Below are 57,671 nucleotides of genomic sequence, written 5' to 3' on the forward strand. Positions count from 1 at the left end.
GGTGCCCGTGCCTGTTCAAACAGCGCTTCGCCGCGGTTCTGCCGCCAGTAGAAATACCCGCAGGCGCGGATATGTTCGACCAGCGAGCGGCGTTCACTCGCCGGCGCCGGGACCAGCGGGCCAAAGCGGCGGCTGCGGTTGGCAATCCACGCGGCGATGGCCAGCAGCCCGGCGACAAAGAACTCCAGCGCGAAGCGCTTGATCAGCGTGCCCAGGCTGTCGAATCGCGGCCGGGTGATCATCACCAGGTCGCGCTCGCCCACAAGATGCGCGAGAAAGTAGGCGTGGTCGAATTCGCCGATACGGCGGTTGTGCCACATGTCGCCGTCGGTCAGCAGGGTGAGGCGGCCGCGGCCGCGCTCGTAAAACACCAGTGGCGACTGGGTGGGTATGTTCTGGAACGGCACCCAGTGCAGCGGGCTGCCGTCCACATCGATATCCGTGCCCTGTCCCATCATCTCGTGGGTAAACACCCTGCGCGGGTTGAAATACAGTTCGTAACTGGTGCCGCTGTCACTGGTGCGGTTGATCAGTCGGTCGGGGTCGATATCGGGATTGCGCGGCGCTGCGGGTTCCTCCACTTCGGGGGTGTCGGCGCGCTGCTCGCTGTCATCCTCGCTGTCGGATTTGGGGTCCGCCAGTTTGCGGTTGTGTTCGCGCATCAGCTCGCTGGCGGTTTTGTTGCGCAGCTTGCCGGCGTCCTCACCGAATACTTCGCGCACCTGCTGATTGAAATACAGGTCCGTGTCGCCATGGGTGAGTTGGAGCCCGAGCTTTTGCAGCAGCAGGTCGCGCTCGTTGTCGCCACCGCTGCTGTGGGCGACGACGATGGCGTGGCCGCCACCTTCGACCCAGTCCAGCAGTTCCCACAGTCGCTCACTGTTGTAGATCTGGCTGGAGCTGGCGAGGAACAGCGCATCGTCCTCCCCGAGTGTGGACAGGGCGGCAATGTTGTCCGCGCGGCGGTGGGAAATGTCGATGCGTTCGAGGAACTGTTCTGCGGCCAGGAACGGATTGTGCTGGGCCTCGGTGCCGAAGCCGAGGTCCACCTCTTCGCTGTAGCGCTCGAACAGCAACAGAAACAGTGCGCCTCCGCCAGCGAGCAGCAGCAGAAGTGAAATTATCGCGATGCGGCTCAACTTCACGGGCGCACCTCCCCGCTCTCGTTGCGAAACACCTGCTGCCACTGCGTGCACAGGGTTTCCAGTTGCGCGGTTGCCGGCGCCTTGTGGGCGTAAGCCAGGCGTTGCCACGAAGCGGTGAGCAGGCCGAAAAACTGCACCAGCTCAGGGGGGAGACGCCGGTCCTGTTGCGACTCCTCGCGCACCAGCTGCGCGCACTCCGCTTCCGTGTGATGGTCCTGGAACGGGCAGTCGTAGTGGGAAATCAGGTCCGACAGGCTGGCGCGATACAGCAGCCCGAGAGCTTCGCGCTCCGCGCCCGCGCGCCACAGCCGCAGCACTTCCGCGGTGATGTCGTCCGGCAGGCTCTCCCGGCGCAGGTCCAGGCCAAACAGGGTCGCGGGGCGCTGGATTTCCACCACTTTCCGGCGCGGGCGGTAGCCCAGCAGACCGCGCAGGTGGTGGCGGTAATGCCATAGCAGCCACAGGGTGATGGCGATAGCCGCAACCCACAGCAGCAGTTCGATGATGCCGGCCAGCAGCGCCCAGAGCTCGCTGCTGGTCGACTCTTCGTCGGCGGGTTCGTCGTCGTCGCTGCCCAGGTTTTCCAGCCACTCGATAAAGGCTATGAACCACTCCGGGTAGCGGAACTCGCTCGTTTCGTGCTTGCGCATCCGCCAGCCGCCCTGATCCTCCCGCAGGTGGAAGTCGTCACCGGCCAGGGTTTCGTCGATGAGATCCTGGGCCTGGCTGGGGGTGACCGGGTCCGCAACTGCCGGCTGCGGCGAGGCGAGGAATGTCCACAGGGCGAGAGTCGTCGCGCACAGCAGCGCCGAGGTAACGCCGCTGCGAGGAATTGGTGTTGCACGGGATTTTGCCGGCGAGCGCAGGGCGGCTTCTTTGCGTGCGCACAGCTTGCGGAAATGAATTTCAATATCCCAGGCTTCCAGCTCCACCCTGCGACCGATGTACAGCATGAAGCCGGCGCATACGTAAAAGGGCGCAACACTGGCCATGATCAGCAGGGACAGGCCGTTGCCGAGCCACTGGATAACATTTGCGTCTGCACTGAGCAGCGACCACCAGTTGATGTCGAGTTGCTCCGGCAGCATCAGCAGTGCCAGCGCCACCACACCAAGGCCGAGAATCATTTCCACATGCACAGCGACGATATGCAGCCAGCTTGCGGTACCGGCGGTATTGCGGTGCAGCAGCGCAAGGCGCGTGTTGCGCACCCTGCCGGTGGCGTTTTCCAGTACCGTAACCGGCAGATCAAAGGCGCGGGTAAAACTGAGGCGGCGCCAGCTGAGCCAGGCAAACCAGTCGCGCCTGTTGGCGCGAGCAAACATCGCAAACGCCTCGCGCAGGGTGAGCTGCTCGCCGAACAGTTGCCGGCTGACCACCAATAGGGGCAGGCGTTCAAGCAGCGGCTTCAGCCACCACACCACAAAGATCGCCATATTGGGGCTGTGGGGAAACAGCGCGGCCAGCAGCGCAAAAAGCAGTGCCGCGGGAATGAGCCACAGCAGGGTCATCTGCAGCCAGTGTCGGCGCGCGAGCAATATGCCCAGATCGACGGATTCCCAATTGGAGCGCAGGCGTGCGTGCACCGCCAGTTTATCGAGATTCACGTTCTGCTCTCCCCGTGCGCGGTACGGCGCCCGGCAAGGCAGCAGTAAGTGATGACCAGCAGCCAGAAAAAGCCGCCCACCAGCAGCTTTATCGCAATGCTCACGTCGGTACTGGAGGACCAGAATGCCTCCAGAAACGCGGCAATCACCAGCATCAGAAAAGTGCCGTACATGATTTTCATGGCGTCGTGCCCGGCCTCGCGCAGGGACTGGCGGCGACTGAGATTTCCGGGATTTACCAGGGCGTGCCCCAGGCGCAGTCCGGCCGCGCCGGCAAATACGATGGCGGTGAGTTCAAAGGCGCCGTGGCCGATCACAAACGGATAGAACGTGGTGACAAAACCGACCCGGGTGATGTGCCCGAAAATGGCCCCGAGAAATACGCCGTTGAACAACAGGAAAAAAATCGATCCCAGGCCGAACAGCATGCCGGTGGCAAAAGTCCGAAAGGCGATGCCGATATTGTTCTTGATATAGAAGCCGAACATCATCAGGTCGGAATCCGAACCCCGTTCGCGACCCAGTACGCGGTTCCCTGGGTCGTACATGGCTTCAACCTCCATGACCTGTTCCGGCGACATCACCGCGTAAATGAGTGCGTCGTTCCAATAGCAGCCAAAACCCATCACCAGTGCCGGCGCCAGAAACAGTGCGCAGGCGAGCCACACAAAGCGCGACTGCGCGCGCAGGGCAGCGGGAAAACCCTCGAATAGATAGTCCAGCCAGCGGCTTCTGGATACGGACTTCTGCTGATAGATACGCTGGTGGCAGGCCAGAACCAGCTGGTTGAGGCGCGCTACCAGGTTGCCGGTGTAATGGCGTTCCTTGGCGACGGCCAGGTGCTGGCAGAGGCGTCGATAGGCCGCGGGTATGTCCTCGATCTGCGGCGGGCTATTGTCCGCGCTCGCCTGGATAACCACGTTTTTCTGGTAACCCGCGAGCCAGTTTTCCAGTTGCTGCCACAGCAGTTGGTGGCGCTGTTCAAAATCCCGCTGTTTCATTCTGTGCGCGCCTCTGTCCCGACCTGTCCCGTCTGCCTGTTGCCACCTTGCTTGTCGGCGTCGCGATTATCGCGGGACTGGCGCGCCCCCAACAGCCAGTGGCCGATGGCGTACAGTTGCCGCAATCCGGCCTCGCCATTTTTGCCGGTAATCGGCTGCAGCAGGTCCGCCAGTTCCTGTTGGCGCGCCTGACTAAGCACACCTGCGCGCTCCGTGAGGCTGACTATGGCCTGCTGGTCTTCCAGGGTAAGGCCTCGTGGCGGGGGCGCGGGTGCGACATCTGGCAGTGCGGTGGATTTGGCACTCTGTGCGCGATAGATGACGATGGTGCCCGCCGCGTAGTCTCCCAAGCGCTGGAAGTGGCGACTCAAGGTCATGCTCAAAATGCCGGCACAGTAGCCAAACGGCAGGAAATCCGCGAAACGCAGCAGGTTGCGCATGATGGAGGCACCCCAGCCGACCGGGGTGAGGTTGTCATTGACCACCGTGAGGCCAAAGGCGCGTTTGCCCGGTGTCTGGCCGCCGCGAAAAACTTCAAAAATAACCGGGTAAAACCACTCCAGCAGAAACGACCCGAGCAGCCAGATGCCAATCCCGGTGTTGCCGGCAAATGCCAGTGCGATACCGAGGGCGATCAGGATCAGGGTGCGATAAAACAGATCTACCGAATAGGCCAGTATCCGTGGTACCGGACCCGCAACCTGTGCGGTCAGGTCGATTCCCTCCGGGGTTTCGATGGCATACAGGGTATCCAGGCCCGCGGGTTCGAGATCCGCCGAGGACGGGGGGGCGGAGGGCGACTGAGTGGTGGAGGCGTTCTTCATCGGGAACTGCTATTGCTGAAGCGACGAAAGGTGTCGGCGGAGAGACCTCGCGATGAAGCCGTCTCCGCCGCTGCGGAAATCAGATTTCCGGATTGGTTTCATGACCGCCAAACATATTGCGGTACAGGATGCCGTAGGCAATGCTCAGGGTCGGAATGGCCCAGATCAGGCCGATGACCAGTGCCAGGAAGCCGGCGAAATACAGCAGGCCCAGCACGATCATGAAACCGAAGACCGGGAACCAGTGCTTGGTAACCGCTTTGCGGGAAATCTCGAGTGCCTGCCAGGGGCCCAGGTTTTTGTCCACGATCAGTGGCAGGATCATCATGTAAGCAATTACCAGATAGACGCCGGGGATGATCAGCAGAACAAAGCCCAGGGCAACCAGGATGTACATCAGCACCATGGCCACGGCCAGCGGCAGAATTTTGTCGAAATAGGCAAATACCTCGGTGCCGGATACCTGCTCGTCGCGGGCGATCTTGACGCCGATCATCATCATGCCCGCACCCAGCGGCGCGCTGGCGGCGGCAATAATGATGTTGGACAGGACTGCGCCAACCCCCTGGTTGGCGTCGGGATCGGTAAAGGACTGTCCGGTAATCAATGCGGCCACCACGGAAATGCCGATGTAGGCCACGAAATACAGCAGAACACCCAGCCATACGGTGCCCTTGTTACCTTTGGTGCGGGACCATGCCTCATTCAGGGTATCGCCGATGGCAACCTGATAGTCCCCCGCCAGGGCCTTGGGGATGGAACCCATATTCCCGTTGCTGTTGTCATCGCCCGCCAGTTCGGCCTGGGGCGCGCTGTAGATATCACTCATGGTCGAAATTCCTTGATCGATCTTTCTTGTCATTATTGTGCCGGCAGTACTCCGCCAACCGGTGTTCCCTTGAGAGCCCGGTTCCGGCAACAGGGCCTGCAACCATATCACAGGTCTGGCGTGGTATTCCCGCTGTTGTAAGTGCCTGTAATCCGCTCTGTGGCGGGGGTACTATTAGCCGCATTTGCAACTGTGTGGTTAGGGTGAATTATGGGCAAGTGGACGCTGCGCGCGGTGTTATTGGTGGTGCTGCTGGGGCTGGTGTACGCCGCACTGCCCTGGTATTCCGCCCACAAACTGATCGAGGCGGCGCAGGGCCAGGATCTGGATACCATGGAGCGCTACGTGGATTTCCCGCAGCTGCGCGCTAATATCCGCGGGCGCCTGCTGGATGACGTGCGGACATCGATGGGCCAGGATCTGTCGCCGGAGTTGGGCAGCATATTTTCCGCCGGCGCCGAACTTTTCCTCGGCCCCCTGATCGACAGCCTGATAAGCCCCCGCGGAATTTCCGAGTTGATCCAGGGGCAAAAAGACTGGAAAGAATTTGAGCGCGAACTCGAAGGTGCGTTCGGCAGCGGCCGCCGCTCTCCGCCTCCCCCTACACCGGCCCCGCAGCCGTCACCAGAGGATGAAGACGGGCATCGCTGGCAGCTGCAGCACTGGCGATTCAGCGGATTGAACACCGTCGAAGTGCTGTGTGGAAATCGCGGGGAAAGATCCAGCGTGCAGCTGCTTCTGCAGCGCAACGGGTTGCGCTGGCAACTGGTGGATATGCGCCTGATCGAAGAACAGGAAGAATGAGTATGGCAATCACTATGGAAATGCACGAATCAAAAAATGTGTTCGGTGACCCACTGATTCCCTGTAGCAGCGACCCGCTGACCGGGTTCTTCCGCGATGGTTGCTGCAATACCAATGACCAGGATCTCGGTTCCCACACCGTGTGTGTGCAGGTGAGCGAGGAATTTCTGAATTTTTCCCGCGAGCGCGGCAACGATCTCAGCACCCCGGTGGAGGAATTCGGCTTTCCCGGGCTGAATCCCGGTGATCGCTGGTGTCTGTGTGCGGCGCGCTGGCTGGAGGCGCAGCAAGCGGAGATGGCTCCGCGGGTTTACCTGCAGCGCACCCATCAGCGCGCGCTGGAGATTGTCCCGCTGGCACTGTTGCGCCGGTATGCGGCGGATCTGAACTGAGTGCCTGTGCACGGCAAAAAGGAAGGCAAAAAAATGCTCTGCGGCAAGCCATCCCGGCCTACCCAGAGCCAGCCTTGCGGCTGTAACCAACTCACAGGATGAGAATTTGTTGGTGAGCGAGGTTTCCATTCCCACCGGCGTGCCCTGACGGGAAACCGGTGTGCTCAGGAGTTAGCTTGCGCTTACTCTGTTTCGCGGACAATAGCTCTTTGGGGCCAAAACCCGCAAATATTTGCGACTAAAATTCAAATTGCGTCCAAAAAAATGCGCTATTTAAATGACAGCGCTGGCTGCTGCAGTGAGTAATGCGCGCGGCGGTGCGGAAGTCGCACAGAGTCACACCAGACCTTCCACCAGTACTTTTGATACCAGTTGCCCGGTGGTTTTGCAGTCCGCCTTTTTCAGGATGTTCTTGCGGTGATTTTTTACCGTGTGCTGTGAAATCCTGAGTATCCCGGCGATTTCCACACTGGTTTTTCCATCTGCCAGCAGCCGCACTATCTGCATCTCCCGCTCGGTAAACAGGGACGGTGCGCCGATCAGCTGCATTTTTTCATCGAATACGTCGATATTGAGATAGCTCTGGCCACCGAACAGGTGCAACAGCGACAGTTTGTAATTGTTGCGGGTGGTGATGTGGGAAATGTCCGTGTGGATGCTCAGCACCTTGGAAACCCGGTTGGCATCGTCCGTGGCCAGGATCAGTGCCTGGTGGTTGAACATGCGATAGCTGCCGTCGCGGGTACGCAGCCGTCCGCAGTAGGAAATTTTGTAGTTCTTCACCTGATCCCGACCAATCTGGCTGTTAAGGATCCTGAGTGCGGATTCCTCGGCAGCGGAGGCGAAAGACAGGTCTTCGGGATGTCCGCGCTCGATGATGGACTGAATGGTAGTGGTCGATGGGTCGAGCCCCAGAATCTGTTCAACAGATCTGCTGACCAGCATCGGCTTATGGATATTGAAAAAATCCAGCACGTAATAATAGGCAGCACCGGTACTGAATGTGGTGGCGATGAACTCGTCAATTTCTTTGCGTTGCAGCGAGATGTCTTGCTTGGCAAAGAAATCCGGCACATTGCGCCAGGCGCGATGAATCAGGTTTTGTTCCGGCTGCAGATCCCCAGGTTCCATCCGTATGGTCCTTATATTTTTGGCATTTTCTCGTCGTTAATTCCGCATTTCACGCAGTCCGTGTGAAATCGCCGGCAGCCATATCGAACGCCTGTTGCAAAACAGGGTTGTCCGTTGGTTTAAATCAGTCCTTCGACCATACAGCTTCCAAACAGCTGCCCCATGTTCTGGCATCCCGCCTTTTTTAAAATTCGCTTGCGATGGTTCTTAACCGTGAATTCCGACAGCGCCAGCTCGCTGCCAATTTCCGCGCTGGTGAGACCGCGCGAAATCAGCCGAATCACGGAAACTTCCCGCGGGCTGAATAGGGGCGGGCTCGGCTGTGGGGTATCGGCCTGATCATCCACCTCGATATTGAGATAGGAAGGCTCACCATCCATACCAATCAGCGACAGTCGGTAGTTATTTTCAGTAGTGAGGTGGGAAATATCCGTATGCACGTTCAGGGACTTGCCAATCCTGCCCTCGTCATCCGTGGTCAGGATAATGGCCTGATGGTTAAACAGACGGTAACTGCCATCGCGTGCCCTGAAGCGGAAGCAGTAGGACATTTTATAGCGGGTAATTTTTTTCAGACCGATCCGCTCCCTCACCAGACGGAGGGCGGTGGCTTCTGCGCTGGCGACAAACGCCATATCGTCCGGGTGGATCTGGTCCAGGATGTCCTGGAAGGTAATGTTTTCCAGGCTGAGATCGTGGTGTTGCTCCACCTGCGGACTGATATACAGAAAGCTCAGGTCGAACGGGTCGAACACATAGTGGTAACAGGGCCCATTGCTGAAAATATGCCCCATAAGTTCATCGATCTGGAACCCGGATAGCTCGGTCCTGCCCTGTGCCAGCATTTCCGCGCGGCTTGCCCAGACGCCTTTGAGTAGCTCGGTTCTGGGCTTGCGGGCTTGTGTCTCGTCCACCACAGGTTTGTCCTGGAAGATTGTTGTTATCACTTCCGGAGCCAAACCTGCTGCTTCAGAAGAGGATGAAAAACTATTTCCTAAATGCGACCTTCGTCACAACTATTGTGGGACTTTTGTACCAGAAGCGTCACCGGAATTGCAATTGCCGCCCGCGGTATTTGCACGATTAATTGCGGGGTTGCGCCGGAATTCGTGGCAGTTGGGGAGATAAGACAGGAAAGTCTGGGTGGGTGGTGCTTGGTGCTTGGCAGGGAGTGAGAAAGGGCGCAACCGGAAAACATCCGGTTGCGCGGGTTCTGCCAGTAATCAGGACGGCAGGAAATCGATGGAGTAGTTGAGGGTCGACTTCTCCACGTTGGCGGCACCGAAGTTGATCAGGCCGATGCGCGCCAGCAGTTTGCGCTCCAGGTCCTCGTCACCCAGTTCACTGCTTACCAGGCTCACTGCGGAAACCGTGCCGTTGGCCTCGATCACCAGTTTCACCGTCACCTTGCCCGCGAGTGTCGGGTTCTGGCGCAGTGCGCGGTTGTAGATGGCGAAGATGGCGCCCTTGTTGGCTTCCATGATCTGGCGGATGGACTCCTCGCCGCGGGTGCCACGCTCGCGGCGGGCTTCCTTGGCACTGGACTTCGCCGCCACGGTGGCTTCGGCCACTTCCACCTGGGTGGTCTCGCGCCCGGAGAGCGCGGAACCGCCGGTATTGCGGCTCAGCTGCCCGGTGTTGATACCGCCGCTGGATGCCTTGGACTTGTCGGAAATCAGTGAGCGGTCAATCTTCTGCGCATTGGCGGCGCCACTGGCGAGGCTGTTGGCGTTGGCCACCTGGGATACGTCGAGGCTGTCGCGCATATCCATCAGGTCGTCCTGCAGCTGCATCAGTCCGCTGTTTGCCGCCTTTTCCCTGGCCTTGGCCACTTCTGCCGCCGGCGCCTTTTCCGTGAGCGGCTTCGGTTTTACCGTCTTGACCGGTTCGGGCTTGGGCTTTTCAACCGGCTTGGGTTTTTCCTGTTTGACTTCCTTGGGCTTTGGCTTCTTTTCCACCGGTTTCGGCTTGGGCTTTTCAACCGGCTTCGGCAGTTCCTTTTTTTCCAGAATCACCCGCGCCAGCTGCGGCGGTAGCTTTTCTTTCTGCTCGCGGGTCAGCTCCGGGGCAGGAATAAAGGTAAACAGTGCACCCACAATCACGAAGGCGACGATGCCGGCCTTGAGGAATTTTACAAAGCGCTGGTCCTCTTCTTCCGTGGAAGCCCAGGGCAGCAGCGAGTTGTAGTAGTGCCACGGCATCAGAGCCGGGGTAGCGGTAGTCGACATGGCTATGCTCCCCTTACTGACCAGCGGCGGGCGCCGCCGGGTCCTGTGCTGATGTTTGGGTGACCGCGAGATCAATATCGCGATAGTCCGCCGCGGCGCAGGTATTCATGATCTGCTTGAGCAGCGCGTAGGGCACTTCCTCATCACCCAGGATGGTGATCGGGCGTCCTGCCGCCTGCTTGTCTTCCGGCAGTGGCTCCGCGCGGCTGGCGAGATACTTGAGCTCGTCCAGCAGCGGCTTGATCTGCTCGTCCTGTGCGGAAATATCCGCGACCTTCGCCACCATGCGGTTGCCCACCAGTAACTGGTCGCCATTCACACGCACAACGGTGGTGGTCTCCGGCTTCTCGGCGGAGGTGGAGTCGGGGAGTTTGATGGTCTTGTCTGCCTGCAGCACTTCCACATCGGAAGAGTTCACCAGCAGGAAGAAAACCAGAATGGTAAAAATATCCATCAGGGAGACCAGGTTCAGCTTGGTCTCCTTATGCCGGCGCTGCTTGCGCCCTTTCAGCTTGCCGCCGATCGTCGCTTTCATAGTCCGTTGCCTGCCAGCTGGTCATCTTGCGCTTGCCCTTCTTCGAGGGGTGCATCGCCGAGGGAAATCTGTGGAAACAGCTCCGCGTCCACCACCGACGCCGCCACCACCGCGCGGAACGAGCGCGCGGTATCCATGGCGGTTACCAGGGTGCGGTAAGGCGTACCGGGTTCGGAGAGGATGACCAGATCTTTCTTGTCGATATCCTTCTCACGCAGACTGCGCTTCACTTCCTGCAATACATCGGACACCAGCTTGAAATCCGGCTCGCCGTCCCGGTTGGAAATACGCTTTACGCGAATTCCCGCCGGATAGTTGATGTCGATGTAATCGGCGCGCAGCACCAATTCCAGCTGCTGGTTTTCCTTCTGTTCCTGGGTAGTGCTCGGGTCACTCAGACCGGGCAGGTTCAGGTTCAGCACGGAGATATGGGAAAACACCATATTCAGCAGCAATACGGGGACCAGAACAGTCATCAGACTCATGAACGAGGTGATGTCCAGTTCCGGATCGGTTTCCAGCCTGCGTCGGATAGCCATGGCTCTCTCTTGTTATCTGATTACGCGTTTACGTTTCTCGTGCCACTCAAGCGATGGCTTCGGCCTTGGCTGTCGGGCGCGCCGCTACAGGAGCGTCTGCCTTCTGGCTGCGGGTAAGGGTAATCAGATTGAGGAATTTCACTCCGGCCATTTCCAGGCTGTCGATGATCTCATTGGTCTTGTTCTGCAGCATGGAGTAGGCCAGCAGCAGCGGGATGGCGGCGATCAGACCGAAAGCGGTGGTGTTCATCGCCACGGAGATACTGGAGGACAGCATGGCCGCCTTCTCGGAGGGCTCTGCGTTGGCCACCGCGGTGAATGCGGCGATCAGACCGATAATGGTGCCGAGCAGGCCGAGCAGGGTGGAAATGTTGGCCAGGGTCGCCAGGTAGTTGGTGCGTTTTTCCAGACGCGGCACGGCTTCGAGGATGCTCTCTTCGATTGCCATTGCGATGTTTTCATCCTTGCGCGCGTGCTGGGCAGTGGCGATACCGGCGGCAACGAGCTGGCCCATGGGGGCTTTTTCGTTTTGCGCGAACTTGAGTGCGGCGGTGAAGTTGCGCTGCTGCATCATCGGCAGGATCTGGCCGTAAGCGCGACGGTTGGCGAGCTTGGCGCGGGACAGGAATACCCAGCGCTCGACGACGAGTACCAGTCCGATCACCAGTACCAGCGCGATGGGATACATGAATGCGCCGCCGTTCTGGAAAAAGCGCAGCAGTGTGTTGAAAAACTCCATGGTCAAATCTCCGGGACGAAAAGATTTCTTGTGAATAAAAAATATTGAACTTTTAAGTGAAGGGGATGCTACCGGGTATTGGTTCGCAAGACCTTCCGCGAGAGGGACCTCGCGGAAGAGCCCCCAGGGATGGGTTTACGGCGTGTCTTGCGAACCAATACCCGGTGGCAGCACCGCCACCGGGTTTTCTTACAGGGCTTTCTTGGTAGATTCTGGGAGTGAACCGACTTAGCTGGTCCTGTGGCGGCCAAGCACCGGGGATTAGTTTTTGAAACCGCTGTGAATACGTCCCTGTACGCTGCGTCGCAAACATCCCTGTTTGCGACGCTTTCAAAAACTAATCCCCGGCACTCGGCCTTCTATTCGTATTTCTGTACTTCGTTAGTATTTTGTTACTTCGTAGATACTTGGTGTTTTTACTTGTTTCTATTGTTTAGTTGTCGCTTTGGTTTTGCTGCACCAGTTTTATTTCCCGCTTCAGTTCAGAATATTCCTGATGCTGGAAACTGTGGTCGATGGCGCTGTGGATGGTGCTTTCGATTTTTTCCAGGCTGGTGGCCTGCTTCCACGGGATGATGTACAGCACCTTGGGCTGTTCCTGGCTGCCCACAATGGTGGATTCCAGCGTGATCACCTCACCGCCCTCGTCCTGCGCAAAAGCGGAAAACGAAACGGACAGCAGCAATAGTGCAAAAAATTGAATCAGTTTCTGCATGACTTACATTCTCCGTTCCAGATCCACAATCCAGCCCGCCAGCACCTTGTCTTCCGCCTGCTCAATCGCGCGCGCTTCGCGGTAGTGATGCAAGGCCTGTTCCGGTTTGTGCAGGTAGAGATCAAACAGAATGCCCAGGTTGCGGTGCGCCATGGCGAAATCCGGCCAGTGTGCCAGCGCACTTTCATACGCCACACGGGCATCTTCAAACTTGCCCTGGTCACGCAGTAAAACCCCGAGAGAGTTCCACGCGTACACATTCTTTTCATTCGCGGCTACCGCCTGGCGCAGGCTTGCTTCCGCCTGTTCCACTTGCTCAAGCTTCAACTGCACCTTCGACAGGTTCAGCCAGGCACCGGAAAGATGCGGCCACTGGGCCACCACCTGCTGCAGCTCTGTCTCCGCTGCCTGGTACTGTTGCTGACCAAAAAAATCCCGCGCACGCGCGATGGCCTGCTGCGCCTCCGCCGGCACATTGGCGGGTTCCGCGAGATAGGGGTTCGGGCTGACCACGCGCTGGTCATTTTCATCCAGCGCTGGCTCGGCGCCATCGGCGATATCCGGTTGTGTCGGACTACTGCCGCAGGCAGACAGCAGTGCGGCAAGCGTCGCGACAACAGCGAAGCGATATACGTTTTTCATATCAGTAGGCCTCATCACTCCACTCCTCGGTCGACTCCGGCTTGCGGTAGCGCGCTGGCAGCAGGTTTTCCAGGGAGGAGAAGCTGCTCTTCACCCACTTGTCGTACACGCCATCGGCGGTGCGCTGGATATTTGCCTCGTGCAATTCAATCGCCTTCTCCTCAAACGGGAAGGCCTGCTCTTCCAGTAGGATTTCATACTGTTCCAGCTCCAGCGGATTCAGTCCGTTGGGGCGCTGGGAATCCATCAGGTCGCGGCTCAACTGGCGGTAGACTTCCGCCAGGCGGAAGTTGGCGGCAGTGGTGAATTCGGCAATGCCGAAATCCAGCACTTTCTTGTAGTCCGCCACCGTGGATTCCATCGCCTGCTTCTTGTTTTTCAGGCTCTGTTTCAATGGCAGCGTCAGTGTCAGGCGCTCAAAGTGCGCGTAGCTCTGTTCCGCCAGTTCACTCTGGGCGAAGGCGGCGAGATAGCGCCCGCGAGGTTCGGAGACCTTGTTGCCGGACAGGCTCTTGAGCCACAGATTGCGCTCGTTGTGGTTGCCGGCTTTTGCATACAGGGAAACCAGTTGGTACTGGGCTTCCAGATTCTGCAGCGCCGGCTCGCGCCACTGGCGGGTGTACTGGCGATAGGCATCGACCGCTTTTGCGGTATTGCCAGCCTGTTCGTACTGCTCGGCAGCGAGGTAAAGCGAGCTGCGGCGTACCTCCGGGTCGGAATCGTGGTTGGCCAGCGCCATCAGCTCGTCGGCGGCGGCTTCGGGCATATCCATGCCCTGGTAAATGGCCACCGCTTTGGCGGCGAGCGTCGGGGTCAGTTTGTGATCCGGATAATACTGGCGGAAATCTGCCAGTTCGGCTTGTGCCTCGGGCCAGTGCTGCAGTCGCACCAATTGGGTGATGGCGTCGTACTGGGCGGTGGCGGCGATGGCAGAGCGGCCGCTCTGGCGCACCCGCAGCAACAGCGCGATCGCTTCTTCGGTGGGTGCGGCAAATGCCAGGCTGTCGCTGGTGAGCTCGACCTCCTTGAGGATCAGCTCTGCCTGCTTGTAGATGGACGACTGCAAGCGGTCGCGGGTGTTCAGATATTCCGGGTCCGTGGAGGCCATACCGGACAGCAGCTGGGTGTAGGCGTTTTCCGCCGCGGGAAAATCGTCGACTTCAAAATAGCTGTGGCCGAGCAGCAGCAGAATGCTGCGACGCTGTGCCGCATTCGGTGCTGGCTGCCACGCCGCGGCCTTTTCCGCCGCGGCAATGGTTTCCTGGTGGCGGTACTGTTCGAACAGGTTGTGTGCCGCATCCAGCTGCACCGCCAGCGCGCGGTTGTCCTGGGGCCAGGTATCGGCGAAGCGCAGGCCGGTCTCGATTTTGCGATCCAGCCACAGGCTGGCCTGTTCCGGATTCTTCTCCCGCTTGTGGACCTGGTCTGCGATAAGGATGGCGGCGTAGCCGGCTTCGGTAGCCTGTGGCGGAACCGTGCCGGTTTCCTCGGCAAACTCCCAGGCGACCCTGTGGTAGGCCTTGAACGCCAGCACATACTGGCCCGCCTCGCTCAGACTTTCCGCCAACAGGAAAGTAAGTTCGGGGGCTTTCTCATCCTGTGGAAAAGTCTCGATAAATTCGCCATAGAGACTGGCCGCGGCGAGGAACGCCTCGCCGGATTCCCGCAGTGCCTTGTCGGCAACGCGGGGCTGTTTCGCAGCACTGGCCGCTTCCTTGGCCAGCGCCTGGGCGCGGGCGTGATCGAAACGGGCCAGCTCTTCCAGCCAGGGTTTCAGATGGGTTTTCAGCTGTCCGCGTTGCGCATCGTCTGCGGCTTGCCAGTACTGGCTGCGGATTCCGTAGCGGGTGATGAACTCGCGCTTGGCGGGCAACACCTCGCTGGGGAAATTGCCCTGCTGCAGGATGTCCACCGCGCGCACGTGCATCTCCGGTGCCTCGCGGCTCTGCGGGTAGCGCTCCACAAAGGTGAGAAATGTCTGCGCACCATCCCGGTAGCGCTCACTCTCCGCGTACCAGTCGCCGAGGCCCTGATACAGCAGGTGATGGTAGGAGCGGGGACCAGTCTCGGGTTTGAACGTCGCGATCACCTCGGCACCGCCCAGGTAATTAAACCCGAGCGCCAGTACGCGCAGGGTGTCATTGGCGAGGCGGCGCTCGCCCTGCTGCAGTTGTTCCAGTGGACGTTTTTGCGGCTGGGTTTCACCCAGCAAATCGTCCATCAGGGTCAGGAATGTTTCACTGGCGTCCTGGTAGCGCGCGTCCTTGAACTGGCTCCAGCCCAGCATATAGCGGGCATTGCGCGCAAAGGGTGTGTCGCCCTCGGCCAGTACCGCGGCAAAATCCTGTTCCGCCGCGCGGTATTGTTTGCGACCGAAGGCCGCCTCGCCACGGCGGAACAGGGCCTCGGCGATAAACGGGGATTCCGGTGCAGTTTCGACGATGGTTTCCAGCGCTTGCAACGAGCCGCCGGTATTGCCGTCCAGCGCGCGAGCGCGGGCAAGACGGTAGGACAGGTAATCGTCATCGGCGGAGGTCTGCAGCAGTTCTTCGTAGTGGCGCACGGCATTGCCGTAGGCCACCGCCATGGCGGGGTTGTCTGCCTGCAGCTGCTCCAGACGCTCCATTTCCAGATCCGCTAGGCGTAGCTGAATCTGGCGGCGGGTTTTTGGATCGCTGTTGGCCGCCAGCGCTTTTTCGTAGCTGTCGATCAATGCCGGCAGTTCTACCTGCGGCAATTCGATGCTCGGCTCCTCGGGCAATTTACTGACCGGCAAGCGCGCGAGCGTGGTGCCTGGATCGAACTGGCTGGCGCAACCGGCCAGGGTGGCAAGGGAGGCGGCAGTGCAGACCGCCAGGGCTAGCTGTTTGTAGCGATGGCGAGGGCGTACGGATTTCAAGATTGCACCTCGGTCACGGCATCGTCACCGGGCTCGTCAGTATTTTTTTTAAGGGCCTCGACCGGGGCGGGTTGCTCATACTTGCCCTGCATGGCGGCGTCCTGGATGCGCGCGATGGCGAGGCGGGTATGGGCCATGTACTGCTCGACACGGGTTTTGGCACTACTCAGCGCGAGCTGCATATCCTGCCGGATCTGGGCTTCAATAGCGCCGCCGGCGCGCTCGATGGCGCTGTGCTGTTGTGCGAGACGCAGGCCGGCGTCATCCACACTGCCCGCGAGCAGGTTCAGCTGCGGTGCCTCGGCGGCAATGCGCGCAACCTTGCGCTGGCGGCGCCCGGCTTGCTGTAGTTGTTCTTCGAGAGCGGCGATGGCCTTGCGTTTCTGCCACAGGTTGTCGTGATACTGCTCGGAGGCTTGCCACTGCAGAATGCCGCGGGCGCGGGCGAGTGTCTGTTGCTGGTACTTGCCAGATTTTCCGGCGGCGCTCAGGCGTGCGTAGCGTGCCTCGGCATCCCGTAACATCTGCAGATATTCGGCGTCTTCTCCGCCTTCAGTGGCGAGCATCGCGAGCCCGTCCTGCTCGGCTTCGATGCGCGCGAGGGAGGCTTGCAGTTGCGCAAGCTCCTGTTGTGCGAACTGCACCTGCTGGTCGTACTGGGCGCTGTCGTGCTCGCGCACGATATTGACGCGGCGCTGTTCGCGCTCGTCGATCAGGGTGTGGAATTCCGGCAGCCGCTGCTGCCATTGTTCCAGCACCCGCTTCAGCTGGCGCAGGTCGCGCAATTCCGAGAGCTGCAGTTGCAGGCGGTCACTCTGCATCATCTGCAGCAGGTACGGCTGATTCATGCGGATAAGTGCGGGGGTGGCGGCATCTTCCAGCCAGCCGTAGCGACGCAGGTCGATATCCCCATCCACGTCGAGTTCCGCGAACTGCAATTGCGCGGCGGCTCCATGCAGGTTGGTTAGATCGTCCAGCGCCTGCTGGTATTTTTGCTCCGCTTCGCGGTAGGCCTGCAGTGCCAGCTTGGGGCGGTGCATCATTTCGTAGCTGTAAGGCAGCGCCAGCATGGCTTCCTGCACCTGGGGTGACAGCGGGTTGTCGCGGAACAGATAGGCGAGTGCGTCCACCGCCTTCTGGTAATCGCTGCTGTTGACCGACGCCCAACCGAGGCCAAGCAATGCATCCGCAGACCAGGGGGTGTCGAGGCGTACCGCACTGAACTCCTGTGCCGCCTCCGGGAAGCTGCCGTTGATCGCCAGTGCAAAGCCGGCACCGATGCGCGCCTTGTCCCGCAGAATGCGCAGCTCTTCCTCGGTCTGTGCATCGACCTTGGGCTCTGTCAGCTCGTCTTCCACCAGCTCGACGGCGCGGCGGTACTCTGCCGCAGCTTCCGGCAGTTGTTGCTGCCGGGCAAATGCCGCGGCAAGGTTGCTGTGTCCCAGTACTTTTTCCGCGAGCGGCAGATCCGCCATGGCGAGGAGTTGCCGCGCCTGCGGCAGATCACCGCCGCGAATCGCGAGATTGAGCGTGAGGGTGGTCTGGTGCATCGCGCCGGACTTTTCCAGCTGCAGCGCGGCGGTATCCCAGTTCTGGTGACGGTAACTGAGTTCCGCCAGTTTCAGCCAGGCGATTTCCCGGTAGCGGGTGAGGCGTGACTGGTCGCCCTGGGTATCCGCTTTCTGCAGTTGCTGCTCGAACAGCGCCGCAGCCTGTTTCTCCAGGCCGAACGCGAGACTGATACCACCGCGGATCAGTTGGGCGTTGTCGGCGTGATAGCGGATGCCGCCGCGCAGGTCCGAAACCATCAGGGTGCTCAGCGCGTCGAAACTGTCGCCCTGGAAATAGTGGTACAGCGCCGTGCCATAGCGCATATCCTGCGCCTGCTGGAACTTGTGCGCGGGTGCTTTTGTTTCCTGATATTTGCCCTGAACTGCGGGCCGCGACTCGGCATTTTGCTCGACATCACTGTCGGCAAAAACCGGTGCCGTCGCGATCAGTGCGCCGACAATGGCCAGCGCCAGCGCCAGCGCCAGCGCCAGCGCCAACGGCGATCGGGACAGGAATGTTCTGGTGGAGTTGGGAAGCGGCATGGCAATGTCCGGCTCAGGGCGCCGGCCATTCGATCACTTCGAACTCCGGCTGCTGCTTGCCGCCGGAATCGGAAATGCGCAGCTCGATCACCGCGGGCTCGTCGGACTTTTTCAATTCGAGGGTGGCAGCGCGCTTGAACTCCCGCTGTTCAGGGCCGATACCGGTGAAATAGGCGGTGATGGTGTGCTCACCGGATTTCAGATTACCTTTGAACAGCGGCTGGATACCGCCGCGGATCAGGGCCTGCTTCTGGTGATCGGTGTAGAGATGGGTTTCCACCAGTTTGTTGTCGATATGCAACTTGACCGAATCCAGGTCGAAAAAATGACCGACGTCCATGGAAACGTAAACCGCTACCTGGCTCTGCGCCGGGAATAGCAGGTCTTCTTCCAGTACCAGCAAGTCCCTGTTTAGTCTTAATGCTTCTTGCTTCAGGTTTTCCAGGCTATCTGAGGAAAAGTCGGCGTTCTGTGCGGATACGCAGGCTGCGCAGGTCAGGGTCAGGGAGGCGATTAGAGTGCTGAAACGGCGCGGGGAAAACATGATGAAGTCTGGATATCCATTTTCGTTATGTCCCCGGATTATCGCAGGGACCCACATATTCGGTGTGACTCAGTTAGCAATTACTGCTGCAGACCACTACTGAAAAACATCCGGTGATTGGCGTCGATCACAATTGCCTCAAAATTGTGCAATTGTTCGATCAGTGCCAGTCCCCGTTGCTTGCCGAGCACGAAAACACTGGTGGAAAGCGGATCTGTATCGAAGCCCTGGGGGCCGATGATGCTCACGCTGATCAGCTTGTCCTGGTCGCTGCCTGTATCACCAGTATCGGTTTCCGTTGGCTGGCCTGTTGCCGGGTTGAAGATATGGTGTACCCGGTGATCGTCGTCGTCGATGAAAAAACGCTCATAGTCGCCCGAAGTGGAAATGGCGGTATTTTCCAGCGGAATTACCGCAGCATTTTTGCTGCGGTCGCGCGGGTGGCGAATGCCGATCAGCCAGGGTTTGCCGCGCTTGTCGCCCAGCAGGCGCGCATCGCCGCCGGCGCTTACGCTGGCATTTTGCACCCCGAAGCTTTGCAGAATGGAGACTGCGCGATCTACGGAATAACCCTTGGCGATACCGCCCAGGTCAATTTTTGTGCGCGGATCTCGGAACACCAGAGTTTGTTGTTTCGAATCGAGTTCGACATGGCGGAAATTTACCGCCGGCAACAGTTCGTCGGTGATCTTCTGATCGGCCTTCTGACCCTTGCGGAAATCGTACAGGCTGCCGAGCGTGGCGAAGGTGATATCAAACGCACCGCCGGTCTTGTCGCTGTAGTACAGCGACTTCTGGATAATATCCGCCAGTTCCTGCGAAATTTTGACCGCGCCCTTACCCGCTTCGCGATTAACCCGGGAAAGCTCACTGTCTTCTTTATAGGGCGACAGCGCGGCATCGATGCGGCGGAACTCGTCCATTACCGCGTGGCTGATTACGGGCGCCCTGCTGTCGTCGTCAACCCAGAACTGCAGGTGCACCTCGGTGCCCATGATTGCCTGTTTGTCGTAGTGCCAGTCGGCGTGACTTGAACTGGTCGCAAACAACGCGGCAATGAAAAAGAATATTCGCACCGGGTACATCGCTCTCTGTTATCGAATCGGCGCAAACGCCGTCAGGCTGTCCATCAGGCTGGCATTGCCGAGGCCGTGGTTGGGGAACAGGCTGGCAAAACTGCCCTGTTCCCCATGCAGCGCCATGTAGTTCAGCACCACGGTTTGCACCAGCTGGTTGACGTTATTGGCCGCCGGGCTGCCTGCGGTTTCCACATCGCCGGACGCGCGCATGTAACCGATCTGCTGGTGCCGGACCTGTTCATCTGTTGTGCCGCCGAGCAACTGCGGGCGGCCGGCGGGATTGTAAACCAGGAAATAGGAGGCAGCGGTCTGCTGGTTGTCGCCGGTCCATACGCCTTTGCCGCGTCCCTGTGCGGAATCGTCCACCATGCCGTTACTGAATACCGAGCCGTCGCTGAAGACATAGATCATCAGCGGTTGGCCGACGCGTGCGGCGTATTCCAGGCAGGCGCCGATACAGCGGCCCGCGCGCAGATCGCGGATTTCGCCGGTGGCGCGGTCGCCGGTGTGGTAGTCGTAACCGCCCATGGTGATGGTGCCGGCACCGGCGTAGCCATTGACCACGAGCTTCATGGTGGAGGCGGTTTTCTGGAATTCGCGATCGCCGAAAAATTCATCGGAAGAAAAAATTCCACCGGGGCCGACAATATCCGGGTCCAGCGCCGGGTCCAGCGCGCTGGGGTTACCGAAGCGGTCGGCGAGATCGGCGCTCTTCATATAACCGCACTTCACCAGGTCCTTGATCACCGCGTCGTTACTGACCCGGGTGTTGACCTTGCCGAGCTTGGCGTTGGAGATGCGGTACATGGATTCCATCACCGCAACGGTATCTTCCTGGCTGAGCAGGCCAACCAGATCGCCAACATCCACCAGGCCGGTTACATCCGAGGGGCGGTCGATTTTGGTCGGGCGCACTTCCGGGTTGATCAGGTCCATGGGCGCCATGGAGTTGCCGCCGGATTCACTGGTCTGGGAACCGATCAATGCAAGTAGCGAGCCATTGGCACCGGCGCGGTTGATACCGTACATGGGGTTGTGCGGATTATTGCCGGTGTCGTTTTCCGAGCGCGCCGGGATCACCGCGCCGTTGATGGCGCCGGCGGTACCCGGGGCAACCTTCTCCAGGATGCCGCGCAGCATCTGGCTGTCGCTGTGGAAAGCAAGGCCGAGGTCGGTATTGATAAAGGAGTTGCCGGCGGCGTCGGTAACGGACGGCGCCATATCGCCGGGCAGGCCCTGTTTGCTGTAGCCGGAAGTGCTTAGGAAATCGAGCTGGCCACCCTGCTTGCCCACCAGCACGTTGGAGCCGGCAATATTGGCACCGCCGGCGAGGTCAAAGCAGATAAACGGGATTTTGCCGGCGCCGTTGGCACTGACCCCGCAGAGGGTGCGCATGGCTTCGAGATCCGGAGACAGCGCAGCGTGGGCCGTACGCGGGTTGGCAAACAGACTGAAAACCGAACCGCCCAGTACGGTGGCGATACCAGCGCGGAAGCCCTGGCCGAGAAAATCCCGACGGCTCACCGGCCGGTGGTGGTCCGGGTGGCGCAGCGGCTGATCCAGTTCGAAATGTTTTTTCTTGCTCATTGCTTCAGTTCCCGAGAGCGTAAGCGCCGGTTATCAGTGAATCAAAATCATTGCGCTGCCCATGGCCGCGGCGCAGGTGGCCTTGACCGTGGTGGGCGTGCGATCGGCGCTGCAGCTGCTGCCGCAGGCGGTCATGGTGTCGATCAGGCCGTTCAGCTCGGCGCGCACGGTGCTTTCATCCGGTGCAGTTGCCAGCTGCGCGGTGTGTCCGCCGATGGCCGCGGGCCAGGTGATCGGGCGGCCGAGGAGATTTTCCAGCAGTGGATCGATGATCTGTGCGCGCTTGGCGTCACTATCAAATGCACTCGCCGCACTCGCGCTGAAATCGAACCCGGGGAAATAGCTCGCGCGCTTGGCGGTGTCGTCCACCAGGGTGCTGCAGTATTTCACCGCGAGCTGGGTGATGCCCATCTGCTGTGCCGCGAGGAAACCGCGCACATCGGCTTCCACCGGCAGCTGCTGTTTGACCTTTTCCCAGGTGTCCATCACCGCCGGGTGCGCGCTGGAAATGCCCGTCGCCGCAGACAGGGCCGCATGGATCTGCTCGAAACGGCGGATGCCAATGCGCGGTTGCGGGGTTAGGTCTGCGGGTGCCGCGGGCAGTGCGGGTGTGGCTTCCACGCGCACAAATTCCTCGCTGCCGAGACGCTCGAAGGTGAGGAAAAACTCATCCGAGGTAGGACCCTTTTCCAGGGAAATGATGGTGCCGAGCGGTGACAGCTTCTGCCCGCTCGCCGGATCGTACTGGCCGGCGGTGACGGTGGTATCGAGGTTGGCCCAGGCCTGCCCCACCACGGCCTCGCGACCGTTGATGCCGATGCGCATACCCTGGATCACCACGCCGTCCGGAGTCACGCCGTCTTCCAGGGTGATGAATTTCGGTGCGCTGAACAGGTAACCGTGGTTGTCGTACTGCTGCACCTCGAACATCACGTAGCCCTGGGGCACATTGGTCTGCTCTTCCACCTTGAACAGCAGCAGGTATTTCTCGCCGACGCCCGCTTCATAGTTGCTGAGGATGTCGTCCTGACTGAGCGCGCGCGAGTGAATCGCCAGCAGGCGGATGGAGCCCGCCCAGGCAAATTCATTGGAGGCTTCACTGCCGAGTACCAGTGCGAAGGTATCGTCCCAGGTGGACAGCAGTCCCGGCGCCACCGGATCCGCATCGCCGGTAAATTCGCCATTCACATACAGGCGGCGGCCATTGATCGGGTCGAACGTTGCCACCACATGCTGCAGCGTTGCCTGCACTCGCTCGGCCATGTCGTCGGTGATCAGCGCGGGCAAACCGTCGGCGTTGGTGCTGGCATCGTTGCGGTTCTGGAAGGTGTAGTTGTACATCGCCTGGCCGAGGGTGAAATTGCGGATGCTGTTGCCACCGGAGTAGCTGACGATCCGCGCCGGGCCTTCCTGCACCACATTGGCGGGCGCCACCCAGGCCTCGATGGAGAATTCACCGGTGCCGCTCAGGGTGTCGAACAGGCGCTTGCTGGTGGCGGTGGCCGCCTGGGCCTTGCCGCCGTTCAGCTGGATGCCCCAGGAGCCGAGCCATTCCACATCGCCGGAGAGGTTCAGGTCGATGGCCGGGTTGATACCGGAGGTGTCGTAAGCGGTGGTGCCACTGCCGGTTTTGAATTCGTACAGGGCGATGGCGTTGTTCTCGATGCGCCCGCCGCCGCTGGCGACAACGCCGTCGGTGAGGAACAGCGCTTTGCTGGTTACCCACGCCGGGTCTACCTCGGTAACCGCGATGCCGTTGACGAAATTGCGGATCGCCGCGGCCATGGTGTCGGCGTTGTCAGCGCAGTCGCTCCAGCAGTTGTGGTGCTCTGCGTCCAGCCGCACCACAAAGCGGGAGTTTTCCGGATTGTCCAGATCCATCCGCGCCTTGGCGTTCTCGTAAGCCTGGTCCACATCGCTACTGGCGAAATAGGGCTGCTGCTGTGCGGTTTCCCCGCTTTCGCTGTGGCAGGCAGAACAGTATTCCGTGAGTAGCGGGTAAACGGTGGTGGCAAAGTTGCCGCTGCTGGCGGGGAAGCTTTTGCTCGCTCCGACTTCGCGCTCGGGCGGCGGTGTCAGGGTAATGGTGCTGACCACCGAGCCCGCAGCCGCAGCCCACTCCTCGATGTAATTGGTGATGATTTCCGCACAGGCATCGGGGCTGGCGAGCCAGCAGTTGTGACCGCTGGCCACCTTGGTGACAAAGCGGGAGTCCGCCGGGCTGCCGAGATTGACCAGCTCGCGGCCTTCGCCGTGGGCGAGGTTGATGTCGTCACTGCGCACGAACCGCGGGCTCTGGTTGCCCTGGATGTGGCAGCTGCCACAGCGGTTTTCCGCCGCCAGGTTGTCCCAGATATAGCGTTTGTAATTCTGCACGTCTTCGCTTTCCGGCGCCGGCCCGGAATAGCTGGTGTCACCGGTGTCCGGATTGGTATTCGGCAACTCTTCCGTGGACTGGCCGCTGCCGCCAGAGCAGGCCACCAGTAACGCCGATGCGAACACGCTCGACAGCAGTACCGTCCTGCGCAGGTGCGGGCGCGCAAACAGTGCGCTTAAGCGCAGTTGGATTTGTGCGGTTTTGGTTTTCATCTGGTTATTCTCCCGCACAGTAAACCGCGGCATCCGCATAGACCTGCTTCAGCCTGTAGCCATTGCCGGTAAAACTCGCGGTGATGTTGTCGATCTGGTTGCGATCCTGCTGGTCTTCCGGTGCACGCAGGCACACCTGTTCGAACACCTTGGTGACCTGGCACTGGGCGAAGGCCTCACTGTTGGCCAGTTCGCGTCCCATGGACTTGGCGCCGTTGCCGGAACCGGGCAGTGCGCTGCTCCAGCCCAGGTGCATGTTGGGGCCCTCGCGCCAGTAGTTGTCCCACTTGTCATCGGGTATCACAAAACCGTAGGCAAAGGTTGCGCTGTTGATGTGGTTCTTGGCCTTGACCCGGGTGCCGGTGGCTGGATCGGTCTGCCCGGCACCGTTGTAATCGAGGTGGCCGTTTTCGCCGGTAGGATCGTTGTCCACGTCGTACACGTAGTCGTAATAGGCAAAGGCCTGGGCCATTGGGTCCATGCCACTGTGGCAACCGATGCAGCTGTTCTGGAACACGCGGCTGTCACCGCCGGGGCTGCGGCTGACGTCCTGGCGGATGCGGTCCGGTGGCCTCGAGGTGTCGTGTACCTGCTCCAGATCGCGGCACAGGTGGTTCATCAGGGTGAAGCGGAACATGGCACGGTTGGTGCCAGCGTAGAAGAACGCCTTGGCGCCGCCGCGGGTGGTGATGACGCCGGCGGTGGCCTCGCTGGGCAGTCCGGTGACGGATGACTGGGTTTTACGTTCGAGTGCGGTCTGCAGCGGGTAGCCGCTGTTTTCCAGTTCGACGTAGTGATTGTTGTTGCTGTTGCTGTACGCGGGCAGGCCGAGGCCGGAAGCGCCGGTGTACAAAATATCGCCGGAGAGAATCTCGCGGAAGTCCTCATCGTCGCGCACCATGCCGATTACGGTCGCGGTGTAATCGTTCAGCGGGGCGAAGTTGTCGCCGTCGCGGCTGGTCCAGGGGGTGACCAGGTTTTTCAGGGTCACGTTGTAGAATGCATCGCTTTGCATCGCCAGGTAGGCGGCGTCACCCGCCTTGTCCGCGGCGATAAGTTCAGCCATCTGCGTCAGTGTTGCCACGCTGGGCTTCACACCGGTGATGCGGCTGTGAATCTGCGCGGCCTGTTCTTCCGGGCCGGCCAGCGCGGGCTGCGCAAGGGAAGCGCCGATACTGGTAATCGCTGCGAGCAGCAGGCGCGCAGGGGGCGATTTTATTTTCATGGTGCTTTTCGCGTTTGGGTTCTCACTGCACATTTTTACCTGCGCAGTTTTTTATGTCTTGTAACCGGTGATCGATAGTAAGTTACGCGCAAAATTTCGCCAGCGGCAAAAATTTAAACCGTGTTGTGGTTGGCAAAAATCGTGTGCGTGACTTGAGGCAATTGCCTTCTGTCGCGAGAATTCGGAAGAATGCCACTGGTGAATATCGCCAGACACGAGTCCAGTTATCCCGCGGTCACCAAGGTAAGTGAGTACTGAGAAACCGGCGGGAAAGAGGAATTTTTCTTGAACGATTTTTGTACGTTTTTCGCGCGCGCGAGACGCCTTTCCATAAGCTCTCTGCTGTCCCCAATCGCACCCCTGGCGGTAGCGGTGCTCGCCGGATGTTCCGGCGGCAGTGGTGGCTCCGGGCTCGGCGGTGGCGAGCAGGCGGAAGATCCGGTGGTGGTGGATTACCCGGTGGTCTATGTGCGCCGTACGCTCAATCGCGACGAAGACGGCGTGTTGATGGGCAGCGATATCTATGCGCCCTCGACCTTCAATCCCGGGGCGGAACTGGTGTTGCGGGATCGTGCCACTGCCAGTGCCCCGGAGCGGGTGTTGACCACGGACCTGTTCGTCAGCGACGAGGCGGCCGGCATCGTGTTCGAAGGCGGCTATGACGTGAAAGATCTGGCGGTCTCCCACGATGGCAAAACCCTGGCGTTTGCCATGCGCGCGCCGAATATCGAGGGGCTGGATGACGACGAGCAGCCGAGCTGGAACATCTGGCTGTACGATTTTGCATCAGCTGAGCTGAAGCGCGCGATCCCGTCCGACCTGATCGCCGAGGAGGGCGACGATATCGCCCCCGCATTCCTGCCCGACGGTCGTATCGTGTTTACCTCCACCCGCCAGCGCCGCTCCCGCGCGCTGCTGCTCGACGACAACAAACCGCAGTTTTCTGCGTTGGCGGAAGATCTCGAAGAGCCCGCTTTTGTGTTGCATGTGATGGAGCAGGACGGCAGCAATATCCGGCAGATCTCCTACAACCAGAGCCACGATCTTTCCCCCACGGTGCTCGCCAGCGGACGCGTTCTGTTCAGCCGCTGGGACAATATGGGCACACTTGACCGGCTCAGCCTCTATACCGTAAAGCCGGATGGCACCGACCTGCAGTTCCACTACGGCTATCACAGCCAGGCCACCGGCACGAGCGCCGACCCGCAAAGCGGTCCGGTGCCGGCGGCGTTCAGCAAACCCCAGCAGATGCCGGATGGGCGCATCCTGGTCACCCTGCGCTCGCCGGAGGGAATTACCTACGGCGGCGACATGGTGGTGATCGACGCGGAGAATTTCACCGAGGCCTACAGCGAACCGGAACAGCAGGGTGTGCTGCAGGGGCAGGAATCCCTCTCCGTCGAACAGGTCATCACCGACGGCGGTCTCTCCCCGCACGGCCTGTTCGCCAACGCCTGGGCCTTCCACGACGGTACCAGCCGCCTGCTGGTGAGCTGGAGTGAGTGTCGGGTGATCGACCCGGCAACGGAACTACCGCAGCCATGCACCGACGACTGGCTGGCGACGGAGGGGATCGTCCCCGCCGACCCGCTCTACGGTCTGTGGATTTACGACTATAAAGAGGGCACCCAGCGCCCGATTATCCAGCCGATAGAGGGCCAGATGATTTCCGAGGCGGTTACCGCCGATACCCGTCCGGTACCGGCGTTTATTCCCGAGCCGATACCCGGTATCGATATCGACCGCGACCTGTACGACGCAGGGCTCGCGATTCTGGATATCCGCAGCGTGTACGACTTCGACGGCGTTGCCGCGCTGGATATCGCCGCGGTTGCAGATCCGCTGCAGACCTCTGCCGCCGAGCGCCCGGCGCGTTTCCTGCGGGTGGTCAAGGCGGTGGGGATTCCGGATCGCGATACTCTGGATTTTGACCGCGCCGCGTTCGGCCGCAGTCGCGCGCAGTTGATGCGGGAGATCATCGGCTACACCCCGATCCAGCCGGACGGCTCGGTACGGGTAAAGGTTCCGGCCGATATGCCGCTCGCGATTTCCGTGGTGGATGCCAACGGCCGCCGTATCGTCGGTCGTCACAACAACTGGCTGCAGTTCCGCGCCGGTGAAATCCGCAAGTGCCAGGGGTGTCACAGTCGCGACAGCGAAGTGGCCCACGGTCGCACCGACAAAGAACCCGCTTCCGTCTGGGCCGGCGCCCCGACAAGCGGTGCGCCCTTTGCCAATACCGAGCCTGCGCTCAGCGCGAACATGGGTGAGACCATGGCACAGCTGCTGGCTCGGATTGCCGGCAATCCGTCGCTGGAAGGGGACCTGAAATTTTCCGATCAGTGGACCGACCCGGCGCTGCGCGCCAAAGACCCGAGCAGTGCGCTGCTGATGAGCGAACTGCAAACCCCGGTGCCGACCAGCGTCGCCTGCCAGAGCACCTGGAGTGCCGACTGTCGCAGCGTTATCCACTACCCCACGCATATCCAACCGATCTGGGATCTGCCGCGACAGCTCACCGACGACCTTGGCAATGTGCTGGAAGACCACACCTGCACCGGTTGCCACAGCAACCGTGATGCCGCGGGTATGTCCCAGGTGCCACCGGGGCAGCTGGATCTGCGCGCGGATCAGTCCGGGGTCAATACCAACTTCAGCACGTCCTATGTCGAACTGGTTTTCGACAATCCCACCGAGGAGCTGCGCGATGGTGCGGTTCAGAACGTGCTGGTGCAGGACACCGACGACAACGGCAATCCTCTGTTCGAGGTGGATGAAAATGGTGATCTCGTTCTCGATTCTGATGGTAACCCGATTCCTGTTATGGTGACGGTGAATATTGAGCGGATCATGAATACCGCCGGTGCCAACGCCAGTCGCTTCTTCAGTGTGTTTGCAGCGGGCGGTGTGCACGAAGGTGAGTTGTCCGCGGCGGAATTGCGTTTGATTTCAGAATGGCTGGATATCGGTGCGCAGTATTACAACAACCCCTTTGATGCACCGGTCAACTGAAGTATGACAAGGCTTTCGAAAAAAAAAGCCCCTGAGCTGGCGCTGCTTGTTGCCGGCGCTTTGTTCGCCGCGCAGGCAGGCGCGGCGGACCAGGACAAAAAACAATCTGTTACCGAGAGCTTCACCGCCAACCAGTTCGGTGAACGCCTACCGCAAAACCTTCCTTTCGATACCGAGCAGGTCATCGTCGGGGCGGAATATCTCAATCTCTACACCGGTCCCGGTCGCGGTTATGTGATCGACCATGTGGCGGAGTACGGCGAGCCGCTGTGGCTGCTGAAGCGCCGCACCGACTGGGTCAAGGTGATGACCCGCACCGGCAAAACCGGTTGGGCAAGAATTGCCGAGCTGGATGAGATCGTCACCCCGGATGGCGAAGCGGTGGCGGTACCCACTCCCGGCATCGACGACTATCGCGAGCAGGGTTTGCGGGTCGGATTCGTCTACGGCGATTTCGAGGGTGCCAACTCGCTGGGGGTGTCTGTCGGTTATCGCTTTACCGATAATATTTCCGCAGAACTGCGCGCAGCGCAGACCATCGGTGCCTACTCCGACAGCCAAACCTACCAGGTGGCGCTGCTGCACCAGCCGTTCCCCCAGTGGCGGATCTCGCCATACTTTCTGCTCGGCACCGGGATCAATATCACATCCCCCAACGCCACCATCGTCGCCACCGAAGATCGCCAGGACAGCACCATGCTCACCGGCGTCGGTGTGACCACCTATTTATCCCGCCGCTTTGCCCTGCGCGCGGAAGTTGCCAATCATTACCTGCTCACCTCGCGGGAAACCAATCAGGAGATAGTCGAATGGAAATTGGGATTCGACGTATTTATGTAAAACTCGCCTGCGCGCTCTCCCTCGCCGGCTTTTCCGCGGTAACCCTGGCCCAGGGCGATGAGGTGATCGACGAGATCATTTCCCCGGATCTGGAGCGCCGCGAAATTCACGAGGCGAAGATCGACAGCGAGGACTTCGAGTTCACCGTCTACCTGGGCGGTGTTCTGAGCATGGAAGATTTCGGTACCAACCGCATGATCGGCGGCAGTCTCGCTTATCACATCAGCGAAGACTTTTTCATGGAGGCTGGCTACGCGCAGTCGGAGCTGGGGCTTTCCAGCTACGAAAGGCTCAGCGGCAGCGCGCCGCTGCTCACCGACGACGAGCGCGATCTCTCCATGTACAACCTGTCGCTGGCCTGGAATTTTCTGCCGGGTGAAATTTTCATCCTCGACCGCTGGGCGCTCAACAGCAACCTGTACCTGATCGGTGGTATCGGCAACACCAGCTTCGCGGATGAGGAGTATTTCACCTACAACGTGGGTGTCGGCATCCGCATGCTGGCGCAGGATTGGCTGGCGCTGCGATTTGACGTACGGGATCACATTCTTGAGCACGAGATCTTCGGTGAGCCGCAGAATGCCAATAATATTTCTGCCCAAATGGGCGTTTCGATCTATTTCTGAAGATTGAATCGACAATAACAAAACGCAAAAAAAACCGGAGAATTCCATGCGCAACTTTATCGCCGCAATCTGCGCCAGTGCCGCCCTGCTGGTGGGCGCGCCCGCATCGGCCAATGTTCCCGCCGCCAACTTCACGCTCGCCTCGCTTAAAAATGGCAACCTGAAACTGAGCGAACAGCGCGGCGAAGTAATCATGCTCAACTTCTGGGCCTCCTGGTGCGGTCCCTGCCGCGAGGAAATGCCGCTGCTTAACGACCTGCACGCGCGCTACGAATCCGTGGGCTTCAAGGTGTGGGGTGTGAACGTGGATGCCAACCGCGAAGACGCGCAGGCGATGCTGAACAAGATCCCGGTGGATTTCCCGGTGCTGTTCGATTCCGAGAGCAGTGTGAGCAAACTGTTCGGTGTGGAAGCCATGCCGAGCACCGTGTTCATCGACCGCGACGGCAATGTGCGCTATGTGCACAAGGGCTACCGCAGTGGCGATGAGGCCGAGTACAAAAAAATCATCAAGGAACTGATCCGGGAATAAACCATGATCAAGCGCGTGCTGCAGTCGTTACCGCTGCTGACTATTTTCTCGTTCCTTACTGGTTGTGAAACCATGATGCCGGAGCCCTGGGTCAAACCTTACGAACGGCACTACCTCGCCGACCCGATCATGAGTTTCGAGCGGGATCCAGTGGCGGTGGGGTATATGAATCACGTGTACGAAGCGCGAGAAGCCGCACGCGGAGCAGAAGGTGGTTCGGGAGGCGGTTGTGGCTGTAACTAACTGCAGAAAAATTTTCGGCGCGCTTGCGCTTTCCCTGTTTTCTGCCTGGGCCACTGCTGCGGTGTTGCCGGAAGAGCGCGCGGACACCATGTACCACTCCTACAGTGGCGGCGGTGTCACCATCGATGGTCCCTCGGTGCTGGTGCGCAAGAATATTGGCAACTCGGTTTCGCTGTCGGCCAACTATTACGTGGACATGATTTCCGGTGCCTCCATTGACGTGCAGGCCACCGCCAGCCCCTATTCCGAACAGCGGGATGAGTTTTCTCTGGGAGCGGACTATCTGGTGGACAAGACCACCATGAGTCTCAGCTACACCAATTCCAGCGAAGACGATTACCAGGCGGAAACCGTGGGGTTCGGCATCAAGCAGGATTTCTTCGGCGACCTCAGCACCCTGTCCATGCGCGTGAGCCTTGGTAGTGACGACGTGATGCGCAACGGCGATGACAATTTCCTTGAGCAGGCGGAGCACCGCCGCTACGCCCTCGGCTGGAGCCAGATCCTCACCACCAAACTGATCGCCGAGCTGAGCGTGGAAACCGTGGCGGACGACGGTTTTCTGAATAATCCCTACCGCAGCGTGCGCTATCTCGACCCGACCTCTGGTACCGGCTTCAGCTATCAGGCGGAGCTCTATCCCACCACCCGCAACAGCGACGCGGTGGCACTGCGGGCCAAATACCGGCTGCCGTACCGCGCCGCGATCAAGAGTGAATACCGCCGCTACGCCGACAGCTGGGGTATTGATGCGGACAATCTGGAATTCCGTTACACCCATCCACTGGAAACAGAAGACCTGATTCTCGAGGGCAAGCTGCGTTTCTATCAGCAGACCGGCGCGGACTTTTACAGCGACCTGTTCCCGTATGTGAACGCCACCAGCTTTCGCGCCCGCGACAAGGAGCTGAGTGATTTCAGCAGCACCGCGATCGGCATCGGCGCCTCTTACCAGTTGCCGGAGCGCTGGTCCCTGTTTGATCGCCGCAGCAGCATCAATCTCTACTGGGATTACATGATGTTCGACTACGATAACTTCCGCGACGCGCGCGCGACGCAGGCGCTGCCTGGCGAGGAGCCCACCTACAGCTTCAATGCCCATGTGGTCAGGCTATTCTGGTCCATGTGGTTCTGAGCGGGCCAGACTGCGCAGAAAATGATTGTCAGGGGCCGCAAAGGCCCCTAAAGTCGCCGCCCCCGAGGTGAGCCTATGCCGCAAATGGTCGTATATTTGATCTAAGCTCTTCTCTCCAATCGCTGCGCACTGCCGCCGCAGTGATCGGGTTTCCCACAAATTCCCCGGATAGTCCCATGCTCAGTTACCGCCACGGTTTTCACGCCGGCAACTTTGCCGATGTGCTCAAGCACTGCGTGCAGATGGAAATCATTTCCTACCTGCAGAAAAAAGACACGCCGTTTGACTATATCGATACCCACGGCGGCGCCGGACTCTACAGCCTCGGCTCGGAAATGGCGCGCAAGAACAGCGAGTACATGACCGGTATCGGTAGGCTTTACAACCATTGCGACCTGCCCGGTTTGCAGGATTATCTGGCACTGATTGCCGGCCTGAACCAGGAGGGTGGCCTGAAGTTCTACCCGGGGTCGCCGCTGATCGCCGCGGAAATGCTGCGGGCCCAGGACAAGGCCTGGCTGTTCGAGCTGCACCCGGCAGACGCGGAGCACCTGCGCAAAAACCTCGCCCGCCAGCGCCAGTGTCAGGTGCGCGAGGAAGACGGCTTCAAGGGCCTGTCAGCATTGCTGCCCACGCGCTCGCGCCGTGCGCTGGTACTGATCGACCCACCCTACGAACAGAAGGACGACTACCAGCGTGTGGTGGATGCGCTGAAGCTGATCCACCGCAAAATGTCCAACGCCATCACCGCACTCTGGTACCCGGTGGTGGACCGCCACCGTATCGATGCGCTGGAAAAGCAGCTGGTGGCTTCCGGTATTCGCAATATCCAGTTGTTCGAACTGGGCGTGCGGGCCGATGAGGCGGGCCACGGTATGACGTCTGCCGGCATGATCGTGGTGAATCCACCCTGGACCCTGCGCGGCCAGATGGAAGCGCTGCTGCCACCGCTGGCAGCGGAGCTGAGCGCCGATGGGGCCAGTCACTACCGCTGTGAGACGCTGGTTGCGGAATAGCTTGATGTGAAATGAAAAAGCCCGGAATTCTCCGGGCTTTTTATTAGCGGCTCAGGGCAGGATGGAAATCAGTCCTTCCAGAACTGCCACCATTTCTTGCTGTGCTCTTCGCGTGCAGCCTGGCCCTGCTCGGAACCTTTATCCAGCTCCTTGCGCTCCTGCTCCATCTTCTTGTCCAGCTGCTTCTCTTTGCCTTTCAGCTTTTCTTCGGGCTGCTTGTCTTCCGGCATCTTTCCGTCAGGCTTGCGCGCCATTTTGTCCATCTTCTTGCCGTCGTGCTGGCCTTCAGCTTGTTCACGCTTGGCTTTCTTTTCCGCAAACGCGCGCTTCTCTTCTTCGTTCAGGCGGTAGGGCTCGGCCTTTGCCTGCGCCTGTTCACTGGCATTGTGCTCTTGGTGCGCTTCCATTTGCGCGTGTTCATGCTTGCTCTTGTCGGTAGCTGCGGGGCTGTCGGCCAGTGCCGGTGCAGCAACAGCAAGAGCGGTGATTGCGGCGAGAAGGGTTTTGTTCATGGAGACACCTTATCTTTGTGAGGGGTAGATGGTGAACAGTTTGCCTTGTTCAGACTGAATTGTTTCTGAACAAGGTCACGAATTATTGGATGCTGAATACCAATCGCGCGGCGAGCCCAAGTAGCAGCACACCAAATACCTGCTGCAGGCGGTGGGCGGCGTTTGCACTGAGCCAGCCACGCCCGCTGCCCAGGGTCACCAGCAGGGCAACCAGTGAATACCAGATTGCGTCGATACCGGCAGCCAGGCCAGCCATGCCAAGTTTGGTGCCGAGCATTTGCTCGGCCGAGACGAACTGGCTGAACAGCGCGGTAAAAAAGACCGCAACCTTGGGGTTGAAGAATGCGATCCCGAAGCCCTGCAGTGCCGCTCGCGAAGTGGAAACGAACTCTGGCGTCGGGTTGTTCGTCGCCGCGTTGCTCGGGGCGGGAGCGCGCAGGGCCTTCCAGCCCAGATACACCAACATGGCAGCTCCACCCCACTGGAGAATGGCGAACAGCATGGGTATATGTGTGACCAATACGGCCAGGCCGAAGGCGGTCAGGCACGCATAGAGCGCGACGGCCCCGCCGTGGGCAACGGCGCACGCCAGCCCCTGGCGGGGACCGGCTGCAGCACAGCGCAGCACAATCAGCAGGCTCGGCCCGGGGCTCATGGCACCCAACGCACAGATTCCCGCCAGAGTCAGCCAGGAGAGCATATCCATCAGAAGCCACCTCCCTGTTCCAGCCATTCCCGCTCCGTAGTGGTCGATTCACGGCCGAGCGGCCCATTGCGATGGGGATAGCGCCCGAATTCGTCGATGACTTTCTGGTGGGCAAGGGCGTATTGATAGAAGCTCTCGGCCTTGGCGGCGCCACTGGCGCCGTCGGGATAATCCATGCGCAGGCGGTTGAAATAGTCCACGGAGCGGCGCTGTATGTGCTCGCTCTCGGCATGTTCCAGCGGCATACCGAGAAAAGCTCGCTGGAATAGCCCCAGCCGAAGGTCATCACCCCTCTCGATCACCGCGAGAGCGACTTCCAGAGCTAATAAGTCTCCTGTAAATGCGCGCGCGCTGCCCCGGTAGACGTTTCGCGTGAACTGGTCACACACAAGCACCAGCGCCAGTTCACCGGCCAGGGATTCCCGCCAGCTGTGCAGTTCGCCGGCGATGGCAGATTCCACCAGATGTCCGAATCGCTCTTCAATCTCCTGATCAAAGGCCTCATCGCGGGTAAACCACAGTTGCTGATGCTTTTCATCTGCCGGTGCTTCCAGCTGATCTGAGCCAAACCAGAACTGCAGTATTTCAGAGGGGGTAGCCATGGGTTCTCCCAATTATTTTCACCACTGCATGCAAGTGGCGGCGATAGGGTATTCTCCCCATTATTAAACGACAGCAACAGCAGAGTTTTCTGGTAATTCCTAAACCAAAGAAAAATTCACTGAAATAGCGATTTCTAGCCGATGAACGACAGCACATACACAGGTCCATTATTTATCGGTTGGGATGTTGGTGGTTGGAACTGCGACCGCAATGCCAGCAGCCGTGATGCCTTGGTTGTGCTGGATAGGGAGCGAAACATACTGGGACAGCCATGGCGCGGCAACCTTCGCCAGTCGATCAATGAGGCCACTAATACGCAGGAGTGGATACAGGCACTTCTGAAATACTGTCAGGTTGAAGTTGCCGGCAGTCCAGAATCGGTAATCTTGGCGATCGACACACCACTGGGTTTTTCGCAGGCCTTCCGCTCGCTGATTTCCGGTCAAGGGGCGGCTGGATCTATAGAAGCATCGGCTGACAACCCCTACCTGTTCCGTCACACCGAGCGGATATTATTTCAGCGCGGCTTGAGGCCTCTCTCTCCGGTCAAGGATATGATCGGCAGCCAGGCCACCAAGGGCATGCATACGCTGGCCCGCTTCGCACCTACGAATCCGTCTGCAGGTGTCTGGACCAACAGCAGCAACCTTACTGCGTTCGAGGCTTACCCCGCGGCCTGCAAGCCGTCGTCACTCGTGCGTGAAATGCTGCAACCCTACCGCCACATGCCGGCCACTAATCAGATAGATACTTGGGAAACCAAGGGGTTTGGTTATGGAATTGACCATGAAGACAAGCGCGATGCATTGCTCTGTGCTCTGGTGGCGTGGCTCTTTCAATTTCAGCCTGACGCCCTATTCCAGCCTGATGCAGAAACACCACAAGGCGAGGGCTGGATTTTTGTGCCTTGTGATGCTTTGACCGCAGGTTAGCGATCGCGCTAACGAGCATTGACGGTAAATCCCGCATATATCCGACATTCACATGCGACATATCCTGTCGTACGCCTAAATGCCGTTCATAAGTACGATTGCTCGGGAAATATACAATTTGGGCGGCATAAAGTAAGTGCCTGTACAAATATTGCTCGATAAATTACACACGCTCTCGCCATCGTTTAAAGCGGTGACAAATAGCCGTTTATCCGTTAATTTTTCGCAGGTAAATCGTGATGGTGTTCTCGGTTTTTGGATTGGCCGATAGCTAAGTGCTCAATCCGCTCGATTCCTGGTTGCGGCAGCGTACAGAGGACGCGACTAAGGATCTGATAGTTCCAAAGTTAAAAATAAATTAGAAGAAGAAAAGCTCCATCCATGAATATCAGTGACTACTTCTCCAAGGTGCTTCAGGCGCCCCTTAAAAACATTCAGTGGTCCTGGGGCGCTGAAAATGAAAAGGCCGTTTTTCTGCGCAGCTGGGTACCCGAATACGATGGGCGCCGCGTGTATGTACTCGGCGATCGGGATGATTACGGAAGTCCCGGATACCGCGAGCGAATTCAACATATTGAGTCGATCAAGTCGGGTATGCCTGGGTTTGTTGTGCTTCTGGAACCCCAGGATCCAACGGCTGAAAAATGGATAATAAAACGCTTTGAAGAGAAGGTTTACCCGATCAAGGGCTTTGAAAAGGAAGCCGATGAATGGTTTGCGGTGCTTGCCGACGGCGTTGAGGTTGCAGAGGCCAACGGTTTCAACCCGGTCGAAGAACTGCAAAAACTTATGCAGTGCAAAGCTGCAGAGGTGATCCAAAAGGCAGCCAAATCGTGGAAGCTTATTGGAATAAAAGATGAAAATGCCATTTTTAAACACCCGAGCAAATTGACCCGATTAATCGTGAATATAAATACGGGTGAGTACCTTCGGACCTGAATTTCCGGAGTTGAATCGACTGCGAGATATTCGTCTGGTCGACAACCGGCGGTCTATCGCTTTAGTGGTGAACAAATTCTGAGCAATAAAATCTACGTTTCTGTTCGCCCGACTTAGCTGTGGACCACAACAGCAACACTCCACTGATTAAGTGCAGCTAGATTAAGAAGCGACGAATAAGGCCTGAAAATGTACCAAATCGACAAATCTGCCAACCGTATCTTCCCACTGCAAGAACGGAAATTTTCGGAGCTGGGCTTCCGGGAGCGAGATCATTTGCAGGAGTGGATTGCTACGAATCCGGAAGTGCTCGGTGAGGAGTTGCTGATTATCCAGAAGGAGTTCGACGGTTTCGACGAAACCAGAGAGCGCCTCGATCTGTTAGCCCTGGATAAGCAGGGTCACTTGGTGGTGATTGAGAACAAGCTTGATGATTCGGGTCGCGATGTCACCTGGCAGGCCCTCAAGTACGCCTCCTACTGCGCTGGGCTCACCAAAAGTCAGATTGTCGCTATCTACCAAAAGTACTTGGACAAATATGAGGGCGGGGACAATGCCCAGCAGCGCCTGGCAGATTTCTTCAACGAATTCGAGTTTGACGAGCTTATCCTCAACCCCGGTTCGGATCAGCGCATCATTTTTGTCGCGGCCAATTTCCGCCGCGAGGTCACCTCCACTGCGCTGTGGCTAATGGAACACCGCATTCGTATCCAGTGCATTAAGGCGGTGCCCTTTGCCATGGGCGACCAGCTGTTGCTCAAGCTCGATCAGATCATCCCGGTAAAGGAGGCCGAGGAATACATGATCGGCATCAGTGAGAAGAAGCAGGAAGAGCAGTCCAACGAGCGCACCGTAGCCAACCGTCATCTAGCCCGGGAGAAATTCTGGAGAGTGTTTATCGACACTGTGCGCGAGAGCGACTGTCGTCTGTACGACAACGTTAATCCTAGCAAAGATGGTTGGAGCAGCACCGGATCGGGGCTGAGTGGTGTGGTCTACATCGTGGTATTTGGTCGCAACTGCATGCGAGTGGAATTTGTCATCGCGCGGAGCAGCCAGGAAGAAAACAAATACTTGTTCGACAAGTTGGCAAGTCGCCGTGAAGAGCTCGACTCAAAATTCGGCGCACCGCTGGACTGGGAGCGCCTGGACAATAAAAAGGCCTGTCGAATCAGCTATGAGGCCCCGGCCGACGGCTTCAACTCCGACGAATGGCCCCGTATTGCCGCCTGGCTGACAAGTCACATATCCCGGATCGAAAAAACCTTCCGGCCAGAAATTCCGAACCTGAAAAACCTACTGGCTCTGCGGCAGGAAGAGGTTGAGGAAGGAATCTAAGGTCAAATTGCCCTTGATTTAATTGAACGCCTGTGTCGGCTTCGGTTAGGACATTGGCTAACCACATTGCGTAAAGTACGCGCACCTTCGCGAAGATTGAATAGTGATCCAGTCTTTCTTCAAATTTAAGGTTAAAAAATTTAACTTTAACTTAAAAAATACCGATCAAATTTAAAGTGCGTGGTATTCTTCTGCGTAACTAAAAAAATCAAGCTGTTAGAGGCACAACCATGATCCACTGCCATCTCGCCCGCATGATGGGTGAGCGCAAGATGCGCGTTGCTGACGTTGCCAGAGAAACGGGGCTCAGCCGCGCCACGATAACGCTGCTCTACAAAGAGACGGCCCAAAAGGTGGATCTGGAAGCTATTGAAAAGCTGTGTTTGCTGTTCGAATGCCAGGTAGGTGAACTACTTGAGCTGAAATACGCATAAACAGCACTGCCGCCAGGGTTGACGCTCTGCAGGCAAACCCCTTAACGATACCGAACAAACGAATGTAAACAGGAACGACCGAATGACAAGTTCACAACAGCGCGCCGCTCTGCAACGCCAAATCTGGGCCATTGCCAACGATGTTCGTGGCGCTGTAGACGGCTGGGACTTTAAACAATACGTACTCGGCACCCTGTTTTACCGCTTTATCAGCGAAAACTTTGCCGCCTATATTGAAGGCGGTGATGACAGCTTTAACTACGCCGAATTGTCCGACAGCGTGATCACGCCCGACATCAAAGACGATGCAATCAAAACCAAGGGCTACTTTATTTACCCCAGCCAGTTGTTCGAGAGTGTGGCGAAAACGGCTAACACGAACGAAAGCCTGAATACCGATCTGGCGGCCATCTTTGCGGCTATCGAAGCCTCGGCCAGTGGTTACCCTTCCGAGCAGGATATTAAAGGCCTGTTTGCCGATTTCGATACCACCAGTAACCGCCTGGGCAATACCGTAAAAGATAAGAACAAGCGCCTAGCCGATGTACTAAAAGGCGTGGCAGGGCTGGAGTTTGGTGACTTTGAAGGTAGCCATATTGATCTGTTTGGCGATGCCTACGAATTCCTAATCTCCAATTACGCCGCCAATGCCGGTAAATCGGGCGGCGAGTTCTTCACCCCGCAGCATGTCTCAAAACTCATCGCCCAGCTGGCCATGCACAAGCAAACCAGCGTCAATAAAATTTATGACCCAGCAGCGGGCTCTGGCTCACTGCTGCTGCAAGCCAAAAAGCATTTCGACGCCCACATTATTGAAGAGGGCTTCTTCGGCCAGGAAATTAACCACACCACGTTCAACCTGGCGCGTATGAATATGTTTTTGCACAACATCAACTACGACAAGTTCAATATCCAGCTGGGCAACACCCTTATCGATCCGCACTTTGGCGACGAGAAACCCTTTGATGCCATCGTCTCTAATCCACCCTATTCGGTAAAGTGGATAGGCTCAGACGATCCGACCCTGATTAACGACGAGCGTTTTGCTCCTGCCGGTGTGCTTGCACCCAAATCTAAGGCCGACTTTGCCTTTGTACTGCATGCGCTCAGTTACCTTTCCAGTAAAGGCCGCGCCGCCATCGTCTGCTTCCCCGGTATTTTTTATCGCGGCGGGGCCGAGCAGAAAATCAGAAAGTATCTGGTGGATAACAACTATGTGGAAACCGTGATCTCGCTGGCCCCTAACCTGTTCTTTGGCACCACCATCGCCGTGAATATTCTGGTGCTGGCAAAAAACAAAACCAGTACCGATACCCAATTCATTGATGCCAGTGGTTTATTTAAAAAAGAAACAAATAACAACATCCTTACAGATGCCCATATCCAGCAAATCATGGAGGTGTTTGACAGCAAAGCCAACGGCGATCACTTCGCCCGGTCAGTGCCCTTTGATGAGGTAGCCGCTAACGATTACAACCTGTCCGTCAGCAGTTATGTAGCAGCCAAAGACACTCGCGAAGTGGTGGATATTGCCCAGCTCAATGCCGAACTAAAAACCACCGTCACGAAGATTACCCAATTGCGCCAAGACATCGATGCGATCGTGGCGGAAATTGAGGGTGAGGAGCAGGACGCATGAGCGAGTTAAGCTTTATGGAAAAGCTGCTGGATGGGGTTGAGGTGGAGTGGAGGCCGCTGGTTGAGTTGGGTGAGTTAGTTCGTGGAAACGGCTTACCAAAAACTGACTTTACGGAATCGGGTGTTCCCGCTATTCATTATGGGCAGATTTACACTTATTACGGCCTTTCAACGGAAACGACAATATCTTTTGTTTCACCTGAAGCTGCTAAGAAGCTGAAAAAGGTAAATACTGGCGATGTCGTAATTACAAATACAAGCGAAAACCTTGAGGATGTTGGGAAAGCTTTAGTTTATTTGGGCAAGCCTCAAGCGGTGACAGGTGGTCACGCAACAATCTTTAAGCCAGGTCAACTTATAATCGGTAAGTACTTTGCGTATTTCACGCAAACATCTGCTTTTTTTTGCGAAAAACGGAAGTTGGCAAAAGGTACAAAAGTTATTGATGTTTCTGCGACTGATATGGCCAAGATTTCAATCCCCATCCCCTGCCCAGACAACCCCAAAAAATCTCTGGAAATCCAGGCCGAAGTCGTCCGCATTCTGGACGCATTTACCGCCATAACCGCCGAGTTGACCGCCGAGTTGACCGCCGAGCTTAACCTACGCGAAAAACAATACAACTACTATCGCGACCAGTTGTTGAGTTTTGAAGAAGGGGAGGTGGAATGGAAGACCTTGGGGGAACTGGCCGAGAACCTCGACTCAAAAAGAAAGCCGATCACGAGCGGTTTGAGGGAAGCAGGCAATATTCCGTATTACGGTGCGTCTGGAATTGTCGATTACGTTAAAGACTATATTTTCGATGGCGACTTTTTGCTCGTTTCTGAAGATGGTGCAAATCTATTGGCGCGAAATACACCAATAGCATTTAGTATCAGCGGCAAAACCTGGGTTAATAATCATGCCCATGTGCTTAAAATCGACACCTATGCAGAGAGAAGATACGTTGAGTATTACCTGAATAGTATTGATTTGACGCCCTATATTTCTGGTGCTGCACAACCGAAACTGAACAAGAAAAACTTGGAAAGCATCCGTATACCAAACCCTTCGCCAACAGAAAAAGAGCGAATTGTTTCAGTTCTTGACAAATTTGACGCCTTAACTAGCTCCATCACCGAAGGTCTGCCCCGCGAAATTGAGCTGCGCCAGAAGCAATACGAGTATTACCGCGATTTGTTGTTGAGCTTCCCTAAACCGAACTCAGAAGTGGCGGCCTGAGATGAGCAAGACACTAAAGCAGATTGCGGAGCAGTTAAATACGCCTAGAACGGTTAAGAACAAGAAAACCACTGAAGTCGAAGTGGTCACGCAAGTGCCTAAAGTGCAGCTGATCTACGCATTCAACGGCACGGGCAAAACCCGCCTGTCTCGTGAGTTCAAGCAGCTTGTTGCACCTAAAGGCAATGGCGAAGATGACGAAGCCATATCGCCACGGGAGAAAATCCTGTACTACAACGCCTTCACCGAAGATCTCTTTTATTGGGACAACGATTTAGAAGGCGATGCTGCCCCCAAACTGAAAATTCAGCCCAACACCTATACCGACTGGTTGCTGACGTTGCTGAAAGACCTGGGGCAAGATGCGAATATCGTTAAGTACTTCCAACACTTCGCCAATGACAAGCTAACCCCCCATTTCAGTGAAGACTATGCCGAAGTCACCTTTACGCTGGAGCGAGGCGATGATAAAGGCACAGAGCCTCTGAAAATATCCAAAGGCGAAGAAAGTAACTTTATCTGGAGTGTTTTCTACACGCTGTTGGATCAGGTGATTACCATTCTCAATGTCGCAGAGCAAGAGAATCGTGAGACCAGGCAGTTTGATCAGCTGGAGTATGTGTTTATTGATGACCCGGTGAGTTCATTGGATGAAAATCACCTGATCGAGCTGGCCGTTAACTTGGCTGGGCTGATCAAGTCCAGCAAGTCAAACTTGAAGTTCATTATCACCACCCACAGCCCACTTTTTTATAACGTGCTCTACAACGAGCTAAACAGTAAAACCTGTTATCTGTTGGAGAGGTTTGAGGATGGCTCTTTTGCACTGCTGGATAAGCACGGCGATTCCAATAAGAGCTTCTCTTATCACCTGTATTTGAAGCAGACACTGGAAAAAGCCATCGCTGAAAACACCGTGCAGAAGTACCACTTCACGCTTTTACGTAACCTGTATGAAAAGACGGCGAGCTTTCTCGGTTATCCCAAATGGTCAGAACTCTTGCCCGATGACAAACAGGCATATTTAAACCGTATTATTCAATTTACCAGTCATTCAACATTGTCGAATGAAGTCGTCGCCGAACCCAGTGGGCCTGAAAAGAACACGGTACGCTTGCTGCTGAACCACTTGGTCAGAAATTACGGCTTTTGGCAGCAGGAAGAACAAAATGGTTGATTACACCAAGCCTATCTCCGAGTCGAACCGTTTCATCGTACTCGATAAATACACCCAGGAATGGAGGGTATCCGAAAGCTACCAGAGCGAAGGCGACCTGGAGCGGGAGCTGATTCAGGATTTGGTCAACCAGGGTTATGAATATTTGCCTGCGCTGAATAATTCTGAAGCCATGTTGGCCAATGTGCGGGTACAGCTGCAAGCACTGAATAGCGTGGAGTTCTTGGAGGGCGAATGGAAGCGCTTTGTCGAAACTTATCTGGACAAGCCCAGCGACACCATTGTCGATAAAACCCGCAATATTCACGATGATTATATTCATGATTTTGTGTTTGACGATGGCCGCATCAAAAACATCTATTTGGTGGATAAAAAGAACATTGCCCGCAACAAGGTGCAGGTGATCAAGCAGTTCGAGCAGACCGGCAGTCATGCCAACCGCTACGATGTCACCATTCTGGTGAATGGACTACCGCTAGTACAAATTGAGCTTAAAAAGCGCGGCGTGGCCATTCGCGAAGCCTTTAATCAGGTACACCGATACAGCAAAGAGAGCTTTAACAGTGAGAATTCGCTGTATAAATATTTGCAGTTGTTTGTGATCTCTAATGGCACCGATAGCCGCTACTTCGCCAACACGACCCAGCGCACCAAAAACAGCTTCGACTTCACTATGAACTGGGCGAAGGCGGATAACAGCCTGATTAAAGACTTGAAAGACTTTACTGCCACTTTCTTCCAGAAAAATACATTACTGAATGTGCTTTTGCATTATTCGGTATTTGATGTCAGCGATACGCTGCTGGTGATGCGCCCGTATCAAATTGCCGCAGCCGAGCGCATTTTGTGGAAAGTTAAAAGCTCATTTGAGGCCAAGAACTGGAGCAACCCCGAAAGCGGCGGCTTTATCTGGCACACCACAGGCTCTGGCAAGACCTTAACCAGCTTTAAAGCGGCACGCTTGGCCACCGAGCTGGAGTTTGTCGATAAGGTGTTTTTTGTGGTCGACCGTAAAGACCTCGACTACCAGACCATGAAGGAATATCAGCGCTTCTCGCCGGATAGCGTCAATGGTTCAGATAGCACCGCTGGCCTCAAACGCAATCTGGATAAAGACGACAACAAAATCATCGTCACCACCATTCAGAAGCTCAACAACCTGATGAAGAGCGAAGGTGATCTGGCTATTTACAACAAGCAGGTGGTATTTATCTTCGACGAATGCCACCGCAGCCAGTTTGGTGAGGCACAGAAAAACCTGAATAAGAAGTTCAAGCGGTTCTATCAGTTTGGCTTTACCGGCACGCCTATCTTTCCGCAAAACGCCTTGGGTGCCGAAACCACCGCCAGCGTGTTTGGGCGAGAGCTGCATTCTTATGTGATCACTGATGCGATCCGCGACGAGAAAGTGCTCAAGTTCAAGGTGGATTACAACGATGTACGCCCGAAGTTCAAGGAAATAGAAACCGAGCAGGATGAGAAAAAGCTGAGTGCTCTGGAGAACAGGCAGGCCTTGCTGCACCCAGAACGGATTCGTGAAATATCGCAGTATCTACTGAACAACTTTCGCCAGAAGACACATCGCCTGCAAGCTGGGGGCAAAGGCTTTAATGCTATGTTTGCGGTCAGCAGCGTGGATGCGGCGAAACTGTATTATGAATCGCTCAATCAGTTGCAAGCGAGCAGCGACAAACCCCTGAAAATTGCCACCATCTTCTCCTTTGCTGCCAATGAAGAGCAAGACGCCATTGGGGATATTGCGGATGAGAGCTTTGAAGTGTCGGCGATGTACAGCAGCGCCAAGGAGTTTTTAAGCGCTGCCATTGGCGACTATAACGCTTTCTTTAAAACCAACTTTAGCGTTGATAGTAACGGTTTCCAGAATTACTACCGCGACCTGGCCAAGCGGGTTAAAAGCAAAGAGATCGACCTGCTGATTGTGGTGGGGATGTTCTTAACGGGCTTCGACGCACCAACGCTCAATACCTTGTTTGTCGATAAAAACCTGCGTTACCACGGTTTATTGCAAGCCTACTCGCGTACCAACCGCATTTATGATGCCACCAAGACCTTTGGCAATATCGTGACCTTCCGTGATTTGGAGAAGGCCACCGTCGATGCCATTACCTTGTTTGGCGATAAAAACACCAAAAACGTGGTTCTGGAAAAAAGCTACAAAGAGTACATGGAGGGCTTTAGCGATGTGGTGACCGGTGAAGCGCGGCGTGGTTTTATGGAAGTCGTCAGCGAGTTAGAACAACGCTTCCCTGATCCTGCCAATATTGAGAAAGAGTCGGACAAGAAGGCCTTTGCCAAACTCTTTGGTGAATACCTGCGGGTTGAAAACATCCTGCAAAACTATGACGAGTTTGCCAGTTTGAAGGCGCTACAAAACGTGGATATGAACGACCCGGAGGCGGTGGAAGCCTTTAAAGCTGAGCACTATCTGGATGATGAAAAGCTGGCTGAGCTACAAACCATACGCCTGCCTGCCGAACGCAAAGTTCAGGATTATCGCTCGACCTACAACGACATCCGCGAATGGCAACGGCGCCAAAAGGCAGCCGACGAAAATGACAAATCCACCATCGACTGGGGCGACGTGGTGTTTGAGGTGGACCTGCTCAAGTCACAAGAGATCAACCTTGACTACATTCTGGAACTGATCTTCGAGCACAACAAGAAAACCAAAAGCAAAGCCGATTTGGTCGGTGAAGTCCGTCGCGTGATTCGAGCCAGCCTTGGCAACCGTGCCAAAGAAAGCCTGTTGGTAGACTTCATCAATCAAACTGACCTCGACCAGATTGGTGATAAAGCCAGCGTGATCGAAGCCTTCTTTGCCTTTGCCCAAGGCGAACAGCAACGGGAAGCCGAGGAGCTGATTAACGCGGAGGGCTTGAATGCCGAAGAAGCCCGGCGCTATATCACCACTTCGCTCAAGCGGGAATATGCGAGTGACGCCGGAACAGAGCTCAACGCCATTCTTCCCAAGATGAGCCCTTTAAACCCGCAATACTTGACTAAGAAGCAGAGCGTCTTCCAAAAAATCGCTGCGTTTGTGGAAAAGTTCAAAGGTGTAGGTGGAAAAATTTAATATGTATGGGTACGAAATTGTGAGGGGGCGTCGTACCCACACGCTATCAACAAATTGTGGTTATGCAGGGAGCGGACGTTCGTATTTCTGAGAGAGCAAAAAGGCCAGTTAACCTTGCGGTTACTGGCCTTTGAGCAAGTCGGAGAAAATCCGGCAAGCTGCATGGTGCCCAGAGGCGGAAGAATCAGAACAGCCTAAGGGCTGTTCTGCCCCTGCGGGCTTCGCGCTGGCGCGCTCGTTGCAAATCGCTGGCGCGATTAGTCGAACCACATCGGTGGTTCTCCGCCACCTCCAGACGCCAAACAAAAAAGCCCCACCCTTGCGGGTGAGGCTAGTTTGTTTGGTGCCCAGAGGCGGAATCGAACCACCGACACGGGGATTTTCAATCCCCTGCTCTACCGACTGAGCTATCTGGGCTTCGCTGTTTTCCGGGGTGTCTCCGGTAGCGAGGCGCGTATTAAACCCGCTCTGTTCGGGGGAGTCAACCCCTTGATTGATAAATAGTTTTTGGGGTTTGTGAACGGTCGCTTCGCGGCGCGAATCTGTTGGGATTCTGGCGTTATTTGTCTTCCGGGACGAAGCCATCTGCGGCGTCGTAGGCTTCGCCGCTGAAGAATTTGGTCATCTGATCGGCCAGGTAAGCGCGGGAGGATGGCTCCATCATGTTCAGGCGCTTTTCGTTGATCAGCATGGTCTGGTGGGCCATCCACTCCTGCCAGGCTTTGGCGGAGACGTTGTCGAAGATGTCCTGACCTTTGGGGCCGGGGAAGGGCGGGTTGGGGAGGCCTTCCAGTTCCTGTTGGTATTTGCGGCAGAAGACGGTGCGGGACATGGATTCTCCTAACATTTCTAGCACGGGGCCAACAAAGGCTCCCGGAGCGCCACGAGCTGTTTGACGAGCTTGGCAATGGGGGCCGGCAATCCGAGATCCTGTGCGGATCTGGGCCGGTCGAGCTGGCGCAGTTTATACCAGCCACTGGCCCCTTCTGCCACCCGCGTGGGCTTGCTCGGCAGACTTATCCACACCGGGTGGATATCCAGGTGGAAGTGGCTGAAGGTGTGGCGTAGCAGTGGCAACGGCTGGATTTCACGGGCGTCCAGATCCTGGGCCGCCAGCCACTCCTGGGCGCTGGCCTCGCCGCCGTCATCGTCTTCCAGCTGTGGCGGAATCCACAGCCCGCCCCACAGTCCGCTCGCCGGGCGCTGTTCCAGATACAGCTCGCCGTCGTGCTCGATCAGCAGCAGGGTAGTCTGGCGCTCCGGTTTTTCCTTCTTCGGCTTCTTGCCCGGATAGTCGGTGGGGTTGCCCTGGGCGCGGGCGACGCAGTGGTTCGCGAACGGGCAGCGCTCGCAGGCCGGGCGGGGGCGGGTGCACAGGGTTGCCCCCAGATCCATCATCGCCTGGGTGTAATCGCCGGTGCGCTCGGCGGGGGTGTAGCGTTCGGCGATATCCCACAGTTCATTGGCCACCGCGGTTTGTCCCGGCCAGCCTGCCACGGCGTGAATACGGGCCAGTACCCGCTTTACGTTGCCGTCCAGAATCGATGCCTGCAGCCCCATGCTGATGGAGGCGATGGCACCGGCGGTGGAGCGGCCGATACCGGGCAATTCTGCCAGTGCCTCGACATTCCGCGGAAACTCGCCGCCGTGTTCATTCACCACCGTCTGTGCGCATTTGTGCAGATTGCGCGCGCGGGCGTAGTAGCCGAGGCCGCTCCAGTGGGCCAGCACCCGGTCCTGGCTGGCGGCGGCCAGTGCCTGCACCGTGGGAAAAGATTCCATAAAGCGCTGGTAGTAGGGAATGACAGCCGTTACCTGGGTCTGCTGCAGCATGATTTCCGACACCCAAACCCGGTAGGGGTTGATGGCCTGTTGCCACGGCAGGTCGTGGCGGCCGTGCTGGTCGAACCATTTGAACAGCGCCTGCTGGAAGCGGGCGGGTGTCTTGGGTTTGATGGAAGAATTGATCGGCATGAGCAAAAACGAAAATGGGCACCGCGAAGGGTGCCCATGCTACTGCGTTATGCGATTTCGTCATACCGGCGAATGCCGGTATCCATTGATGCGGCTGGTGGGGCGGTGCTGGATCCCGGCATTCGCCGGGATGACAAGACGCCTGTAGGTTACGGAGTCGGTTCCGGAGTCGGCTCCTCTTTTTCCTGGCGGTTGAACAGGCTGTTGAACTTGCTTTTCAGCTTGTCCTTCAGCTCATCGGTTTTCTCTTCCACCTTGTCGCCGTACTTCTTCTCCGCCTTGTACTTCAGCTCGTCGCGGATCAGGTCGTCCAGGCGGCGGCTGTCGGGCTTACAGCTGCCGGCGCCGGCTTCGCTGAATTTGTCCTTGCAGCGCAGCGGCAGTGCGCGGTTGCGCCAGCGGTCGTTCTGTACCGAGCAGCCGTTACCGGAGGTCTTGTCGCCGACCAGCGCGAGGCCGAGGGCAAAGTCGAAGCCCTGCTGTTCCAGGTTGACGGTACCGTCGCCGGTGAGGGCGATGTTCTCGATACCGGCATTGATGCCTTCGACTTTCGCGACATCGCCGGCCAGGTTCACGCTGGCGCGCAGGTCCTGCAGGCGGGTCTGGGCTGGCCACTCTTTTTCCGGCAGCGCGGTTTTTTCCGCGTAGCTCACCAGCTGACACATACCCTTTTCAAGATTGAAGGGTGCCAGAGCCAGTTCTGCGGCATTCAGCTGCACCGCGGCGTGCAGGTTTTTCTGCAGGGCCAGGGAGTCGGCGCCGTTGGTCTGGGCGACCCAGGTGAGGTCGGTCCTGCCGGACAGGGTGACCTTCTTCTGGTCCGCGGCTTCCGGTTCATCGCTGGCGAACAGCGCTTCCTGCACCTTGGAGATTTCCACCCCGGACAGGGCGCCGCTCAGCTCACCGCGGGCGGATTTGCCGCGGGCGTTGAACACGCCGGTGCTGTTCAGGGTGCCGCCGTAGAGGCCGGCAGCCAGTTTGTTCAGCTGGTACAGGCCGTTGTTCACGTTCACGGCCAGTTCGGGCTTGTCGATCTCGAAGTCCAGCGCGTGCAGCTTGTCGAGGGTCAGGTCCAGTTTGGCGTTGAAGCCGCGCATGGATTCAAGCGGCAGGGGCACCGGCTGCGCCGCGGCCATATCCGCGCTCAGTTCAGTCTGCTCCGGCGCGGCGACCGGCGGCGGCAGGTAGTCGTCCACGTTCAGCTCGCCGCCTTTCAGACTCAGGGAGACGCTGGGGATGTCACCCGCCTGATAGCTGGCGCTGCCGTTGAACTTGTGGCCGTCCAGTGACAGCTCCAGCGGCTCCAGATTCATCTGCTTGTCGGTACCGCTGATGTCGGCATCGATATGCAGCTTCTTCATCGCGCTGCTGCTCTGGGGCGTGTATTCACTGCCCACCGCGGCAAGCCAGCCGGTGATGGGGTTCACGTCCAAGTTGAGGTTGAGCTGGATCTGCCAGGGGGCATCGGCCTTGGCCCGGCGCACATTGCCGCGCAGGTTGATCTCCGCTTCCGCACCCTCGGCGCCGGTCAGTTTGATGTTGGCCGGCTGCACCCGCAGGCCGTTCAGGCCCTCATCGATGGCAAGACTGCTGTGGATATCCAGGTTGACCGGCGCGGGGAATTCGCTGCCCGACAGCTCCGCGCGCAGGCGCACGTCGCCGGGCTTGCCACCGGGCACCAGGTTGTCGGCGGAAATATGCAGTTTGTTGATGGCGTACTCGGTACCGGTCTGCTTGTCCGAATAGTGCAGGATGCCGTCTTCGAGGCGCAGCTGTTCCAGTGCGAGCTGCAGTCCTTCACCGGCAGGCTCTTCCTGCTTGGCAACTTCCAGCTTCGGCGGGGTTTGCTGCTTCTGCTTTTCGTCCAGCTTGGCCTTGGCCTCCATGGCATCGGTGATCAGTTCCCAGTTGCCTTTGCCGTTCTTGTCCACGGTGAGGGCCACATGGGGACTCACCAAGACGATTTCCTTGGCCTCAATGCGCTTGTCCAGCAGTGGCATCAGCGCCACGCCCACCGCCACCTTGTCGGCTTCCAGCAGGGATTCACTGGGCAGTGCCAGCGGTGCCAGCTTCACGCCTTCGAGCTTGAGCGCAATATTTGGCCACAGCTGCCAGCCGATATCGCCGTCCAGGGTTAGGGCAATACCCTGGTCCGCTGCCAGCTGCACGATTTTCGATTTGTACTGGTTGGCGTCGAGACCGGATAGGAACCAGGCGATTACACCGGCGAAGAGAATAAACAGAACAACGAGGGTGATAAGTCCGCGCTTGATCCAGGCCATACAGGGGACATCCTTATTCTGGAATGGTCGAGAAAGGGACGGCGCCCGCGAACAATGTTGCAGAGAGTTTCGCGGGCGCCGCAGATGCGGACTATTGAAGCAGTTGCCGGTTAGAAATGAAACCTTACGCCCGCTTCAATGCTGCGACCCGGTTCCGGCGCGAAGTCCCGCAACAGAGAAGTGGCGTTGCGGATATCCTCGTCCAGCAGGTTGCGCGCGTTGGCAAACAGCACGGCGTCGTTGCCCGCCAGTTTGAAGTTGTACTGGGCGGTGAGGTCCATGCGGGTGTAGGCCTCGGTGGCTTCCTCGAATGCGCCGGGGCGGTCCTGAGCGGTGGCACGGGTGTTGCGCCACTGCCAGTTCCAGTTGTCGTAGTCGCCACCCAGGGCAAAGCCGAAGCGCAGCGGCGGCAGGCGCGGCACTTCGCTGGACTGGCCGGCGATGCGGTCGTCGAAAGTTGCGCGCACACTGTCGCCGAACAGGGTCAGGCTGAGGGCTTCAGACAGCGGGAACTGCACCGAGGCCTCGGCGCCGTAGAATGTGGCGTCGCGGTTCTCGTAGCCATAGATGGCGAACTCGCTCTCCTCATCTTCCAGGCCGGTATTGGCGGCATAGATGTAGTCGCCGATGCGGTTATAGAACACGCTGGCCTCAACCTTGGCGGCGTGCCAGCCGGACGCCTCCTTGTTGTGGTGGTGATAGCCCAGTTCCAGGTTCAGCGAATTCTCCTTGTCCAGGCTTTCACTGCCGATGATGTAGCGGGATTCCGCCAGGTGGGCGCCGTCGGCGAACAGCTCCTCGGCCACCGGGGCGCGTTCGGCACTGGTGAGGCCAAGGCTCAGGTGCTGGTGTTCGGCGAGGAAATACTGGATGGCGCCGGACAGGCCGACCAGACCGAAGTCTTTGTCGCTGCCGTATTCAGGATTCACGGTCACATTTTCCAGGCGCGCGCCCAGGTCCAGGTGCCATTTGCCCCACTCGCGCTCCTTCATGGTGAAGGCGCCGATGCTGTCGGTAATGGACGGGCGGATGAAGGCTTCGTCACCGATCGCTGCGAAGTCCTTGCGCGACAGCTGCAGGCCATAGGCACCGCGCCATTCACCGCCGTCGTCGTGGGTCAGCTCGATGCGGCTCTCCCAGGCCTTGTTGGTAAAGCGGGTGCCGGGTTCGCCGTGTTCGATCTCGACGTGCTCGTAATCGTTGTGACCGACGCGGAAGCTGAGTTTGTCCCAGTAGTCATCGCCAAAGTCGTGCTCGCCCTTGAGGTCGTAGCGGGTCTGGGCCAGGTCGATACGCACGGCTTCCTCGCCGTGTTCCTCTTCCTCGTGATCCTCTTCCAGACCGAGTTCCTCTTCCTCGTGGTGCGCGTGGGTGCCGAGGGGAATGCCGTAGTTGTTCTCCAGGCGATTGACCGACAGACCGATAAGACCGCTGTCGGTCACCCAGGACAGGCCGGCGCTGCCGCTCTTGGCGCGGGCATTGGTGTTGCCCACATAGCCATCGGTGTTGAACTCTTCCTCGTGAGCCTCTTCCTCGCCCTCGTGTTCCTCGTGCTCGCGGATGGCGAGGCCGGGGATCTGGGTATTGCCGTTGTCGCGGTAGACCCCATCCAGGTACCAGGCCAGGCTGCCCGCGCCGCCCTGTAGACGGAAGACCCCGGCGTCCTGGCTGTTGGCGGTGTCGTGGCGCATTTCAACCGCGCCCTCGATCTCTTCCGGCACCTGGGTCGGAATGCGACCATCGATCACATTCACCACCCCGCCGATGGCGCCACTGCCGTAGCGCAGGGCCGCCGGACCGCGCAGGATCTCGATGCTATTGGCCAGCAGCGGTTCGATACTGGCAGCGTGGTCGGAGCTGGTGTTGGAGGCGTCGGCCACATCCAGGTTGTCGTTCAGCACCTTGACCCGGTTGGCGCTCTGGCCGCGGATGACCGGCAGGCCCACGCCACCGCCGAAGGAGGCATTGGCAACGCCCAGCTGGCTGTTGAGGGTCTGGCCCAGGGTGGCAGCGGCGGACTTGCGCAGTTCATCGCCGGCGAGAACGGACACCGGTGCGGCCACCGCGTCGGCGGGTTTGGCCAGGGGGGAAACGGTGACGTTCACTTCTTCCAGATTGTCCCGCTTATCGGCGGTAGTCTCGGCGGAAACGGCAGAGGACGCAGCAGAAGACAATGCGCAGGCAATAGCCAGCGCCAGAGTGTTTACTCGGTACTTTTCAGAAAACATTGTTGTTTATTCCTGTCACGGACGGGCAGCGGCCACCCAAAGGCCGGTGCCGGAAATGCAAAAAAATGGTTTTTTAGCTGAGTGACAGGGTTGCGGGCGGGCCGCGGGCGGTCTGGCGTTCCGGCTGGCAGTCGAGGGCTACCGGGGCCTGCTGTTCGATATACAGCGGCGCCAGGTCTTCGGTGACAAAGGAGAATTCACTACCCACGGGTGCGGGCGTGTGGTTATGGGACAGGTCGCACAGCTTGTGGGACTGGTCATCGATGTGAATATGCTCCGCCAGCACCGGCTGCGCGAGCATCAGCGCGAACAGCAGCACAAAGCTGACCCATACCGGGGTCTTGTGGCGGGAGTACATAGTCATGCGCCGTATGATATTTGATCCGTATGACGAATCAAGTTTCATCTGAGACTATCGGCCAAATTTCGCCCCATTTGGGCGTATAATTCGCGCCTTCTGTCGCAAGGGCCGGCCACAGGGGCCAGCTCCGCCTCGCAATCAAGGATGTAGAACCTATGCGCACCGCCAGCGTCACCCGCGATACCCTGGAAACCAAGATCCAGGTCAGCGTCAACATCGACGGCAAAGGTACCGGCAAGTTCAATACCGGCGTGCCTTTCCTCGAGCACATGATGGACCAGATCGCCCGCCACGGCATGATCGACATGGACATCACCTGCGACGGCGACGTGCATATTGATGACCACCACACCGTGGAAGACATCGGCATCACCCTGGGCAAGGCCATCAATCAGGCCATCGGCGACAAGAAAGGCATGACCCGCTACGGCCACGCCTACGTACCCCTGGACGAAGCCTTGTCCCGCGTGGTCATCGACTTCTCCGGCCGCCCCGGCCTCACCATGAACGTGCCCTTCACCCAGAAGCGCATCGGCAACTTCGATACCGAGCTGTTCTACGAATTCTTCCAGGGCTTCGTCAATCACGCCCTGGTGACCCTGCACATCGACTGCATCCGCGGCTTCAACGCCCACCACCAGATCGAAACCGTATTCAAAGCCTTCGGCCGCGCCCTGCGCATGGCACTGACCCCCGACCCGCGGATGGAAGGCGCCATGCCCTCCACCAAAGGCGTGCTGTAAGAGCGTGGCCATGCAGAAGATAGTCATTCTTGACTACGGCATGGGCAACCTGCACTCGGTTGCAAGCGCCCTGCAGAAGGTCGCCCCCAACGATGAAATCGTCCTCGCCACCACCCCGGAAGAGGCCCACGGCGCAGACCGGCTGGTAGTCCCCGGCGTCGGCGCCATCCGCGACTGCGTAGAAGGTTTCATCCGCCCCGGCTTCGTCCCCCTGCTGAACGAATCCATCGAATCCGGCATGCCTATTCTCGGCGTCTGCGTCGGCATGCAGATCATGATGGCCCACAGCGAAGAAAACGGCGGTATCGACTGCCTCGGCATCTTCCCGCAGCCGGTCAAGTTTTTCGGCAAGGACCTGTATGAAGATGGTACTCACCTGAAAGTCCCGCACATGGGCTGGAATCAGGTGCAGCAGAAGATCGACCACCCGCTGTGGAGCGGTATTGAAGACGGCAGCCGTTTTTATTTCGTGCACAGCTACTACGTGCCGTCGGAAAACAACGACGCCGTCGCCGGCGAGACCAACTACGGTGTGAAGTTCGCCGCTGCGGTCGCACGGGAAAATATTTTCGCTACCCAGTTCCACCCGGAAAAAAGTGCGGATGCCGGTTTGCAGCTGCTGAAAAATTTCGTGAGCTGGAACGGTTCCTTTTAAGTCGTTTTGGCAGAGTCGCTGAGACTGCGAACGCTAACGAAGTAAAAATCTTTACGCGAAGGCCGAGTGCCGGGGAAGGGTTTTTGGAAGCGTCGGCAACAGGGATGTTGCCGACGCAGCGTACAGGGATGTATTCACAGCGGTTCCAAAAACCCTTCCCCGGTGCTCGGCCGCCACCGGGCCACAATAAAACTCCGGTGCACCAAACAGGAAGTTAAACAGAATGATCGTAATCCCAGCCATTGATCTGAAAGACGGCGAGTGCGTGCGCCTGCGCCAGGGCGAAATGGAAGATGCAACCGTCTTCTCCGACGATCCTGTCGCCACCGCCGAACACTGGTTCAACCAGGGCGCCAAGCGCCTGCATATCGTCGACCTCAACGGTGCCTTCGCCGGCAACCCCGTCAATGCCGACGCCGTCAACGCCATCGCCCGCCAGTTCCCGCAGTACCCCATCCAGATCGGCGGCGGCATCCGCGATCTCAAAACCATCGAGTGGTACCTCACCGCCGGCGTCACCTGGACCATCATCGGCACTGCCGCGGTAAAAAATCCCAAACTGGTGAAAGAGGCCTGCCGTGAATTCGAGGGCCACATCATCGTCGGCCTCGACGCCAAAGACGGCCTCGTCGCCACCGAAGGCTGGGCCGAAGTCTCCGACGTACAGGCCACCGAACTCGCCAAACAATTCCAGGACTGTGGTGTCAGTGCCATCGTCTACACCGACATCGCTCGCGACGGCATGATGCAGGGTGTGAATATCGAATCCACCCTGGAACTCGCGCGCGCCGTGCAGATCCCCATCATCGCCTCCGGCGGCGTCAGCAGCATCGAAGATATCCAGCAACTGCTGGAAGCTGGCGACGAAAAAACCCGGATCTACGGTGCCATCACCGGCCGCGCCATCTACGAAGACAAACTCGACCTGCGCGCCGCGCAGGAACTGTGCGACAACTGGACCAAGTAACAGCAGGGATTATTTCATGGGCCTCGCCAAACGCATTATTCCATGTCTCGATGTCGACGCCGGCCGCGTCGTCAAGGGCGTCAACTTCGTCGACATCCGCGATGCCGGTGACCCGGTGGAAATCGCCCGCCGCTACAACGAGGCCGGCGCCGACGAAGTAACCTTCCTCGACATCACCGCCACCCACGAGGGCCGCGACACCACCCTGCACACCGTCGAAAAAATGGCCTCCCAGGTATTTATCCCGCTCACCGTCGGCGGTGGCGTGCGCACGTTGCAGGACATCCGCAACCTGCTGAACGCCGGCGCCGACAAGACCGCGATCAACTCCGCCGCGGTGTTCAATCCCGAATTCGTGCGCGAGGCCGCCGACCGCTTCGGCAGCCAGTGCATCGTCGTCGCCATTGACGCCAAGCAGGTGGGCAATGACAAAGAGCCCAAGTGGGAGATTTTCACCCACGGCGGGCGCAAACCCACCGGCATAGACGCGGTGGAGTGGGCAAAAAAAATGGACAGCTACGGCGCCGGTGAAATCCTGCTGACCAGCATGGACCGGGACGGTACCAAGAACGGTTTTGACCTGGCCCTGACCCGCGCCATCAGCGATGCGGTTTCGGTGCCGGTGATTGCCTCAGGCGGTGTCGGCAACCTGCAGCACCTGGCGGACGGCGTGTTGAAAGGTGGTGCCGACGCGGTACTGGCCGCCAGTATTTTCCACTTTGGCGAGTACACCATCGGCGAGGCCAAGGCATTTATGCAGAATGCCGGTATCGAAATGCGTATTTAATACGGCGAGGGTGTTCGCCCGGCGTCAGAACTTGCGTGCGTTGCGCCAGCGGCGCCCGCGCAAGCTGCCGAACGGGCGCACGTTGCCGGAATATTCCTTCAGCGGATTGAGGTAGTGGTCCACCGCGCTTTGCGCCGCTTCGCGGCACGGGAAAGGCCCGAAAGTGTTGCCGCCGCGCACGGTGAAATACCAGTCGTTGTCGACCTTGAAAAAACGTTCGGCACGGGGCGGGATTGGGGTTCCCAGTTCGCCACGACGATACTGCTGCATGACTTCCTCGCTACTGCTTGTGCGACACCGGATGCGGTGTCGCACGGCGATTGATACTGCTGCGATAGCCGCAATTTCCCACAACGGAAAACCGGCACTCCTGTTAAAAGACTAGCCAACAGCAGGGTGCCGGTGTGAGCAAAAGTCGCCGGGTTTTACAGGTCTTCCGCGCGAATCTGCGCTACCTGATCCTTCACTGTAGGTGCGTTGCTCCCTTCGCCGTTTACCGGCGCGCGGTGCCCGTACAGATTCAGCCCTTTCAGCACATTCAGCGCTTCGAATACCTGGTTGTCGCGGCCATACCAGTCGTCCCGGCCGGCCTTGGCACGCTTGCGGTCTTCACCACCGCTCTCCTTGCCGCCGTTGCCGTTGCCCAGGTGCCCTGCCAGATCTGCTTCGGTGGTGCGGGCAACACCATCCAGGCGGGTTACCTGTACCCGCTCGACGGTAATATCCGGCTTGATGCCCTGAGCCTGGATCGAGCGGCCCTTGGGGGTGAAGTAGAGTGCAGTGGTGAGTTTGATGGCGCGGTCGTCGGTGATCGGGATGACCGTCTGCACCGAGCCTTTGCCAAAACTGTCGGTGCCCATTACCACCGCGCGGCGGTGGTCCTGCAGGGCGCCAGCGACAATTTCCGCGGCGGAGGCCGAGCCGTCGTTGATCAGTACCACCAGCGGTGCGCCGTTGGTGACATCGCCGGGACTGGCGGAGTAGCGCAGATTGGAAGATTCATTGCGGCCCTCGGTGTAGACCACGAGACCGTCTTCCAGAAATGCGTCCACCACTTCCACCGACGACTGCAATACACCGCCGGGGTTGTTGCGCAGGTCGATCACCAAGCCTTTCAGTTCGCCTTGTTTCTGCAGCTTCTTCATCGCCCGCATCAGGTCGCCGCCGGTGTCCAGCTGGAACTGGCTGATGCGCACATAGCCGTAGCCATCTTCCAGCATTTCCCCGCGCACGCTGTACACGCGCACCTTGTCGCGCTGGAGGGTGATGTCGAACGGTTCCTTGTGGCCCTTGCGACCGATGGTGAGGGTGACGGCGGAACCCACCGGCCCGCGCATTTTCTCCACCGCCTCATCGAGGCTGACGCCGCGCATGGATTTGCCTGCGAGCCGCAGGATCACATCGCCGGCGCGCAGTCCGGCGCGTTCGGCAGGGGTGTCGTCCATGGGGGTGATAATGGTGATGTAGTCGTCCTCGACCCCGACTTCGATTCCGAGGCCGGCGAATTCACCGGTGGTGTTGGCCTGCAGGTCGTCGAAGGAGCGGCTGTCGAGATAGGCGGAGTGTGGGTCCAGCCCCTGCAGCATGCCCTTGATGGCGTATTCCAGCAGCGTGCTGTCGTCCACTTCGTTCACATAACCCTGGCGGATCTGTTCGAACACTTTGGCGAAACTGCGCAGGTCTTCCAGAGGCAGGCGCGCCTCCGCTTCCAGCGAGGGGCGCTCGCTGCTGCCGCCCTGGCTGAGTCCCATCAGCGGCAGGGCGGTAAGAGCTGCCACGCCTATCAGGCTGGCGAGCGTTTTGCGGGTGAACATAATCTGCACGTCCTTGGCATTTATCGTTACTGTCTACGGGCGCCCTTCCTTCGGCTGCGAACTCGGGGTTTTCACAAGAATTGTAGACCCGGCGCTCCGGCCGGGTTTGAAGTTGGCGGGCAAGTGCACCAACGCGAGGCTGTGGGATGAAAAATCACAGAGAAAATGTGGTAGGTGGAAGGCGCCGGGATCAGCCGCGGCACCAGCCGGTGGGGTCCTGGGGTTTGCCGTTGCGGCGAATTTCAAAATACACACCTGGCTGGCTCATGCCGCCGGTGTTGCCGACCTTGGCAATGGTTTCCCCGCGCTCCACCCACTCGCCGATGGCGCGGGTAAGAGACTGGTTGTGGCCGTAAAGGCTCATATAGCCGTCGCCGTGATCGAGGATGATCAGCATGCCGTGGCCGCGCAGATAGTCGGAAAACACCACGCGGCCGCGGTGGATGGCGTTGACAGGGTTACCTTCATTGGCGCGAATGGTTACGCCGGTCCAGCTGATACCGTTGGCGCGGCGCTGGCCGTAGGCATTGGCACGGCGGCCCGCAACCGGCCACTGCATACGCCCGCGCTGTTTGGCGAAGGGCGTCTGGTCGCTGGGGTTGATCAGGCTGGAGATGGCACGGCCCACTTCGTCCACCAGTCGCTGCAGGCGGCTGCGGTCGCTGTTGAGCTGGTCCAGTTCGCCACTTTTGCTGGCGAGCTGTGAGGCCAG

At 58.3% G+C, this 57,671-nt stretch carries 52 protein-coding genes and 1 tRNA gene (2 of these 53 cut by a window edge); 21 read left to right on the forward strand and 32 right to left on the reverse strand.

What is annotated here, in order from left to right; genetic code table 11:
• The 5 genes from R5R33_RS10585 to R5R33_RS10605 all read right to left on the reverse strand — a co-directional run.
• Positions 1-1,145, reverse strand: the 5' portion of a protein-coding gene (locus tag R5R33_RS10585) for a DUF4350 domain-containing protein (protein WP_318952669.1). Its footprint begins 199 nt before the window's first position; 1,145 of the gene's 1,344 nt are visible here — the first part of the coding sequence; the start codon lies at positions 1,143-1,145; the stop codon falls past the left edge of the window.
• On the reverse strand, positions 1,142-2,752 hold the full coding sequence (locus R5R33_RS10590; protein WP_318952670.1) for a hypothetical protein: 1,611 nt from the start codon (positions 2,750-2,752) through the stop codon (positions 1,142-1,144). The genes R5R33_RS10585 and R5R33_RS10590 overlap by 4 nt, the downstream gene beginning before the upstream one ends.
• Positions 2,749-3,753 carry a stage II sporulation protein M gene (locus R5R33_RS10595; protein WP_318952671.1) on the reverse strand — a complete coding sequence of 335 codons (1,005 nt, stop codon included), beginning with the start codon at positions 3,751-3,753 and terminating at the stop codon, positions 2,749-2,751. The genes R5R33_RS10590 and R5R33_RS10595 overlap by 4 nt, the downstream gene beginning before the upstream one ends.
• Positions 3,750-4,577, reverse strand: coding sequence for an RDD family protein (locus tag R5R33_RS10600; RefSeq protein WP_318952672.1), 828 nt, complete (start codon positions 4,575-4,577; stop codon positions 3,750-3,752). Before R5R33_RS10600 ends, R5R33_RS10595 begins: the two co-directional genes overlap by 4 nt.
• A gap of 79 nt (positions 4,578-4,656) precedes the next feature.
• Positions 4,657-5,406: a hypothetical protein gene (locus R5R33_RS10605; protein WP_318952673.1), complete on the reverse strand. Its 750-nt coding sequence runs from the start codon at positions 5,404-5,406 to the stop codon at positions 4,657-4,659.
• Between the two features lie 210 nt (positions 5,407-5,616).
• Here R5R33_RS10605 and R5R33_RS10610 point away from each other — a divergent pair, with 210 nt between their 5' ends.
• Entirely contained in the window at positions 5,617-6,210 is a 594-nt protein-coding gene (locus tag R5R33_RS10610) for a DUF2939 domain-containing protein (RefSeq protein WP_318952674.1), read from the forward strand.
• A 2-nt stretch (positions 6,211-6,212) separates the two neighbouring features.
• On the forward strand, positions 6,213-6,602 hold the full coding sequence (locus R5R33_RS10615) for a DUF2237 family protein (RefSeq protein ID WP_318952675.1): 390 nt from the start codon (positions 6,213-6,215) through the stop codon (positions 6,600-6,602).
• Positions 6,603-6,938: 336 nt separating this feature from the next.
• On the opposite strand, the gene R5R33_RS10620 is transcribed toward R5R33_RS10615, so the two are convergent.
• The 15 genes from R5R33_RS10620 to R5R33_RS10690 form a co-directional block, all read right to left on the reverse strand.
• Positions 6,939-7,733 carry a LuxR C-terminal-related transcriptional regulator gene (locus tag R5R33_RS10620; RefSeq protein ID WP_318952676.1) on the reverse strand — a complete coding sequence of 265 codons (795 nt, stop codon included), beginning with the start codon at positions 7,731-7,733 and terminating at the stop codon, positions 6,939-6,941.
• A gap of 119 nt (positions 7,734-7,852) precedes the next feature.
• Positions 7,853-8,680, reverse strand: a complete 828-nt coding sequence (locus R5R33_RS10625; protein ID WP_318952677.1) for a LuxR C-terminal-related transcriptional regulator — start codon at positions 8,678-8,680, stop codon at positions 7,853-7,855.
• 276 nt (positions 8,681-8,956) lie between these two features.
• On the reverse strand, positions 8,957-9,961 hold the full coding sequence (locus tag R5R33_RS10630; RefSeq protein ID WP_318952678.1) for an AgmX/PglI C-terminal domain-containing protein: 1,005 nt from the start codon (positions 9,959-9,961) through the stop codon (positions 8,957-8,959).
• A gap of 13 nt (positions 9,962-9,974) precedes the next feature.
• Positions 9,975-10,496, reverse strand: coding sequence for an ExbD/TolR family protein (locus tag R5R33_RS10635; RefSeq protein WP_318952679.1), 522 nt, complete (start codon positions 10,494-10,496; stop codon positions 9,975-9,977).
• The gene (locus R5R33_RS10640; RefSeq protein ID WP_318952680.1) at positions 10,493-11,035 is read right to left on the reverse strand and encodes a biopolymer transporter ExbD; all 543 of its coding nucleotides are present in this window, start codon (positions 11,033-11,035) and stop codon (positions 10,493-10,495) included. Before R5R33_RS10640 ends, R5R33_RS10635 begins: the two co-directional genes overlap by 4 nt.
• A 46-nt stretch (positions 11,036-11,081) precedes the next feature.
• On the reverse strand, positions 11,082-11,774 hold the full coding sequence (locus tag R5R33_RS10645) for a MotA/TolQ/ExbB proton channel family protein (RefSeq protein WP_318952681.1): 693 nt from the start codon (positions 11,772-11,774) through the stop codon (positions 11,082-11,084).
• A 433-nt stretch (positions 11,775-12,207) separates the two neighbouring features.
• On the reverse strand, positions 12,208-12,489 hold the full coding sequence (locus R5R33_RS10650) for a hypothetical protein (protein ID WP_318952682.1): 282 nt from the start codon (positions 12,487-12,489) through the stop codon (positions 12,208-12,210).
• A gap of 3 nt (positions 12,490-12,492) precedes the next feature.
• A complete protein-coding gene (locus R5R33_RS10655) occupies positions 12,493-13,131 on the reverse strand; it encodes a tetratricopeptide repeat protein (RefSeq protein ID WP_318952683.1) in 639 nt (212 codons plus the stop codon).
• A 1-nt stretch (position 13,132) separates the two neighbouring features.
• A complete protein-coding gene (locus tag R5R33_RS10660) occupies positions 13,133-16,030 on the reverse strand; it encodes a tetratricopeptide repeat protein (RefSeq protein WP_318952684.1) in 2,898 nt (965 codons plus the stop codon).
• Positions 16,027-18,123 (reverse strand): hypothetical protein, encoded by a 2,097-nt coding sequence (locus R5R33_RS10665; protein WP_318952685.1) that lies wholly within the window; start codon positions 18,121-18,123, stop codon positions 16,027-16,029. Before R5R33_RS10665 ends, R5R33_RS10660 begins: the two co-directional genes overlap by 4 nt.
• 13 nt (positions 18,124-18,136) lie before the next feature.
• Complete coding sequence (locus tag R5R33_RS10670) at positions 18,137-18,667, reverse strand: AraC family transcriptional regulator (protein WP_318952686.1); 531 nt, start codon at positions 18,665-18,667, stop codon at positions 18,137-18,139.
• Between the two features lie 80 nt (positions 18,668-18,747).
• Positions 18,748-19,743 carry an FAD:protein FMN transferase gene (locus tag R5R33_RS10675; protein WP_318952687.1) on the reverse strand — a complete coding sequence of 332 codons (996 nt, stop codon included), beginning with the start codon at positions 19,741-19,743 and terminating at the stop codon, positions 18,748-18,750.
• Between the two features lie 18 nt (positions 19,744-19,761).
• Positions 19,762-21,333 (reverse strand): hypothetical protein, encoded by a 1,572-nt coding sequence (locus R5R33_RS10680; protein ID WP_318952688.1) that lies wholly within the window; start codon positions 21,331-21,333, stop codon positions 19,762-19,764.
• A 33-nt stretch (positions 21,334-21,366) separates the two neighbouring features.
• On the reverse strand, positions 21,367-23,922 hold the full coding sequence (locus R5R33_RS10685; protein ID WP_318952689.1) for a LamG domain-containing protein: 2,556 nt from the start codon (positions 23,920-23,922) through the stop codon (positions 21,367-21,369).
• A gap of 4 nt (positions 23,923-23,926) precedes the next feature.
• Complete coding sequence (locus R5R33_RS10690; protein ID WP_318952690.1) at positions 23,927-25,147, reverse strand: hypothetical protein; 1,221 nt, start codon at positions 25,145-25,147, stop codon at positions 23,927-23,929.
• 285 nt (positions 25,148-25,432) lie between these two features.
• Between R5R33_RS10690 and R5R33_RS10695 the strand changes: the two genes are divergently transcribed.
• From R5R33_RS10695 to R5R33_RS10725, 7 genes are all read left to right on the forward strand, one after another.
• The gene (locus R5R33_RS10695) at positions 25,433-28,159 is read left to right on the forward strand and encodes an HzsA-related protein (protein WP_318952691.1); all 2,727 of its coding nucleotides are present in this window, start codon (positions 25,433-25,435) and stop codon (positions 28,157-28,159) included.
• A gap of 3 nt (positions 28,160-28,162) precedes the next feature.
• A complete protein-coding gene (locus R5R33_RS10700) occupies positions 28,163-28,999 on the forward strand; it encodes an SH3 domain-containing protein (RefSeq protein ID WP_318952692.1) in 837 nt (278 codons plus the stop codon).
• Positions 28,969-29,625, forward strand: coding sequence for an outer membrane beta-barrel domain-containing protein (locus tag R5R33_RS10705; protein ID WP_318952693.1), 657 nt, complete (start codon positions 28,969-28,971; stop codon positions 29,623-29,625). The genes R5R33_RS10700 and R5R33_RS10705 overlap by 31 nt, the downstream gene beginning before the upstream one ends.
• Positions 29,626-29,671: 46 nt before the next feature.
• Complete coding sequence (locus R5R33_RS10710; protein ID WP_318952694.1) at positions 29,672-30,157, forward strand: TlpA family protein disulfide reductase; 486 nt, start codon at positions 29,672-29,674, stop codon at positions 30,155-30,157.
• Positions 30,158-30,160: 3 nt separating this feature from the next.
• Complete coding sequence (locus R5R33_RS10715; protein ID WP_404810362.1) at positions 30,161-30,400, forward strand: DUF4266 domain-containing protein; 240 nt, start codon at positions 30,161-30,163, stop codon at positions 30,398-30,400.
• Complete coding sequence (locus R5R33_RS10720; RefSeq protein ID WP_404810363.1) at positions 30,387-31,535, forward strand: DUF3570 domain-containing protein; 1,149 nt, start codon at positions 30,387-30,389, stop codon at positions 31,533-31,535. Before R5R33_RS10715 ends, R5R33_RS10720 begins: the two co-directional genes overlap by 14 nt.
• Positions 31,536-31,711: 176 nt before the next feature.
• Complete coding sequence (locus R5R33_RS10725; protein ID WP_318952695.1) at positions 31,712-32,551, forward strand: 23S rRNA (adenine(2030)-N(6))-methyltransferase RlmJ; 840 nt, start codon at positions 31,712-31,714, stop codon at positions 32,549-32,551.
• A 68-nt stretch (positions 32,552-32,619) separates the two neighbouring features.
• Here the strand turns inward: R5R33_RS10725 and R5R33_RS10730 are convergent, their stop codons facing one another.
• The 3 genes from R5R33_RS10730 to R5R33_RS10740 form a co-directional block, all read right to left on the reverse strand.
• On the reverse strand, positions 32,620-33,063 hold the full coding sequence (locus tag R5R33_RS10730) for a hypothetical protein (protein WP_318952696.1): 444 nt from the start codon (positions 33,061-33,063) through the stop codon (positions 32,620-32,622).
• A gap of 82 nt (positions 33,064-33,145) precedes the next feature.
• The gene (locus R5R33_RS10735) at positions 33,146-33,769 is read right to left on the reverse strand and encodes a LysE family translocator (protein WP_318952697.1); all 624 of its coding nucleotides are present in this window, start codon (positions 33,767-33,769) and stop codon (positions 33,146-33,148) included.
• Entirely contained in the window at positions 33,769-34,371 is a 603-nt protein-coding gene (locus tag R5R33_RS10740) for a DUF924 family protein (RefSeq protein ID WP_318952698.1), read from the reverse strand. Before R5R33_RS10740 ends, R5R33_RS10735 begins: the two co-directional genes overlap by 1 nt.
• A 141-nt stretch (positions 34,372-34,512) precedes the next feature.
• On the opposite strand from R5R33_RS10740, the gene R5R33_RS10745 reads away from it, so the two are divergent.
• From R5R33_RS10745 to R5R33_RS10780, 8 genes are all read left to right on the forward strand, one after another.
• Complete coding sequence (locus R5R33_RS10745) at positions 34,513-35,304, forward strand: hypothetical protein (RefSeq protein WP_318952699.1); 792 nt, start codon at positions 34,513-34,515, stop codon at positions 35,302-35,304.
• A 381-nt stretch (positions 35,305-35,685) separates the two neighbouring features.
• On the forward strand, positions 35,686-36,243 hold the full coding sequence (locus R5R33_RS10750; RefSeq protein WP_318952700.1) for a hypothetical protein: 558 nt from the start codon (positions 35,686-35,688) through the stop codon (positions 36,241-36,243).
• 189 nt (positions 36,244-36,432) lie between these two features.
• Positions 36,433-37,581, forward strand: a complete 1,149-nt coding sequence (locus R5R33_RS10755) for a DUF4268 domain-containing protein (protein WP_318952701.1) — start codon at positions 36,433-36,435, stop codon at positions 37,579-37,581.
• Between the two features lie 230 nt (positions 37,582-37,811).
• On the forward strand, positions 37,812-38,015 hold the full coding sequence (locus tag R5R33_RS10760) for a helix-turn-helix domain-containing protein (RefSeq protein ID WP_318952702.1): 204 nt from the start codon (positions 37,812-37,814) through the stop codon (positions 38,013-38,015).
• Between the two features lie 82 nt (positions 38,016-38,097).
• Entirely contained in the window at positions 38,098-39,654 is a 1,557-nt protein-coding gene (locus R5R33_RS10765) for a type I restriction-modification system subunit M (protein ID WP_318952703.1), read from the forward strand.
• On the forward strand, positions 39,651-40,877 hold the full coding sequence (locus R5R33_RS10770; RefSeq protein WP_318952704.1) for a restriction endonuclease subunit S: 1,227 nt from the start codon (positions 39,651-39,653) through the stop codon (positions 40,875-40,877). The genes R5R33_RS10765 and R5R33_RS10770 overlap by 4 nt, the downstream gene beginning before the upstream one ends.
• Position 40,878: 1 nt before the next feature.
• Positions 40,879-42,054 carry an anticodon nuclease gene (locus R5R33_RS10775; protein ID WP_318952705.1) on the forward strand — a complete coding sequence of 392 codons (1,176 nt, stop codon included), beginning with the start codon at positions 40,879-40,881 and terminating at the stop codon, positions 42,052-42,054.
• Positions 42,047-45,148: an HsdR family type I site-specific deoxyribonuclease gene (locus tag R5R33_RS10780; RefSeq protein WP_318952706.1), complete on the forward strand. Its 3,102-nt coding sequence runs from the start codon at positions 42,047-42,049 to the stop codon at positions 45,146-45,148. The genes R5R33_RS10775 and R5R33_RS10780 overlap by 8 nt, the downstream gene beginning before the upstream one ends.
• Before the next feature lie 341 nt (positions 45,149-45,489).
• On the opposite strand, the gene R5R33_RS10785 is transcribed toward R5R33_RS10780, so the two are convergent.
• From R5R33_RS10785 to R5R33_RS10810, 6 genes are all read right to left on the reverse strand, one after another.
• Positions 45,490-45,565, reverse strand: a tRNA-Phe gene (locus R5R33_RS10785).
• Positions 45,566-45,707: 142 nt separating this feature from the next.
• Positions 45,708-45,980, reverse strand: a complete 273-nt coding sequence (locus tag R5R33_RS10790) for an oxidative damage protection protein (RefSeq protein ID WP_318952707.1) — start codon at positions 45,978-45,980, stop codon at positions 45,708-45,710.
• A 17-nt stretch (positions 45,981-45,997) separates the two neighbouring features.
• Positions 45,998-47,122 carry an A/G-specific adenine glycosylase gene (mutY, locus tag R5R33_RS10795; RefSeq protein ID WP_318952708.1) on the reverse strand — a complete coding sequence of 375 codons (1,125 nt, stop codon included), beginning with the start codon at positions 47,120-47,122 and terminating at the stop codon, positions 45,998-46,000.
• A 149-nt stretch (positions 47,123-47,271) separates the two neighbouring features.
• Positions 47,272-49,404 carry an AsmA family protein gene (locus R5R33_RS10800; RefSeq protein ID WP_318952709.1) on the reverse strand — a complete coding sequence of 711 codons (2,133 nt, stop codon included), beginning with the start codon at positions 49,402-49,404 and terminating at the stop codon, positions 47,272-47,274.
• Between the two features lie 110 nt (positions 49,405-49,514).
• Positions 49,515-51,632 (reverse strand): TonB-dependent receptor, encoded by a 2,118-nt coding sequence (locus R5R33_RS10805; protein WP_318952710.1) that lies wholly within the window; start codon positions 51,630-51,632, stop codon positions 49,515-49,517.
• Positions 51,633-51,705: 73 nt separating this feature from the next.
• On the reverse strand, positions 51,706-51,996 hold the full coding sequence (locus R5R33_RS10810; RefSeq protein WP_318952711.1) for a hypothetical protein: 291 nt from the start codon (positions 51,994-51,996) through the stop codon (positions 51,706-51,708).
• A 152-nt stretch (positions 51,997-52,148) separates the two neighbouring features.
• On the opposite strand from R5R33_RS10810, the gene hisB reads away from it, so the two are divergent.
• The 4 genes from hisB (at position 52,149) to hisF (ending at position 55,145) form a co-directional block, all read left to right on the forward strand.
• Positions 52,149-52,736 (forward strand): imidazoleglycerol-phosphate dehydratase HisB, encoded by a 588-nt coding sequence (gene hisB / locus R5R33_RS10815; RefSeq protein WP_318952712.1) that lies wholly within the window; start codon positions 52,149-52,151, stop codon positions 52,734-52,736.
• Positions 52,737-52,746: 10 nt separating this feature from the next.
• Positions 52,747-53,391, forward strand: a complete 645-nt coding sequence (gene hisH, locus R5R33_RS10820) for an imidazole glycerol phosphate synthase subunit HisH (protein WP_318952713.1) — start codon at positions 52,747-52,749, stop codon at positions 53,389-53,391.
• 223 nt (positions 53,392-53,614) lie between these two features.
• Positions 53,615-54,358, forward strand: a complete 744-nt coding sequence (hisA, locus tag R5R33_RS10825; protein WP_318952714.1) for a 1-(5-phosphoribosyl)-5-[(5-phosphoribosylamino)methylideneamino]imidazole-4-carboxamide isomerase — start codon at positions 53,615-53,617, stop codon at positions 54,356-54,358.
• Between the two features lie 16 nt (positions 54,359-54,374).
• Positions 54,375-55,145: an imidazole glycerol phosphate synthase subunit HisF gene (gene hisF, locus R5R33_RS10830; RefSeq protein WP_318952715.1), complete on the forward strand. Its 771-nt coding sequence runs from the start codon at positions 54,375-54,377 to the stop codon at positions 55,143-55,145.
• Between the two features lie 24 nt (positions 55,146-55,169).
• Here hisF and R5R33_RS10835 read toward each other — a convergent pair whose 3' ends face one another.
• The 3 genes from R5R33_RS10835 to R5R33_RS10845 form a co-directional block, all read right to left on the reverse strand.
• Entirely contained in the window at positions 55,170-55,415 is a 246-nt protein-coding gene (locus tag R5R33_RS10835) for a DUF6316 family protein (RefSeq protein ID WP_318952716.1), read from the reverse strand.
• A 155-nt stretch (positions 55,416-55,570) separates the two neighbouring features.
• On the reverse strand, positions 55,571-56,959 hold the full coding sequence (locus tag R5R33_RS10840) for a S41 family peptidase (protein WP_318952717.1): 1,389 nt from the start codon (positions 56,957-56,959) through the stop codon (positions 55,571-55,573).
• A gap of 190 nt (positions 56,960-57,149) precedes the next feature.
• Positions 57,150-57,671 carry the 3' portion of a murein hydrolase activator EnvC family protein gene (locus tag R5R33_RS10845; RefSeq protein ID WP_318952718.1) on the reverse strand. 621 nt of this gene lie beyond the right edge of the window, so only the last 522 of its 1,143 coding nucleotides appear in the window; its start codon lies off the right edge, out of view — the gene reads right to left on this strand; it ends in the stop codon at positions 57,150-57,152.

The sequence above is a fragment of the Microbulbifer pacificus genome (assembly GCF_033723955.1).
GTDB classification, from domain to species: Bacteria; Pseudomonadota; Gammaproteobacteria; order Pseudomonadales; family Cellvibrionaceae; genus Microbulbifer; species Microbulbifer pacificus.

Coding starts and splice junctions, on each gene's coding strand:
- R5R33_RS10595 (WP_318952671.1), bottom strand. CDS start 3,753: ATGAAACAGCGGGATTTTGAACAGCGCCACCAACTGCTGTGGCAGCAA.
- R5R33_RS10600 (WP_318952672.1), bottom strand. CDS start 4,577: ATGAAGAACGCCTCCACCACTCAGTCGCCCTCCGCCCCCCCGTCCTCG.
- R5R33_RS10605 (WP_318952673.1), bottom strand. CDS start 5,406: ATGAGTGATATCTACAGCGCGCCCCAGGCCGAACTGGCGGGCGATGAC.
- R5R33_RS10610 (WP_318952674.1), top strand. CDS start 5,617: ATGGGCAAGTGGACGCTGCGCGCGGTGTTATTGGTGGTGCTGCTGGGG.
- R5R33_RS10615 (WP_318952675.1), top strand. CDS start 6,213: ATGGCAATCACTATGGAAATGCACGAATCAAAAAATGTGTTCGGTGAC.
- R5R33_RS10620 (WP_318952676.1), bottom strand. CDS start 7,733: ATGGAACCTGGGGATCTGCAGCCGGAACAAAACCTGATTCATCGCGCC.
- R5R33_RS10630 (WP_318952678.1), bottom strand. CDS start 9,961: ATGTCGACTACCGCTACCCCGGCTCTGATGCCGTGGCACTACTACAAC.
- R5R33_RS10635 (WP_318952679.1), bottom strand. CDS start 10,496: ATGAAAGCGACGATCGGCGGCAAGCTGAAAGGGCGCAAGCAGCGCCGG.
- R5R33_RS10640 (WP_318952680.1), bottom strand. CDS start 11,035: ATGGCTATCCGACGCAGGCTGGAAACCGATCCGGAACTGGACATCACC.
- R5R33_RS10645 (WP_318952681.1), bottom strand. CDS start 11,774: ATGGAGTTTTTCAACACACTGCTGCGCTTTTTCCAGAACGGCGGCGCA.
- R5R33_RS10650 (WP_318952682.1), bottom strand. CDS start 12,489: ATGCAGAAACTGATTCAATTTTTTGCACTATTGCTGCTGTCCGTTTCG.
- R5R33_RS10655 (WP_318952683.1), bottom strand. CDS start 13,131: ATGAAAAACGTATATCGCTTCGCTGTTGTCGCGACGCTTGCCGCACTG.
- R5R33_RS10665 (WP_318952685.1), bottom strand. CDS start 18,123: ATGCCGCTTCCCAACTCCACCAGAACATTCCTGTCCCGATCGCCGTTG.
- R5R33_RS10670 (WP_318952686.1), bottom strand. CDS start 18,667: ATGTTTTCCCCGCGCCGTTTCAGCACTCTAATCGCCTCCCTGACCCTG.
- R5R33_RS10680 (WP_318952688.1), bottom strand. CDS start 21,333: ATGAGCAAGAAAAAACATTTCGAACTGGATCAGCCGCTGCGCCACCCG.
- R5R33_RS10685 (WP_318952689.1), bottom strand. CDS start 23,922: ATGAAAACCAAAACCGCACAAATCCAACTGCGCTTAAGCGCACTGTTT.
- R5R33_RS10690 (WP_318952690.1), bottom strand. CDS start 25,147: ATGAAAATAAAATCGCCCCCTGCGCGCCTGCTGCTCGCAGCGATTACC.
- R5R33_RS10700 (WP_318952692.1), top strand. CDS start 28,163: ATGACAAGGCTTTCGAAAAAAAAAGCCCCTGAGCTGGCGCTGCTTGTT.
- R5R33_RS10705 (WP_318952693.1), top strand. CDS start 28,969: ATGGAAATTGGGATTCGACGTATTTATGTAAAACTCGCCTGCGCGCTC.
- R5R33_RS10710 (WP_318952694.1), top strand. CDS start 29,672: ATGCGCAACTTTATCGCCGCAATCTGCGCCAGTGCCGCCCTGCTGGTG.
- R5R33_RS10715 (WP_404810362.1), top strand. CDS start 30,161: ATGATCAAGCGCGTGCTGCAGTCGTTACCGCTGCTGACTATTTTCTCG.
- R5R33_RS10725 (WP_318952695.1), top strand. CDS start 31,712: ATGCTCAGTTACCGCCACGGTTTTCACGCCGGCAACTTTGCCGATGTG.
- R5R33_RS10730 (WP_318952696.1), bottom strand. CDS start 33,063: ATGAACAAAACCCTTCTCGCCGCAATCACCGCTCTTGCTGTTGCTGCA.
- R5R33_RS10735 (WP_318952697.1), bottom strand. CDS start 33,769: ATGGATATGCTCTCCTGGCTGACTCTGGCGGGAATCTGTGCGTTGGGT.
- R5R33_RS10740 (WP_318952698.1), bottom strand. CDS start 34,371: ATGGCTACCCCCTCTGAAATACTGCAGTTCTGGTTTGGCTCAGATCAG.
- R5R33_RS10745 (WP_318952699.1), top strand. CDS start 34,513: ATGAACGACAGCACATACACAGGTCCATTATTTATCGGTTGGGATGTT.
- R5R33_RS10750 (WP_318952700.1), top strand. CDS start 35,686: ATGAATATCAGTGACTACTTCTCCAAGGTGCTTCAGGCGCCCCTTAAA.
- R5R33_RS10755 (WP_318952701.1), top strand. CDS start 36,433: ATGTACCAAATCGACAAATCTGCCAACCGTATCTTCCCACTGCAAGAA.
- R5R33_RS10760 (WP_318952702.1), top strand. CDS start 37,812: ATGATCCACTGCCATCTCGCCCGCATGATGGGTGAGCGCAAGATGCGC.
- R5R33_RS10765 (WP_318952703.1), top strand. CDS start 38,098: ATGACAAGTTCACAACAGCGCGCCGCTCTGCAACGCCAAATCTGGGCC.
- R5R33_RS10770 (WP_318952704.1), top strand. CDS start 39,651: ATGAGCGAGTTAAGCTTTATGGAAAAGCTGCTGGATGGGGTTGAGGTG.
- R5R33_RS10775 (WP_318952705.1), top strand. CDS start 40,879: ATGAGCAAGACACTAAAGCAGATTGCGGAGCAGTTAAATACGCCTAGA.
- R5R33_RS10780 (WP_318952706.1), top strand. CDS start 42,047: ATGGTTGATTACACCAAGCCTATCTCCGAGTCGAACCGTTTCATCGTA.
- R5R33_RS10790 (WP_318952707.1), bottom strand. CDS start 45,980: ATGTCCCGCACCGTCTTCTGCCGCAAATACCAACAGGAACTGGAAGGC.
- mutY (WP_318952708.1), bottom strand. CDS start 47,122: ATGCCGATCAATTCTTCCATCAAACCCAAGACACCCGCCCGCTTCCAG.
- R5R33_RS10800 (WP_318952709.1), bottom strand. CDS start 49,404: ATGGCCTGGATCAAGCGCGGACTTATCACCCTCGTTGTTCTGTTTATT.
- R5R33_RS10805 (WP_318952710.1), bottom strand. CDS start 51,632: ATGTTTTCTGAAAAGTACCGAGTAAACACTCTGGCGCTGGCTATTGCC.
- R5R33_RS10810 (WP_318952711.1), bottom strand. CDS start 51,996: ATGACTATGTACTCCCGCCACAAGACCCCGGTATGGGTCAGCTTTGTG.
- hisB (WP_318952712.1), top strand. CDS start 52,149: ATGCGCACCGCCAGCGTCACCCGCGATACCCTGGAAACCAAGATCCAG.
- hisH (WP_318952713.1), top strand. CDS start 52,747: ATGCAGAAGATAGTCATTCTTGACTACGGCATGGGCAACCTGCACTCG.
- hisA (WP_318952714.1), top strand. CDS start 53,615: ATGATCGTAATCCCAGCCATTGATCTGAAAGACGGCGAGTGCGTGCGC.
- hisF (WP_318952715.1), top strand. CDS start 54,375: ATGGGCCTCGCCAAACGCATTATTCCATGTCTCGATGTCGACGCCGGC.
- R5R33_RS10835 (WP_318952716.1), bottom strand. CDS start 55,415: ATGCAGCAGTATCGTCGTGGCGAACTGGGAACCCCAATCCCGCCCCGT.
- R5R33_RS10840 (WP_318952717.1), bottom strand. CDS start 56,959: ATGTTCACCCGCAAAACGCTCGCCAGCCTGATAGGCGTGGCAGCTCTT.